Origin of the sequence: Butyrivibrio sp. X503 (assembly GCF_003625475.1) — a bacterium.
Lineage (GTDB): Bacteria > Bacillota > Clostridia > Lachnospirales > Lachnospiraceae > Butyrivibrio.
The window spans coordinates 173,015-229,208 of sequence record NZ_RAIQ01000005.1; the positions used below are offsets into that span (position 1 = coordinate 173,015).

At 43.3% G+C, this 56,194-nt stretch carries 60 protein-coding genes and 10 tRNA genes (2 of these 70 cut by a window edge); 57 read left to right on the top strand and 13 right to left on the bottom strand.

Annotation, left to right across the window (positions count from 1 at the left end; translation table 11 throughout):
* The 13 genes from D6853_RS10920 to eno all read left to right on the top strand — a co-directional run.
* On the top strand, window positions 1-73 hold the 3' portion of the coding sequence (locus D6853_RS10920) for a heavy metal translocating P-type ATPase (protein ID WP_120658043.1). Its footprint begins 2,486 nt before the window's first position; the window shows 73 of its 2,559 coding nt (coding positions 2,487-2,559); the start codon falls outside the window, past its left edge; its stop codon occupies window positions 71-73.
* 150 nt (window positions 74-223) lie between these two features.
* Complete coding sequence (locus D6853_RS10925) at window positions 224-1,522, top strand: ABC transporter substrate-binding protein (protein WP_120658044.1); 1,299 nt, start codon at window positions 224-226, stop codon at window positions 1,520-1,522.
* Window positions 1,523-1,530: 8 nt separating this feature from the next.
* A complete protein-coding gene (locus D6853_RS10930) occupies window positions 1,531-2,406 on the top strand; it encodes a carbohydrate ABC transporter permease (protein ID WP_120658045.1) in 876 nt (291 codons plus the stop codon).
* A gap of 2 nt (window positions 2,407-2,408) precedes the next feature.
* Window positions 2,409-3,236 (top strand): carbohydrate ABC transporter permease, encoded by an 828-nt coding sequence (locus D6853_RS10935; RefSeq protein WP_243108340.1) that lies wholly within the window; start codon window positions 2,409-2,411, stop codon window positions 3,234-3,236.
* Window positions 3,237-3,238: 2 nt separating this feature from the next.
* Entirely contained in the window at window positions 3,239-4,966 is a 1,728-nt protein-coding gene (locus D6853_RS10940) for a sensor histidine kinase (protein WP_120658047.1), read from the top strand.
* Window positions 4,967-4,983: 17 nt separating this feature from the next.
* Complete coding sequence (locus tag D6853_RS10945) at window positions 4,984-5,721, top strand: response regulator transcription factor (protein WP_243108341.1); 738 nt, start codon at window positions 4,984-4,986, stop codon at window positions 5,719-5,721.
* Window positions 5,722-5,819: 98 nt separating this feature from the next.
* Window positions 5,820-6,746: a DUF2156 domain-containing protein gene (locus D6853_RS10950; protein ID WP_120658048.1), complete on the top strand. Its 927-nt coding sequence runs from the start codon at window positions 5,820-5,822 to the stop codon at window positions 6,744-6,746.
* Window positions 6,743-7,405, top strand: a complete 663-nt coding sequence (locus D6853_RS10955) for a GNAT family N-acetyltransferase (RefSeq protein WP_120658049.1) — start codon at window positions 6,743-6,745, stop codon at window positions 7,403-7,405. The genes D6853_RS10950 and D6853_RS10955 overlap by 4 nt, the downstream gene beginning before the upstream one ends.
* A 6-nt stretch (window positions 7,406-7,411) precedes the next feature.
* Window positions 7,412-7,690 carry a hypothetical protein gene (locus D6853_RS10960; RefSeq protein WP_120658050.1) on the top strand — a complete coding sequence of 93 codons (279 nt, stop codon included), beginning with the start codon at window positions 7,412-7,414 and terminating at the stop codon, window positions 7,688-7,690.
* A gap of 439 nt (window positions 7,691-8,129) precedes the next feature.
* Entirely contained in the window at window positions 8,130-9,332 is a 1,203-nt protein-coding gene (locus D6853_RS10970) for an endo-1,4-beta-xylanase (RefSeq protein ID WP_120658052.1), read from the top strand.
* Window positions 9,329-10,723, top strand: a complete 1,395-nt coding sequence (locus D6853_RS10975; protein WP_120658053.1) for an MATE family efflux transporter — start codon at window positions 9,329-9,331, stop codon at window positions 10,721-10,723. The genes D6853_RS10970 and D6853_RS10975 overlap by 4 nt, the downstream gene beginning before the upstream one ends.
* Before the next feature lie 93 nt (window positions 10,724-10,816).
* On the top strand, window positions 10,817-11,764 hold the full coding sequence (locus D6853_RS10980) for an L-lactate dehydrogenase (RefSeq protein ID WP_120658054.1): 948 nt from the start codon (window positions 10,817-10,819) through the stop codon (window positions 11,762-11,764).
* Between the two features lie 135 nt (window positions 11,765-11,899).
* Window positions 11,900-13,201, top strand: a complete 1,302-nt coding sequence (gene eno / locus D6853_RS10985) for a phosphopyruvate hydratase (protein ID WP_120658055.1) — start codon at window positions 11,900-11,902, stop codon at window positions 13,199-13,201.
* Window positions 13,202-13,341: 140 nt separating this feature from the next.
* On the opposite strand, the gene D6853_RS10990 is transcribed toward eno, so the two are convergent.
* Complete coding sequence (locus D6853_RS10990; protein ID WP_092248084.1) at window positions 13,342-13,773, bottom strand: flavodoxin; 432 nt, start codon at window positions 13,771-13,773, stop codon at window positions 13,342-13,344.
* 220 nt (window positions 13,774-13,993) lie between these two features.
* On the opposite strand from D6853_RS10990, the gene D6853_RS10995 reads away from it, so the two are divergent.
* The 7 genes from D6853_RS10995 to D6853_RS11025 all read left to right on the top strand — a co-directional run bounded on the left by D6853_RS10995 (window position 13,994) and on the right by D6853_RS11025 (window position 19,087).
* Window positions 13,994-14,545, top strand: coding sequence for a DUF3793 family protein (locus D6853_RS10995; RefSeq protein WP_158588736.1), 552 nt, complete (start codon window positions 13,994-13,996; stop codon window positions 14,543-14,545).
* Between the two features lie 10 nt (window positions 14,546-14,555).
* Window positions 14,556-14,789, top strand: coding sequence for a Fur family transcriptional regulator (locus D6853_RS11000; protein WP_092248090.1), 234 nt, complete (start codon window positions 14,556-14,558; stop codon window positions 14,787-14,789).
* Window positions 14,790-14,827: 38 nt separating this feature from the next.
* Entirely contained in the window at window positions 14,828-15,505 is a 678-nt protein-coding gene (locus D6853_RS11005) for an energy-coupling factor transporter transmembrane component T (RefSeq protein ID WP_120658057.1), read from the top strand.
* On the top strand, window positions 15,490-16,923 hold the full coding sequence (locus D6853_RS11010; RefSeq protein WP_120658058.1) for an ABC transporter ATP-binding protein: 1,434 nt from the start codon (window positions 15,490-15,492) through the stop codon (window positions 16,921-16,923). Before D6853_RS11005 ends, D6853_RS11010 begins: the two co-directional genes overlap by 16 nt.
* Complete coding sequence (locus D6853_RS11015) at window positions 16,920-17,519, top strand: MptD family putative ECF transporter S component (protein WP_120658059.1); 600 nt, start codon at window positions 16,920-16,922, stop codon at window positions 17,517-17,519. The genes D6853_RS11010 and D6853_RS11015 overlap by 4 nt, the downstream gene beginning before the upstream one ends.
* Before the next feature lie 109 nt (window positions 17,520-17,628).
* A complete protein-coding gene (locus D6853_RS11020) occupies window positions 17,629-18,396 on the top strand; it encodes a ZIP family metal transporter (protein ID WP_120658060.1) in 768 nt (255 codons plus the stop codon).
* 10 nt (window positions 18,397-18,406) lie between these two features.
* Complete coding sequence (locus tag D6853_RS11025) at window positions 18,407-19,087, top strand: CatA-like O-acetyltransferase (RefSeq protein ID WP_158588737.1); 681 nt, start codon at window positions 18,407-18,409, stop codon at window positions 19,085-19,087.
* Here D6853_RS11025 and D6853_RS11030 read toward each other — a convergent pair.
* A complete protein-coding gene (locus D6853_RS11030; RefSeq protein ID WP_120658062.1) occupies window positions 19,077-21,122 on the bottom strand; it encodes a methyl-accepting chemotaxis protein in 2,046 nt (681 codons plus the stop codon). The genes D6853_RS11025 and D6853_RS11030 overlap by 11 nt on opposite strands.
* Before the next feature lie 398 nt (window positions 21,123-21,520).
* Here D6853_RS11030 and D6853_RS11035 point away from each other — a divergent pair, with 398 nt between their 5' ends.
* From D6853_RS11035 to D6853_RS11055, 5 genes are all read left to right on the top strand, one after another.
* On the top strand, window positions 21,521-21,862 hold the full coding sequence (locus D6853_RS11035) for an arsenate reductase family protein (RefSeq protein ID WP_120658063.1): 342 nt from the start codon (window positions 21,521-21,523) through the stop codon (window positions 21,860-21,862).
* Window positions 21,863-21,889: 27 nt separating this feature from the next.
* On the top strand, window positions 21,890-22,366 hold the full coding sequence (locus D6853_RS11040; protein WP_120658064.1) for a hypothetical protein: 477 nt from the start codon (window positions 21,890-21,892) through the stop codon (window positions 22,364-22,366).
* A complete protein-coding gene (locus D6853_RS11045; RefSeq protein ID WP_120658065.1) occupies window positions 22,356-23,123 on the top strand; it encodes a nucleoside phosphorylase in 768 nt (255 codons plus the stop codon). Before D6853_RS11040 ends, D6853_RS11045 begins: the two co-directional genes overlap by 11 nt.
* A gap of 99 nt (window positions 23,124-23,222) precedes the next feature.
* Complete coding sequence (locus D6853_RS11050; protein ID WP_120658066.1) at window positions 23,223-24,245, top strand: nucleotidyltransferase domain-containing protein; 1,023 nt, start codon at window positions 23,223-23,225, stop codon at window positions 24,243-24,245.
* Complete coding sequence (locus D6853_RS11055; RefSeq protein ID WP_120658067.1) at window positions 24,242-25,006, top strand: nucleotidyltransferase domain-containing protein; 765 nt, start codon at window positions 24,242-24,244, stop codon at window positions 25,004-25,006. The genes D6853_RS11050 and D6853_RS11055 overlap by 4 nt, the downstream gene beginning before the upstream one ends.
* Window positions 25,007-25,010: 4 nt before the next feature.
* Here D6853_RS11055 and D6853_RS11060 read toward each other — a convergent pair whose 3' ends face one another.
* The gene (locus D6853_RS11060) at window positions 25,011-25,997 is read right to left on the bottom strand and encodes a WYL domain-containing protein (RefSeq protein WP_120658068.1); all 987 of its coding nucleotides are present in this window, start codon (window positions 25,995-25,997) and stop codon (window positions 25,011-25,013) included.
* Window positions 25,998-26,166: 169 nt separating this feature from the next.
* Between D6853_RS11060 and D6853_RS15320 the strand changes: the two genes are divergently transcribed.
* The 18 genes from D6853_RS15320 (at window position 26,167) to D6853_RS11150 (ending at window position 34,174) form a co-directional block, all read left to right on the top strand.
* Window positions 26,167-26,232: transfer RNA gene (locus D6853_RS15320), tRNA-Met, on the top strand.
* A gap of 145 nt (window positions 26,233-26,377) precedes the next feature.
* Entirely contained in the window at window positions 26,378-27,853 is a 1,476-nt protein-coding gene (locus tag D6853_RS11065; RefSeq protein ID WP_120658069.1) for a DUF2828 family protein, read from the top strand.
* Between the two features lie 53 nt (window positions 27,854-27,906).
* On the top strand, window positions 27,907-29,124 hold the full coding sequence (locus D6853_RS11070) for an RtcB family protein (RefSeq protein WP_120658070.1): 1,218 nt from the start codon (window positions 27,907-27,909) through the stop codon (window positions 29,122-29,124).
* A gap of 410 nt (window positions 29,125-29,534) precedes the next feature.
* A complete protein-coding gene (locus tag D6853_RS11080) occupies window positions 29,535-29,789 on the top strand; it encodes a helix-turn-helix domain-containing protein (protein WP_120658072.1) in 255 nt (84 codons plus the stop codon).
* Window positions 29,790-29,835: 46 nt separating this feature from the next.
* Window positions 29,836-29,919, top strand: a tRNA-Tyr gene (locus D6853_RS11085).
* Window positions 29,920-29,928: 9 nt separating this feature from the next.
* Window positions 29,929-30,013 (top strand) — tRNA-Ser (locus tag D6853_RS11090).
* Window positions 30,014-30,371: 358 nt separating this feature from the next.
* Window positions 30,372-30,593 (top strand): helix-turn-helix domain-containing protein, encoded by a 222-nt coding sequence (locus D6853_RS11095; RefSeq protein WP_120658073.1) that lies wholly within the window; start codon window positions 30,372-30,374, stop codon window positions 30,591-30,593.
* Window positions 30,594-30,603: 10 nt separating this feature from the next.
* Window positions 30,604-30,674, top strand: a tRNA-Gln gene (locus D6853_RS11100).
* Between the two features lie 4 nt (window positions 30,675-30,678).
* A tRNA-Cys gene (locus D6853_RS11105) sits at window positions 30,679-30,750 on the top strand.
* A gap of 4 nt (window positions 30,751-30,754) precedes the next feature.
* A tRNA-Phe gene (locus D6853_RS11110) sits at window positions 30,755-30,827 on the top strand.
* Window positions 30,828-30,831: 4 nt separating this feature from the next.
* Window positions 30,832-30,903 (top strand) — tRNA-Lys (locus D6853_RS11115).
* Window positions 30,904-30,907: 4 nt separating this feature from the next.
* Window positions 30,908-30,980, top strand: a tRNA-Lys gene (locus tag D6853_RS11120).
* 4 nt (window positions 30,981-30,984) lie between these two features.
* Window positions 30,985-31,057: transfer RNA gene (locus D6853_RS11125), tRNA-Gln, on the top strand.
* Between the two features lie 4 nt (window positions 31,058-31,061).
* Window positions 31,062-31,133, top strand: a tRNA-Asn gene (locus D6853_RS11130).
* A 163-nt stretch (window positions 31,134-31,296) separates the two neighbouring features.
* Window positions 31,297-31,749 (top strand): PaaI family thioesterase, encoded by a 453-nt coding sequence (locus D6853_RS11135; RefSeq protein WP_120658074.1) that lies wholly within the window; start codon window positions 31,297-31,299, stop codon window positions 31,747-31,749.
* A 13-nt stretch (window positions 31,750-31,762) separates the two neighbouring features.
* Window positions 31,763-32,203, top strand: coding sequence for a GNAT family N-acetyltransferase (locus D6853_RS11140; protein WP_243108342.1), 441 nt, complete (start codon window positions 31,763-31,765; stop codon window positions 32,201-32,203).
* A 44-nt stretch (window positions 32,204-32,247) separates the two neighbouring features.
* Window positions 32,248-33,279 carry a Fic family protein gene (locus tag D6853_RS11145; RefSeq protein WP_243108345.1) on the top strand — a complete coding sequence of 344 codons (1,032 nt, stop codon included), beginning with the start codon at window positions 32,248-32,250 and terminating at the stop codon, window positions 33,277-33,279.
* Window positions 33,280-33,436: 157 nt separating this feature from the next.
* Entirely contained in the window at window positions 33,437-34,174 is a 738-nt protein-coding gene (locus D6853_RS11150) for a MerR family transcriptional regulator (RefSeq protein WP_120658077.1), read from the top strand.
* A 277-nt stretch (window positions 34,175-34,451) separates the two neighbouring features.
* Here the strand turns inward: D6853_RS11150 and D6853_RS15325 are convergent, their stop codons facing one another.
* The 3 genes from D6853_RS15325 to D6853_RS11165 form a co-directional block, all read right to left on the bottom strand.
* A complete protein-coding gene (locus tag D6853_RS15325) occupies window positions 34,452-35,228 on the bottom strand; it encodes a hypothetical protein (protein ID WP_158588738.1) in 777 nt (258 codons plus the stop codon).
* 90 nt (window positions 35,229-35,318) lie between these two features.
* Window positions 35,319-37,055 carry a hypothetical protein gene (locus tag D6853_RS11160; RefSeq protein ID WP_120658079.1) on the bottom strand — a complete coding sequence of 579 codons (1,737 nt, stop codon included), beginning with the start codon at window positions 37,053-37,055 and terminating at the stop codon, window positions 35,319-35,321.
* Window positions 37,056-37,110: 55 nt separating this feature from the next.
* A complete protein-coding gene (locus tag D6853_RS11165; RefSeq protein ID WP_120658080.1) occupies window positions 37,111-38,130 on the bottom strand; it encodes a hypothetical protein in 1,020 nt (339 codons plus the stop codon).
* 149 nt (window positions 38,131-38,279) lie between these two features.
* Between D6853_RS11165 and D6853_RS11170 the strand changes: the two genes are divergently transcribed.
* Genes D6853_RS11170 through D6853_RS11180 form a run of 3 tightly spaced genes read left to right on the top strand, consistent with a single transcriptional unit; the run spans window position 38,280 to window position 39,649 of the window.
* The gene (locus D6853_RS11170) at window positions 38,280-38,462 is read left to right on the top strand and encodes a hypothetical protein (RefSeq protein WP_120658081.1); all 183 of its coding nucleotides are present in this window, start codon (window positions 38,280-38,282) and stop codon (window positions 38,460-38,462) included.
* Window positions 38,463-38,493: 31 nt separating this feature from the next.
* On the top strand, window positions 38,494-39,114 hold the full coding sequence (locus D6853_RS11175) for a methylated-DNA--[protein]-cysteine S-methyltransferase (protein ID WP_120658082.1): 621 nt from the start codon (window positions 38,494-38,496) through the stop codon (window positions 39,112-39,114).
* Between the two features lie 43 nt (window positions 39,115-39,157).
* Window positions 39,158-39,649, top strand: a complete 492-nt coding sequence (locus D6853_RS11180) for a flavodoxin family protein (protein ID WP_120658083.1) — start codon at window positions 39,158-39,160, stop codon at window positions 39,647-39,649.
* A 79-nt stretch (window positions 39,650-39,728) separates the two neighbouring features.
* Here the strand turns inward: D6853_RS11180 and D6853_RS11185 are convergent, their stop codons facing one another.
* The gene (locus D6853_RS11185) at window positions 39,729-41,144 is read right to left on the bottom strand and encodes a sensor domain-containing diguanylate cyclase (protein ID WP_120658084.1); all 1,416 of its coding nucleotides are present in this window, start codon (window positions 41,142-41,144) and stop codon (window positions 39,729-39,731) included.
* A gap of 138 nt (window positions 41,145-41,282) precedes the next feature.
* Window positions 41,283-42,446 carry a hypothetical protein gene (locus tag D6853_RS11190; RefSeq protein WP_120658085.1) on the bottom strand — a complete coding sequence of 388 codons (1,164 nt, stop codon included), beginning with the start codon at window positions 42,444-42,446 and terminating at the stop codon, window positions 41,283-41,285.
* 78 nt (window positions 42,447-42,524) lie between these two features.
* Here D6853_RS11190 and D6853_RS11195 point away from each other — a divergent pair, with 78 nt between their 5' ends.
* Complete coding sequence (locus tag D6853_RS11195) at window positions 42,525-43,130, top strand: L-2-amino-thiazoline-4-carboxylic acid hydrolase (protein WP_120658086.1); 606 nt, start codon at window positions 42,525-42,527, stop codon at window positions 43,128-43,130.
* Between the two features lie 138 nt (window positions 43,131-43,268).
* Here the strand turns inward: D6853_RS11195 and D6853_RS11200 are convergent, their stop codons facing one another.
* Window positions 43,269-44,129 carry a hypothetical protein gene (locus tag D6853_RS11200; RefSeq protein ID WP_120658087.1) on the bottom strand — a complete coding sequence of 287 codons (861 nt, stop codon included), beginning with the start codon at window positions 44,127-44,129 and terminating at the stop codon, window positions 43,269-43,271.
* A 178-nt stretch (window positions 44,130-44,307) separates the two neighbouring features.
* On the opposite strand from D6853_RS11200, the gene D6853_RS11205 reads away from it, so the two are divergent.
* The 5 genes from D6853_RS11205 (at window position 44,308) to D6853_RS11225 (ending at window position 47,653) form a co-directional block, all read left to right on the top strand.
* Window positions 44,308-44,928, top strand: coding sequence for a hypothetical protein (locus D6853_RS11205; RefSeq protein ID WP_120658088.1), 621 nt, complete (start codon window positions 44,308-44,310; stop codon window positions 44,926-44,928).
* Between the two features lie 133 nt (window positions 44,929-45,061).
* Window positions 45,062-46,036, top strand: a complete 975-nt coding sequence (locus D6853_RS11210; RefSeq protein WP_120658089.1) for a hypothetical protein — start codon at window positions 45,062-45,064, stop codon at window positions 46,034-46,036.
* A 20-nt stretch (window positions 46,037-46,056) separates the two neighbouring features.
* Entirely contained in the window at window positions 46,057-46,623 is a 567-nt protein-coding gene (locus D6853_RS11215) for a hypothetical protein (RefSeq protein WP_120658090.1), read from the top strand.
* 2 nt (window positions 46,624-46,625) lie between these two features.
* Complete coding sequence (locus D6853_RS11220) at window positions 46,626-47,195, top strand: hypothetical protein (protein WP_120658091.1); 570 nt, start codon at window positions 46,626-46,628, stop codon at window positions 47,193-47,195.
* Window positions 47,192-47,653, top strand: coding sequence for a (deoxy)nucleoside triphosphate pyrophosphohydrolase (locus tag D6853_RS11225; RefSeq protein WP_120658092.1), 462 nt, complete (start codon window positions 47,192-47,194; stop codon window positions 47,651-47,653). The genes D6853_RS11220 and D6853_RS11225 overlap by 4 nt, the downstream gene beginning before the upstream one ends.
* 15 nt (window positions 47,654-47,668) lie before the next feature.
* On the opposite strand, the gene D6853_RS11230 is transcribed toward D6853_RS11225, so the two are convergent.
* Entirely contained in the window at window positions 47,669-48,814 is a 1,146-nt protein-coding gene (locus D6853_RS11230) for a PD-(D/E)XK nuclease family transposase (RefSeq protein ID WP_120658093.1), read from the bottom strand.
* 185 nt (window positions 48,815-48,999) lie between these two features.
* On the bottom strand, window positions 49,000-49,368 hold the full coding sequence (locus tag D6853_RS11235) for a YccF domain-containing protein (protein WP_120658094.1): 369 nt from the start codon (window positions 49,366-49,368) through the stop codon (window positions 49,000-49,002).
* A gap of 153 nt (window positions 49,369-49,521) precedes the next feature.
* Between D6853_RS11235 and D6853_RS15330 the strand changes: the two genes are divergently transcribed.
* Complete coding sequence (locus D6853_RS15330; protein ID WP_158588739.1) at window positions 49,522-51,351, top strand: hypothetical protein; 1,830 nt, start codon at window positions 49,522-49,524, stop codon at window positions 51,349-51,351.
* A gap of 48 nt (window positions 51,352-51,399) precedes the next feature.
* Here the strand turns inward: D6853_RS15330 and D6853_RS11250 are convergent, their stop codons facing one another.
* Both D6853_RS11250 and D6853_RS11255 read right to left on the bottom strand, forming a co-directional pair.
* On the bottom strand, window positions 51,400-52,197 hold the full coding sequence (locus tag D6853_RS11250; protein WP_120658096.1) for a hypothetical protein: 798 nt from the start codon (window positions 52,195-52,197) through the stop codon (window positions 51,400-51,402).
* On the bottom strand, window positions 52,191-52,889 hold the full coding sequence (locus D6853_RS11255; protein ID WP_120658097.1) for an ABC transporter ATP-binding protein: 699 nt from the start codon (window positions 52,887-52,889) through the stop codon (window positions 52,191-52,193). The genes D6853_RS11250 and D6853_RS11255 overlap by 7 nt, the downstream gene beginning before the upstream one ends.
* Before the next feature lie 243 nt (window positions 52,890-53,132).
* Here D6853_RS11255 and D6853_RS11260 point away from each other — a divergent pair, with 243 nt between their 5' ends.
* The 4 genes in view from D6853_RS11260 to D6853_RS11275 are tightly spaced (at most 30 nt apart) and all read left to right on the top strand, a layout consistent with a single transcriptional unit that may run on beyond the window.
* Window positions 53,133-54,494, top strand: a complete 1,362-nt coding sequence (locus D6853_RS11260) for an SPFH domain-containing protein (protein ID WP_158588740.1) — start codon at window positions 53,133-53,135, stop codon at window positions 54,492-54,494.
* 14 nt (window positions 54,495-54,508) lie between these two features.
* Window positions 54,509-55,198 carry a hypothetical protein gene (locus D6853_RS11265; protein WP_120658099.1) on the top strand — a complete coding sequence of 230 codons (690 nt, stop codon included), beginning with the start codon at window positions 54,509-54,511 and terminating at the stop codon, window positions 55,196-55,198.
* An 8-nt stretch (window positions 55,199-55,206) separates the two neighbouring features.
* The gene (locus tag D6853_RS11270; RefSeq protein ID WP_120658100.1) at window positions 55,207-56,007 is read left to right on the top strand and encodes a hypothetical protein; all 801 of its coding nucleotides are present in this window, start codon (window positions 55,207-55,209) and stop codon (window positions 56,005-56,007) included.
* Window positions 56,008-56,037: 30 nt separating this feature from the next.
* Window positions 56,038-56,194 carry the 5' end (the start) of a hypothetical protein gene (locus D6853_RS11275; protein WP_120658101.1) on the top strand. Its footprint extends 1,514 nt past the window's final position, so 157 of the gene's 1,671 nt are visible here — the first part of the coding sequence; it begins with the start codon at window positions 56,038-56,040; its stop codon lies beyond the right edge, outside the window.

Genomic DNA, 56,194 nt, shown 5'->3' on the forward strand with positions numbered 1-56,194 from the left:
CAAGGACATCGACGAAGCACTCATCAAAGCAGCTGTTGAAGAAGCAGGCTACGAGTACGGCGGAAAAGCCTGAGCCGGATGCACTTTGGGGAAGGGTTAATGGTCCATTTTAAAATCAGGTAAAAAAAGTTATATTTTAGGTAAAAAAAATACGTATTAAACGATCTGCTTTAGATGCAAAGTATAAGTGTATTGAATAACCTTATTTGTAAAGGAGGACGGTATGAAAAAAAGATTGGCGGCGATATTGATCGCTACATTTACACTGTGCAGCATCTTAAGCGGATGTGGAAAAACTACCGATTCATCAGCTCCTACAGGTGCCGATGATAGTGCGAAAGCCGGTGGTGCACAAACTTTAAAGATATGGTCTATTGCAACGGAGGGAGATTCGTCTCATCATGCTTATGAGGCAGCTATCGCTGATTATATGAGTGCACATCCCGATGTGACTGTTGAGATGGAAACCTTCGAAAACGAGTCTTATAAAACCAAGATCAAAACCGTTGCCGCTTCGGATGAATTACCCGATATTTACTTTACTTGGGGCGGCGGATTTTCACAGCCTTTTGTTGAGGCAGGCAAGGCTTTGAATCTGGATTCTTATTACACTGATTATCAGGATGAATTACCACAGGGAACTATGTCATATGCTACCTACGACGGATCTGTATATGGCGTTCCCTACGTGGTTTCTATTTCAGGAATTTTCTATAACAAAAAAATGTTTGAACAATATGGTCTTAGCGAGCCCAAAACCTGGGACGATCTGATGAACGTTACCAAAACTTTTTTGGATAACGGAATCACTCCTTTTGGTGTAAGCGTTAAGGAAGCATGGGTTATGGCAATGTTTAACGATGCACTCACTCTTAAGTGTGTAGGACCTGAGATGCTTGATAAGGCATTTACAGGAAGCGGAACAGGATACGAAGATGCAGGATTTACGGATGCAGCTGAGAAGCTCAGCGAGCTCTTTAAGATGGGAGCATTTGATAAAAATGCGGCTGCACTTTCAAATGACGAAGCAGTTTCGGAATTTTTGGCAGGAACAGTTCCTATGTATGTGACAGGAGCATGGCTTGATGGTTCGATCCAATCCGGAGCAGAGAATCCCGATGACTTCTCATTCATGCCTTTCCCCGCATGTAGCGATCAGGCTGTTCTTGAGGACTCAATGGGCGGAGCTCAGGATATGTTGATGGTAAATCCCAAAACAAAGGATGCCGATCTTGCTGCAAACGCTGCTTTTGAGATAGCTAAGAGCCTGTCCAAGTACGGATATCAGGATGGTGCCGGTCTGGCAGCTTGGAAAGTTGATTATGAAGTGGAAGGACAGAGCCCTATTTCCGAGCGCATGGCAGAGTGCGTAAACGAGGCAAACTCACTGACAGTTTGGTCCGGAACACTCATGAGCGCAGAGGATTATACAGATTATCAGTCTGCTCTTCAGGAGTTCTTTGTTGGCAACATAGATTCAAAGACATTTGTTGAAACAATGAATAAGATGTTGACAGAGTAGGTGTTAACATGGATAAAGTCAGACACAACAAGGGGGCAGCAATTATATTGCTGCTCCCTGCAATAATATTATTTGTATCCATTATCATCATACCTATTATATGTTCCGGGTATTACAGTCTTACGGAATGGGACGGAATAAGGGATAAAGTATTTATCGGTTTTTCCAACTACCGTGAATTGTTCGAGGGAGAAGTTTTACGCGGTTCTATTAAAAACATGCTTCTACTGGCTCTGTGCGCTGTAGGTATCCAGCTTCCTCTCGCTCTTGTTTTTGCGATCCTGATATCAGGAGGAATAAAGGGCGAAAAGATGTATATGACGGTATTCTTTATTCCTGTTATGCTTTCGACAGTTGTGATCGGTCAGCTTTGGCTCAAGATATATAACCCGTCTCACGGGTTGTTAAATGGGATCTTAAGCATGATAGGTCTTGAGAATTATGCGGATTCTTGGCTTGGCAATCAGGGAAAAGTACTGGCGGCAGTCTTTGTCCCGATGATATGGCAATATGTCGGATACCATATGCTGTTAATGTATGCAGGTATCAAATCCATCAACTCAGAGATAATAGAAGCTGCCAAAATAGATGGAGCGAACGGATTTCAGATTGCATGTCGCATAACAATACCAATGCTCATGCCGGTGCTTGAAGTATGTACTATCTTTGCGGTTACCGGTGCATTTAAGTCCTTCGATCTTATCTACATTCTTACGGGAGGCGGCCCTGCGCATGCTTCGGAAGTTCCGAGTACATTGATGTTTACTGAGATCTTTCAAAAGAACCATTATGGTGTCGGTAGCGCGATAGCTATTTTTATAATACTGATATGCTTCACTTCTGCCATCATTATCAAACGTATTTTTAAACGTTGGGAGGTGTGACAGTGAAGGAAAAGATAGCAAAAAAGATTAAGCACATTATCCTTATCATATGGTTGGTATTGTGTATATTTCCGCTATATTGGTTGTTGGCATTTTCGCTAAAAAACAACAATGAGATTTTTAACGGAAATCCTCTGGCACTTCCTAAGGTGTGGCAGTTTGAAAATTATAAGAGCGCTATGTCGGTAGGAAACGTGCTCGTATATTTTAGAAACAGCATTTTTGTAACGGCACTTACGATAGTGATCGTGATCATCACTTCGGTTATGGCTTCCTATGCGCTCAGCAGACTTATATTTGTCGGAAGAAAGATGTTAAATATACTGTTTGTACTGGGACTTACGATCCCGATACATGCTGCGCTGTTGCCTGTTTTTTTGATACTGCAGAAAATAGGATTTCTTAACTCATATGCATCGCTTATAATCCCTTATTCTGCCTTTGCATTATCTATGGCAATACTTATATGCAACAGTTTTATGGCGGGTATCCCTTACGAACTGGAGGACGCTGCCTGCATTGACGGATGCGGAACCTTGGGGATCTTCTTTAGGGTAATTGTTCCGCTGATGAGACCTGCACTTTCTACCATAGCTATTTTTACATTTCTTCAGGCGTGGAATGAATTGATGTTTGCAACTGTATTTATAAGCGATTCTCAGCATAGAACACTCACAGTTGGTATCCAAACACTTGCAGGCACTTATTCGACCAATTGGGGGCCCATAGGTGCAGCCCTTGCAATTGCAACATTCCCGACAATTGTAGTATATTTATTCATGAGTAACAAAGTTCAGCAAAGCCTCATTGCAGGAGCTGTGAAGGGGTGATTATGTTCAAAAATTTAAAGCATAGAATACTCTTTAAAGGTAATTTAAAAAAGCACATGCGTATAATGCTTGCGCTTATGCTTACGGGTTACCTCGGGGTATCTATGCTTTTCTTTTGCATTGTTCTTCAGCACAGGCTTATCCCGTATTACAGAAGCGTCAACGAGGATGCACTCGAGACTGCAAAGATAAGCTGTGAGAAGGTCTTTGAAAATCTAAGTTCCCTAAGTAAGATAATAATGTTTTCGGATGAGATAACGGCATACCTTACGGATAATAATTCATCGCATTACGCGCATACCAAGGAAGCCATAAGATATATGTATCTGTGCACCAATTACTATGACAAGATCGATTCGGTCTACGTGTTTAAAACAAACGGTGAATACGTAAATATCAATACATCATTCGGGCATGTGAGAGTTGACAGAGATAAGGTAAAAAACACTGATTGGATAAAAGATATTACGTCACTGGGCGGAGGATATCGCGTGCTTACAGACAAAAACGGATTATTTATCCGAAAAGACCGCGAATTCTTTACTTTTATCCGTGCCATCAATGATCTTGAAACATTGCGGCCGATAGGAGTGATAGCGATTAATTGTCCGCTCAGTCTTTTGGAAAGTGCTGTCGGAGACAGTGAGGATCTGGCACTGTTTGACAGTAACGGAAATGTTTTCTTCGGAGAAGAATTCAGTAAGCAGTTTATAGGTGAGCATCTGAGTGAGCTTGTTGAGGGGAATGATGACGGGAACGTTCATGCTCTTGATAAATATTCTACAGCTACGGCAAGCATTGCCAATTCCGATCTGTTTCTCATAAAGAAAATGGCAATATCCGTTGTGTCGCAGATGCAGAGGGAAATAATATGGCTACTTGTTATCCTGCTCATCCTGGCGGTGGTATTTATGTATGCTATGAATATGTATATGAGGATCATAGTGATAAGGCCGCTTGAGAAGCTTTCCGAGACAATGGATAAGGTAAAAGACGGATACATGCATCGGGCAGGACTTACAACTCAGGTCGATGAGATCAATATTTTAAAAGACAGCTATAACAACATGATCATAAAGATCAATGATCTTATCCTTGAACTGGTTGAGCAGGAGAAGGTTCTTGCACAGAGCAGATTGGATGTTCTGGTAGAGCAGATAAATCCGCATTTCCTTTATAACACACTGGAAACCTTGGGCTATATGTCATTGGAAAGTGACAGGAAAGAAGTATATGAAGCGATAGTTAGTCTCGGAGATTTTTACAGGATATTCTTAAACAGCGGCGAAGAAATGACTACGGTAGAGCTTGAACTGGAAATGATACAGAACTATTTGAAGCTTCAGAAACTGCGTTATGATGACTTGTTTGAAGACTACTATGATATAAATCCCAGAGTCCTGAATATTCATATACCTAAGCTGATACTGCAGCCGCTTGTCGAAAATTCTTTATATCATGGGCTTCGCAAAAAGGATGAAAAAGGAGTTATCAGGATAACTGCGGATTTTGAAGATAATAATCTTGCACTTACCATTTATGATTCCGGAATCGGAATGACGGAAGAAGAGATAGAAAAGGTGATACACACAGACACCGGTGGCTTTGGCTTGTATAAGACCCTTCAAAGATTGAGTTACCTGTACAAGAGCGAAAACCTTTACAGGATCGAGTCAGTTAAAGGAGAGTTCTTTAAGATAACCTTACTTCTTCCGTATGATAAATGTTGATACATGAGGGAATCGTCATGCATAGAATAATGATAGTCGATGATGAAAAGGCCATAAGAAATCTGATAAAAAAACTTATTAAGTGGGATGAGCTTGATGCAGAATTTGTAGGTGAAGCAAAGAGCGGTATAGAAGCAATACAATTGCTCGACGATCTGATGCCGGACATAATCCTTGTCGACATCAGAATGCCCTTTATGGATGGACTTACCTTCATCAAGTACCTTCGAGAGATCTATGAAAATATAAGCGTTATCGTTATTTCCGCGTATTCTGATTTTGAGTATGCGAGACAGTGTATTGAGCTTGGTGTTGAGCATTATCTTTTAAAACCGATATCAGAAAATAAGCTGAATGAGACGGTCGCAGATTCGATAAACAGAGGAAGAAAAAGAATCAATGAAAGTAAGGAGTCTTCGCCTTCCGAATACAACATCAACCGCTATGTGGCCTATATGAAAAAGAACTATGCCAATCCTGAGCTTAGCATGTCATATGCCGCAAAGCACTTTGGGTTCAGCAGTGGATATTTCAGTAGAAAGTTTAAAGAAGTCACAGGAGAGACCTTTGTCGATAGCCTGACCTCGTATCGAATGGAAAGAGCAATGGAGATGGCTCTTAAAGGAGAACTTATGTACATGGCTGCCGAGGCGGTTGGAATTCCCGATGTAAGTTATTTTGGGAAATGCTTCAAAAGGCACACCGGCATGTCATATACCGAATATGCCAAGGATGGTACCAAAGGACGGGTGTAATGGTTCATATTTTTTTAATTTGACAAAAGATGAAATGCGGACTAAATTGATTGTGTACAATCTAATATAATGTTCATTCGTTAGTTTGGAGTCTAATTATGGATAAAAAACTTACATTTCATAAACCGAATTTTGAAGAAGCTGCGGAGCTTTCCAAGATATATGCGTTAAGAAACAACAAGACCTGCGACAGCACGGTGCTTGATACGTATATCTGGAAAGGTCTGTATAATACGGAAGTTTATTATGAGGAGGGCGCTGCGCTCATTCTTATGAAGGATGAGAAGGGCTATTTTGCGGCGATGCCCTACTGCAGCGAAGAGGATCTTCCAAAGTATTTCGAGCTTTTAAGGCAATATTTCCACGAGGAATTAAAGAGTCCACTTAGGATCGACCTTGCGGATGAGGATGCGCTGAAAGCTTTGGGATTGTTTGAGAACTCCGAATATATCATTGAGGAAGAGACCGATCTAAAGGACTATCTCTACGATGCCGAGGAGCTAAGGACCCTTGCGGGAAAGAAGTTCCAGAAAAAGAGAAATCTCGTAAATAAATTCATGAAAGAATACGAGGGCAGATGGGAATACAAGACCATGTGCTGCGTCGATGAGTATTTCCTTGAAGAGTTCATGAAAAAATGGGTCGATAACAGAGTTGCAGAAGGTGCGGATAGCGAAGATATGCTTTTTGTGGAAAAAGACGGTATCATAGATATCCTTAGAAACTGCGATAAAGTTACGTTCAGAGTAGGCGGTATCTTCATTGATGAAACACTTGAAGCATTTTCCATCGGCTCATATAACAGCAGGGAAAAAATGGCGGTTATCAGCGTGGAGAAAGGCAATTCCGCCATTCCCGGAATTTACCAGGTCATCAATCAGCAATTTCTTATAAATTCCTTTGAAGAAGCAGAGCTTGTAAACAGAGAAGACGACATGGGACTTGAGGGTCTAAGGCAGGCCAAGGAGAGCTACAACCCGATCGGATACGCCAGAAAATACAGGGTTTGTGAGAAGAGCATATGATAAAAGAGTATTCGCAAAAGGATATTTTGGAAAAAGAGAATACGAGAGCGCTCTACGAAGAGTCTTTTGACGATCCGAAGGAATTTGTCGATTACTACTATGAAGACAAATGCAGTGACAACAGGATGATCGTGAGCGAGGAAAACGGTGAAGTTATTTCGATGCTTCACCTTAATCCGTATACGGTGAATCTATGCGGAGAGCTTGTTCCGTCTTACTACGTCGTTGCCGTTGCGACCAAAGAAAGCAGGCGCCGCGAGAGACAGATGACGCGGGTGTTTGAAAAGACTTTCGAGCTTCTAAAAAAAGAGCACATTCCATTCGTATTTCTTTTGCCTGTGGACGAGTCCATCTATTCCTGGATGGGCTTTGAAAAAGTGTGCGATTTTACCATGAATAGAATCGCCGACTACGAAGAGATCAAGAAAAACTACGATATCTACTGCGTCAGAGACGACGATTATATCCGCAGAATGAATAGGGAAGACGAGCTTCGCGCGCTCGACAAAGGCGAAGTCCTCCCCGACAATCCCGTGATCATGGCGAAGATCACCGACCTCGAGGCGTTTAATGCCGCAGTGGGAGCGGGCTTTACGACCGAGAAAGAAGCCCTGGCGTGGATGAGAGATAGAAGAATGTATATTTGCGAGGAAGTATAAAGGATTATGGAAAAGTATGATATAACCGATATGTATTCTTTTTTGCCTAAAAAAGATTTGGGATTAGATAATGTAAAAAAGATTTTTTTGAAGAGTGCTTCGAACGCATTGAATGAAATAGATGGCTATACAGTGATAGGATATGATGAAGGTTCAGATTATCCTGAAAATGTGATGCTTTTGTCGCAGGAACTAATATCTGAAAAGAAGAAGGTAGCAATTGTAAAAAAGGAAGATGTAGTGACAGCTATCGTTGGATATCGCGAAATAGGTAGAGATGGATAATTTGTAAAACAATTCTTTCTCTGGATTTTGCAACTTTGGGCATGCGAAATACGATTTTCTTCAAATTTGCATGCCTGATTTGGCGATTTTATCGGTATTACAATTGAAATTTGGGTATCAACAGAGGTGTGTAAGCATGCGCTTTGAGGTTTTTCATAAAAGCGCATGCTTTTTCTATGGTTTCGAGGCATGTATTTTTGCAAAAATAGCTGATTTGCGTGTCGATAAACGATATCACGCTCATTTTCGAGGCGCTGGGAGGAGCAAATCGACTTGCCGAGGATGCATGGCATTTTTTTGGAGGGGAATGATACAACGAGCGGTATGGATACAACAAAAAATGACAACTGAAAAATCGAAATATAAGAGGCTGGAGATACAAGGTGCGCTTATCATAATTCTTAAACGGGGCAAATTAATATAAGCAAGAGGTGGAATTATGAGTATAGCACACAGAAAAGTCAACAAGCGGATACGATTCGTGGATGCACAGGGCAATCCGCTTTCCAACAAGGATATAGGCATCAGGCAGACGAACCACAAGTTTTTGTTTGGTTGCGGAGCCTTCGATTTTATTCCATACGTACTTAAGGAAGAAGATGAATACAAGCAGATAACGGACAGCTGGCTGGAGATTTTTAACTACGGCACGCTGCCTTTTTACTGGGGACAATATGAGACTGAGGAAGGCAAGCCCAATAAGGACGCGCTTATGAAGGCGGCCAAGTATCTTCAGAGTAAGGGCGCCAAGGTCAAAGGGCATCCGCTTTGCTGGCATACAGCCTGCGCGGACTGGCTCATGAAGTACGATAATGCTACGATCATGCAAAAGCAGCTTGAGAGAATAGACAGAGAGGTTGTCGGCTTCAAGGGCGTTATCGATATGTGGGATGTTATCAACGAAGTCGTGATCATGCCTATTTTCGATAAATACGACAATGCGATCACAAGGATCTGCAAGGAAAAAGGCAGAGTCGGCCTGATAAAAGAGGTTTTTAAAAGAGCTCATGCCGACAATCCCGATGCAGTTCTTTTGCTCAATGATTTCAATACTTCAACAAGCTACGAGATACTTATCGACGGCTGTCTCAACGCCGGAGTTCCGATAAGCGCCATCGGAATCCAGTCCCATCAGCATCAGGGATACTGGGGAAAAGAGAAATTGGAGGAGGTCCTTGAGAGATACTCCCATTTCGGACTTCCGATTCATTTTACGGAGAACACTTTGATCTCGGGCGATATCATGCCGGCGCACATAGTCGATCTGAACGACTGGCAGGTTGACGAATGGCCTTCGACTCCCGAGGGAGAAGAAAGACAGGCAAAAGAAATAGAGGAGATGTATAGAATTCTCTTTTCACATCCTCTTGTTGAAGCCGTGACCACATGGGATTACAGAGACGGCGCATGGCTCAAGGCTCCGAGCGGATATATCAGACTAGATAATTCCAAGAAGCCTTCATTTGAGATGCTCAAAAAGCTTGTAAAAGAAGAATGGTGGACGGACGAGACAGTCACAACCGATGAAAACGGTTATGCTATCGTGAATGCATTTAAGGGTGACTACAATATCGGCTGCGACGGCGTCGAAGTTGAAAAACAGTTCGTTGACGACAATGAAGAGGTAGTAACTTTAAAATGAGTAATAAAACGCATAAATCCGCAGTGATCAACATGACCGAAGGAAATCCGGTCAAGCTGATAATACAGTTTTCCATTCCAATGCTCATCGGTAATTTATTCCAGCAGCTTTACAATCTGGTGGATGCGATCATCGTAGGCCAATTTGTCGGCGCGAAAGCGCTTGGTGCGGTTGGTGCGACAGGCTCCGTGACCTTTCTTTTCTTTGCGCTCTGCAACGGAATCGGAAACGGCGGAGGCATCATCACTTCGCAGTTTTTCGGAAAAGGCGATGACGATGAGGTAAAAAGCTGCATCTCGAATACCGGATACATAATGATGGTATTCCCGACGATCGTAGGCATTATCGCATTTCTTTTGTCCGGAAAAATACTAAGACTTCTTGAGACACCGGCGGATATCATGGCGGATTCCGCGGCGTACCTTAAGATCATGTGCGTCGGTCTTGTTTTTGTATCGCTTTATAACTACGCATCATCCATGCTGCGTGCGCTCGGAGACTCCAAGACTCCGCTTTATTTCCTTATCTTTTCCTGCATACTAAATGCATCAATGGACGTGCTGCTTGTGTGCGGCTTCCATATGGGCGTTGTCGGTGCAGGCGTAGCGACAGTGGTAGCGCAGTTTGCTTCCGGAATAGGCTGCCTTATATATGCAATAAAAAGGAATGAATATTTCCATCTTGAGGGAAAAGATCTTGTGTATAGATCTCACATTGTTATTAAAGTATTAAAACTCGGAATCCCGCTTTCACTGCAGTTCTCAATGATCGCGATCTCTTGCATGGCGCTTCAGAGAGTGGTTAATTCCTTCGGACCTGTTGCCGTAGCGGCATTTACAGCAACCAGCAGAATTGAGCAGATAATTCACCTTCCTTATCAGACACTCAGCGCGGCACTTGCTACTTTTACAGGCCAGAACTACGGCGCGCGTAAGTACGATCGAATCACGGTCGGATTTAAGAAGTGCGTAATGATGATGGCAATCTTTTCTGTTGCAATGCTGCCTGTAATGCAGCTGTTCGGAAAATATATAATAAGAATTTTTGTCGCAGATTCAGCCGTTATAAATATGGGCGCAAGAGCACTGCAGATAACCAGCATCTTCTATATCATGCTCGGAACGATCTACATTGTAAGAGGCGTGCTTAATGGCCTGGGAGATTCTGTATTTGCGCTGATAAACGGAATCGTCGAAGTCATCGGAAGATTCATAGTACCCATACCCCTTACGGGAATCGGCTCGATCGGACTTTGGGGCATCTGGTGGTCCGTCGGAATCGTGTGGGCCATGGCGGGGATCTCAGCCTGGATGAGGTACTTGCAGTACAAGAAAATGACTCTTGGAGACGGGATCGGTGATCCGCAAAATATACTCAACGGACAAACATAACTTCTTATTGAGAAAAATGCTCTGCATGCGCAGAGCTTTTTTATTGTTTAAATAAAGTGGGGTATAATTAATTAAAAAACAAGGAGGCACATCATGGCAGCTTTAAAAGAAAGAAAAGTAGCGGTAGTAGGTTGTGGATTTGTCGGATCGGCATCAGCATTTGCACTTATGGAAAGCGGCTTGTTTTCTGAAATGGTGCTGATTGATGTGAATAAAGAAAAAGCAGAAGGCGAGGCACTTGATATAAGTCACGGCCTTCCTTTTGCAAAGCCCATGCAAATATATGCTGGTGATTATAAAGATGTCGCCGATGCGGCAGTTATTGTCGTGACTGCGGGCGCAGGTCAGAAGCCGGGCGAGACAAGACTTGATCTTGTAAAAAAGAATATCGGGATCTTCAAGTCCATAATCCCTGAAATAGCAAGATATAACAGGGAAGGAATCCTTCTTATAGTTGCAAATCCGGTGGATATACTTACGTATGCGGCAGCGAAGCTGAGCGGATTCCCCGAAAACAGAGTATTCGGCTCGGGTACAGTTCTTGACACCGCGAGACTTAAATATCTTCTCGGACAGCACCTTAGCATCGACAGCAGATCCGTTCATGCCTGCATCATAGGCGAGCACGGAGACAGCGAGATCGCGGCGTGGAGCAGTGCCAACGTATCCGGAATCCCGCTCAATGATTTCTGCGAGATGAGAGGACATTTCGAGCATGAGAAATCGATGAAGGAGATCGCAGAAAACGTTAAGAACAGTGCGTACAAGATCATAGAGAAAAAGGGTGCGACATATTACGGAATAGCAATGAGTGTAAGGCGCATCTGCGAAGCTATCATCAGAGATGAGAAATCAATCCTTCCCGTATCAAGTATTCAGCACGGCGAGTTCGGAATAGAAGACATTGCACTTAGCATGCCCGCGATCGTAGGAAGAAGCGGCGTTGAGGGTGCGGTTCCAATCAGACTGAGCGACGAGGAAAATAAAGCGCTTAAGGCGTCAGCGGATACGCTTAAGGAAGTTCTGAAAGAAGCGTTTTAATCTTTTTGAGAATCTTTTTCATTAAGACACAAAGTGAAGCCTGATTCGTTGACATGAAAAAACGGCTATAATAGAATGATTTAGTTAGCGGAAGCTAACAATTGGCGTTTTTTAGATTGAAAGGAGTAAGCAAATATGGGAAAGCTTGCAATTGAAAAAGTAATAGGAAGAGAAATCCTTGATTCAAGAGGAAATCCTACCGTTGAGGCGGAAGTTATTCTTGCTGACGGAACAGTAGCAACAGGAACAGCTCCCAGCGGAGCATCAACAGGTGAGTTCGAGGCACTTGAGCTTAGAGACGGCGACAAGTCACGCTACCTTGGAAAGGGCGTTACAAAGGCCGTAGACAATATCAACAACGTAATAAACGATGTTATCAAAGGTATCGATGCATCTGATACATATGCAGTAGACGCAGCCATGATCAAAGCTGACGGAACAAAAGATAAGTCTAAGCTCGGCGCAAATGCAATCCTTGCGGTTTCAATTGCAACTGCAAGAGCAGCAGCTAAGTCACTTGGAATCCCGCTTTACAGATTCCTTGGCGGCGTATCCGGAAACAGACTTCCCGTTCCTATGATGAATATTCTCAACGGCGGAGCACACGCTGACAGCGCCGTTGATACACAGGAATTCATGATCATGCCCGTCGGAGCACCTTCATTCAAAGAGGCACTTCGTTGGTGCGCTGAGGTCTTCCACAACCTCAAGAAACTCATCAAAGACATGGGCGACGTAACAGCAGTTGGTGACGAGGGTGGTTTTGCTCCCAACCAGCTTAAGAGCGACGAGGATGCGATCGAGAAGATCCTTGAGGCTATCAAGGCAGCAGGCTTTGAGCCCGGAAAAGATTTCATGATCGCTATGGACGCTGCTTCATCAGAGTGGAAGAGCGAAAAAGGAAAAGGCTTCTACAAGCAGCCCAAGTCAGGAAAAGAGTTCACATCAGATGAGCTTATCGCTCACTGGGAGAGCCTCGTAGATAAGTATCCCATCATCTCTATCGAAGACGGACTTGATGAGGAAGACTGGGAAGGCTGGCAGAAGATGACAGCTAAGATCGGTCACAAGGTTCAGCTTGTAGGTGACGATCTTTTCGTTACAAATACAGAGCGTCTTAGCAAGGGTATTTCTCTCGGAGCAGGTAACTCAATCCTTATCAAGCTCAATCAGATCGGTTCCGTATCAGAGACTCTTGAGGCAATCAAGATGGCTCACAACGCAGGTTACACAGCAATTTCTTCACATCGTTCAGGTGAGACTGCAGATACAACAATCGCAGACCTTGCCGTAGCGCTTAACACATGTCAGATCAAGACAGGTGCACCCAGCCGTTCAGAGCGTGTTGCCAAGTACAACCAGCTCCTTAGAATCGAAGAGCAGCTCGGCGCAAGCGCTGTATATCCTCAGATGGATGCATTCCATGTGAAGAAATAATCATATCTACGCAAAAAGACGTGAGCTAAATTGTGCTCACGTCTTTTTTGTATTATTTCCGAATACGGAGGAAGTTGTAGTGTATGTCGTGTTAATATGTGGGCGTCATTAATAAATCCCGGCACCCGTGTTAAGTTACTTTATGCCTGTGCGAGCTGTCTTCCGAGATCTTCGCACTTGGAGATTCCGTCTTCGTCGGGAGCGCTGTTTACGATAAGGCCCTCACCGCCGATGATAGTAGCGCCTGCAGCTGTAAGTCTGTCCTGCCAATCGCGCATCCACTGACCGTCGCCCCAGCCGTATGAACCAAAGAGAGCGATCTTCTTGCCGCTTGCGAAACCTTCGTACTCAGCCATGAAAGGCTCAACTGTTCCTTCTTCAAGAACTTCAGCGCCCATAGCGGGGCATCCGAATGCGATAACTGACTCCTTTGCTGCGTCTGCTACGCTGATAGCGTCAAATGTAAGAACCTCAGCCTCACCGCCTGCAGCATTGATTCCGTTTGCTACAGCATCAGCCATTGCCTGAGTATTTCCGCTTCCTGTCCAAAAGATTACTTTTACTTTACTCATCTTATTATGTCCTTTCTTAGAAATTAAGTAAAAAATAGAGGTTATCCCCTTGAAAAATAAGTTAGCAAATGCTAACATAATAATCAATACAGATAGCTGATAATTATTATCATAAAAGGTTATCAGAGTGATCAAGGCCCGATGTAAAGCGGGTTATATTTTTGGATGTCGGTTAGCATATGCTAACGCTGCCGCATTCATTAAAACGGGAGGAATTGCAGTGGGAGACCAAGTGCTTATAAAGTTATGCTCTCCGACTTTGGCAGGAATCAAGACAGGCAATCTTTTTACTGTTGATTGTGACGACATAGAATTATTCAATCATGAAGTCAGAGGATTTAATATTAGGCTCGCAGACAAGGGCCTTCGCATGATCCCGATCAAGTACTGGAACGGACATGTACTTATATATCTTTACAGACCATCTTTTTTAAAAAGAGATTTTTCCGATAAAGAGGTCTGCAAAGTCCTGAAAGAAAAAGGATATTCATATAACAATTCGGATCTTTGCGTGGCGGAGCTTTCCAAGCATCTTAGGAAAGATTCGAAATTCCCTCATGAGATAGGTCTTTTCCTTGGATATCCCGTAAAAGACGTTGTGGGATTCATGAACGATTCCAGAAAAGGCGTGCAGTACACAGGCTTTTGGAAGGTCTACGCAGATAAGGATTCGGCGCTTGCAACGTTTGACAGGTACAAAAGGGTAACGGAGGTTTACAGCATGGCACACGAAAACGGCGCTTCATTAGAGCAACTTACTGTTGCGGGTTGAAAGGGGACATATGAGTAAAAAGCAGATAATCGGCGTTCTGAGAGAACGAGGATTCAGAGTTACCAAACAAAGAGAGATTATGGCAGATGTAATTGCGGAAAATGACGGAGCATCCTGCAAGGACATTTGCTGCATCGTAAAGTCCAAAGACAGATCGATCGGAACGGCTACGGTCTATCGAATGATCAAGACTTTGGAGGATCTTGGGATCATCGAAAGGATCGATATGATCAAGCTGCACTGAGCAGCGGTATTTATTTAGAGTGAGGAAGTTATGAAAAAATGAAAGCAATAAATATTAACCCCATTGTTCTTATATTAGTCAATATCATCGCACCGACCATGTATATGTTTATCAGCGGAAGATACCTTCAATTGTTTTTGCTGATATTTGCATCCGTACTTATGGTCATGATGGGAAGATATAAGAGATTATTGGGATTTTGGCTTGTATACGCCCTTATGATGGGATTCTATACACTGACTATGTATATGGGTGATTTACAATACATCGGATTATTTATCATAGTGGTCGTTCAGTGCGTTCCGTGTATCGCACTTGCATCAATTCTGGTAAGCAAATACAATTCCGCGCAGCTTCTTTCTGCGCTTGAGACCATGCATGTTCCAAGAGTTCTGGTGGTGGCGGTGACTATTACCATCAAGTATATTCCCACATTTAAAAGAGAATTCTCATACATCACGGAATCGATGAGACTTAGAGGAATCGGATTTACCTGGAAAAAACCTGTTAAAAGCTTCCAGTATTTTATCGTTCCGCAACTCTTTAGATGCGCAGCTTTGGCGGAAGAAGTAACGGCCGCGGGTCTTGTAAAAGGAATAGATGCGCCTTTGAGAAGATCGTCTTACTTTGAAGAAAAATTCACCTTTGCGGATGCGACGGTTCTTGTTGTATTTGTTGTGGGACTTGTCGGAGGCTTTGTATGGAAACAAATGTAAAAAAAGAAAATGTGATAAAAGCTGATAATTTATGCTTTAGCTACGAGGAATCAAGCGAAGGCATAAGCGATGTTAATTTTGAGATAGACGAAGGAGAGATAGTTCTTTTAACCGGAAACAGTGGAAGCGGAAAATCAACGCTTCTTAAGTGCCTAAACGGCCTTATTCCGGCGGTTACCGAAGGCGAGCTGAAAGGTCTTTTGTCAATTGAAGGAGAGAAGTATTCGGATCTTAAGATGTACCGCCTCAACCAGATGATAGGTTCGGTATTCCAGAATCCGCGCTCTCAGTTTTTTACCGATAACACGACGGCCGAGCTTGTTTTCCCGATGGAGAACTACGGCTTTACCAAAGAGGAAATGCAGGAGAGACTTGAGAGTCTGAAAAAGACATTCGGGCTCGATGAGTTAATGGACAGAAATATCTTTTCTCTTTCAAGCGGAGAGCGCCAGCTTATTGCGCTGGCATCCGCAGTTACGATGAAGCAGAAGGTTCTTTTGTTTGATGAACCGAGTGCGAACCTTGATTACGGCAACGCCATGAAGCTGGGGCGCATATTAAAAAGACTTCGCGACAAAGGCTATACGATAATTGTCGCCGATCACAGATTCTACTATCTGGGCGGAATGATCGACAAAGTTCTTTTCATGGACGAAGGAAAGCTACATCTTTGCAACAGCGAAGATGAATTCAAAAACGGCGATTACAACACTCGCAGCTTTGATCTTTTCTCTATTGATATTCCTTTTAGAGAAAAAGAAAATGCGGGGGAAGTGGTCGCAAGTCTCGAAAACGTGAAGTACAAAGATATTTTGAATGACGTCAATCTTAAGCTCAATAAGGGCGAGATAACCGTTATTGTCGGAGACAACGGCGCCGGAAAGACCACTATTGCAAAGGCGCTCTGCGGAAGCATCAAACCTGACAGCGGGAAAGTCGACACGAAAGGACTTCCTTTCTTTATCATGCAGGATCCCGATTATCAGCTGTTTGGAACGTCCGTAAAAAACGAGCTTGAGCTTGTTAAAAATGATTCCGCGGCGATAGATCATTGTCTTGAGTATCTGGGTTTATCCAAATATAAGTACAAGCATCCTTTTGACTTAAGCGGTGGACAGAAGCAGAGACTTCAGATTGGAATGGCGATGCTCTGCGACAGAGACCTGATCATCTTTGATGAGCCTACGAGCGGACTTGACGTGTACTCGATGCTAAGTGTCTCAAAGGAGATAAACAGGCTGCGTGACAAAGCGGGGGTTCTTGTGATATCGCACGACTACGAATTCATCAGGCATATAGCGAACAGGATTGTATATCTCAAGGACGGGGTGATTGAAAAAGATTTTATTTTGGATGAGCACGGCTTATCTGATTTAAATAACATTTTTAAAGAAATGCAGGAGGATAAAAACGTATGAAAATGTTGAAAATTAAGGATGTGGTAATGGTGGCGCTTTTGACGGCGATCTACTTTGTTGCCTACATGGTGGGAAGCAGCGTGAGCATGGTCTTCGGACCTTTCGGTCATGCTATCAGTCCCGGATTATGCGGGTTCTTTACGGGGGTTGTTTTTTATTTTATCAGTCGTAAGATCGGTAAATTTTTCCAGTATACTCTTATGCAGGCAATCATAATGATTCTCTTTAGCATTATGGGCGCAGGCTATATTCCTTGGATCATCACTTCAATGATCGGTGCGTTTATAGCTGACTGGATCGCTTCAAGAGAAAGCAAACCGGCCGTTTGGAAGGTTGCAATTGCATCCGGAATCTTCCATATCGGACAGGCTTTGGGAGCAATCATTCCTTCAATCTTCTTTATGGAGAGCTACAAGGCTGATTGGATCGCAAGAGGTCAGACACCCGAGCGTATGGACGAGATGATCGCTGCAACAACTGGAGTGATGGGAATCTTAGCAACAATTCTCGTATTTGCTCTTTCTTTTGCAGGAATCTATTTGGGACACCTTATTCTCAGAAAGCACTTTGATAAGAAGGAAGCTCAGGCAGCGTGATAGGCACGGAACGCTCCCACTTGATGGGAGTTAACGGCCCATTTTAGATATGATAAAATATGGTGGGAGGCGAAAGCTTTCCACCATTTTTTTGTGAGGTGAAAAATATATGTGGCAGATTATTTTGATTCCTTTTTTGGGAACTGCGCTCGGAGCGGCGACGGTATTTCTTTTTAAAAAAGCTATCGGGGAAAAGATGCAGCGAGCACTTACAGGATTTGCATCGGGGGTGATGGTTGCGGCTTCTTTTTTCAGCCTTATTCTTCCTGCGCTCGATCAGACTGCGGACATGGGAAGACTGGGATTCATACCGGTCTGCATAGGCTTTGGCGTGGGCATGCTGTTTCTTTTGGTGCTTGATATAGTTATTCCGCATATGCATCTGGATAAATTGGAGGAAGGCCCAAAGAGCGGACTTAAGAGAACGACCAAGCTCGTGCTTGCCGTTACACTTCATAATATTCCCGAAGGAATGGCGGTTGGTATTGTATGCGCCGGATGGATGAGCGGAAATAGCGCGATAACTTTTACAGGGGCGCTGGCGCTTGCACTCGGTATAGCCATCCAGAACTTTCCTGAGGGAGCGATTGTATCAATGCCGCTTTTAGGAGAGGGAGTTCCGAAGGGAAGAACCTTTTTGTACGGCGTACTTTCCGGAATTGTTGAACCGATCGGAGCGCTTCTTATCATCGCAGCTTCGTCATTACTTATCCCGACGATGCCGTATCTTTTGAGCTTTGCGGCAGGCGCGATGATCTATGTCGTAGTCGAGGAGCTTATTCCCGAGATGTCGGAAGGCGAACACTCCAACATCGGAACGGTGTGTTTTGCGATAGGATTTATAGTGATGATGGCGCTCGATGTTGGACTTGGATAAAGGAGATATTATGAATTACAAGACTATTGATATGACAAAATATGCAAGAAAAGAGCATTTTGACCACTTTAGGAGCATGGTCTATCCGTTCGTTACAATGACGGTGCAGGTAGATATATCCGATTGGATCGTCAGACTTAAAAAGGCGAAGTATCCTCTTTTTCTTTGCTTTCAATATGCGGTAAGCAGGGCTGCCAATGCAGTTCCCGAGTTTCGTCAGAGAATAAAGGGAGATGGCATAATCGAATATGATTATTGCAACCCGTCATATACGGTTGCGATTCCCGATGAAACCTACAGGTATTGTCTTGTTAATACGGATCAGCCGCTTGAGGATTATCTTGCGGAAGCCAAGGTTAAACAGGAAAAAGCACTTCACGACGAGCATCTTGAAGAAGAGGGCGAGTCTGAGAGTCATCTTTATACTTCCGTTGTTCCGTGGCAGGATTTCACAGGCGGAACCATGCCTTATCCAAGCTCTGATTTCTCTGTTCCCAATGTTGTTTGGGGCAAATATAAATCCGAGAAATATCTTGTTATGGAAGGCGGCAACATTGTAGAAAAAACAAAGACAACGATCCCTGTCGTTGTCTTTGTAAACCATGCCCTTATAGACGGGCTTCATATATCCAAGTTCTATTCCAATCTTGATGAGGAACTGGCTAAGATGCAGTTCCCTGTTATGATTTAAAGAATTTCATTTCTTCATTGAGCTGTATAGCGATATCTTTCAGGCCGTCGGCTGAGGTTGCAAGTGTTGTGACCGTAGCCGAGAGCTCCTGCATGGAAGCGCCGGTTTCTTCCGAAGAAGCGGCATTTTCTTCGGATATCGCCGAAAGAGCGCTCATTGTATCAACAACGGCATTCTTGGATGTGGCGCATGTGTCAGCGCCCTCTGATATAAGCTGAACACCGCCTACGGTGCTTCCTATATCATCAAGCATTCCGTTTACGGCTTCGAGAGTCTCGCCGATAGCTATCTGCTGCTCGTTATTGCCGTTCTTAACGTCTTCTGCTGCTGCAACAGCGGCTTTACTCTGTTCGAGGAGCGTACTCATCTCTTTCATGATATCATCAGCCATAGCCTTGGAATCGTCGGCAAGTTTACCGATCTCTTCAGCAACAACCGCAAATCCTTTTCCTGCTTCACCGGCTCTCGCAGCCTCGATGGAAGCGTTAAGAGAAAGGAGGTTGGTCTGAGTTGCAATGGAAGTGATTCCTTCAACTTTTTCACTGATATTGTCAACGGCTTCCTGAGTAGCCTGAATGGTATTGGCGATGTCGTCGATCTTGGCTGTCATCTCAACGGAAGAATCTTTGAGGAGTGTAAGCGATTTACTTGAAACTTCCGAAGCTTCTTTCATCTTGCCTGCAAGTCCCGACAGATCGTCCGTAGATGTCTGAACGTTTCCGACAGCGTCGCCGATTTTACTTACGTTTTCGGTAGCGCTCTGGATCTCGTCAGCCTGCTGTGTAGCACCGGATGCGATCTCCTGAACCGCGTTGGATACGTCTTCCGCGGTCTGTGCAATCTGGTTGGCCATATCTGAAAGCTCATCGGATGACTTACCTACGCCGACAGCTGATTCTTTTATATGACTTACAATATCACTCAGAGTTTCAATAACAGAATTGGTCGCCTTGGAAATGGCACCGAATTCGTCTTTTCTTTTATCAAATTTATCAACCTTAACAAATCTTCCGTCAGCAAGTGCGCCGAGGGAATTATTAACGGCTGCGATAGGCTCTGTGAAGCTCTTAGCTATGAGGAATGAGATTACTACTGCGATGGCTACTAGGATGATTCCGAGGATAACAACAGTGAGCGCGGAGCGGGTTGCAGAGGACATGATCTCGTAATTGGTTTCGGAAACAGCTACAACGAAGCCTGTAACGGGCTCTTTTACCCATGCCGTGTAGGTTAGCTTTCCGTCCTCCATGCTCTCGAATATTCCATTCATTTCGGAGGAACTCATGTATTCTTCTTCCGAGTGAACGATCGGCTCATCTTCGGGAGTGATCTCGAACTGGGAGTGAGCTGCTACTGTACCTGCTTTGTCGACGATGTATCCGTTTTTAACGTTATCTGCAAGGAAGCCATGAAGGACGCTGAGGTCGAAGCTTCGCTGCAAGGTTCCGATCATTTCGCCGTTTGAAGGGTCGAAGACGGGAACGATGATAATGGCGATTCTGTTTCCCGCAGCCTTACTTATAACGATCTCGGAAACCGCAACGCTCTTGGTTGCCCAGCATTCCTGGAAATAAGCTCTGTCCGAGATATTTGTCGAATCCTTGCGGTCGGTTCTTATAAGCTGATCGCCGCTGGGAATCGAAAGAATCGCATTCTTGTTTCCGTCATTGATGTTGGAATTGATCTCATCCATCTGACGAAGGATGATCTCCCTCTTTTCCTCGGCACCTTCCTGATCCCATGTCTTAACATAGTCGATCGTGCTCTGTGCCGATGCGCACGTCTGGAGCGCAACGAGGTTCTGATGTATGAGTGTTTCAAATTTACTTTCAACAAGTTTGGAATCTGAATTGAGAAGATCCAAAGCATCTGTCTTTGCTTTGCCTGTCGCGGTCTTATAGCTTACAAGCACCGCAAGTGCAAGAGGAACGATAACTACAATGAGCATTATCGCTATAAGTCTGGTCTTTATGCTGTCTTTAAAACTAATATCACTGCGCTTTTTTTGCTTACCAACATTAGATTTCGCCGCCATAAACACCTCCGTGAAGAACTGGATAGAAAAATGGACTGAATTGCTTTTATGAAATTGGAAGAACTGTTATCGTGTCTCTTTTTCTCGGGAAAAAGAGCTTGCCCCTGCGAGAGGGCTCATATTAAATTTTACATCGAAAGCAAACTAAATAGCGTGTGTTTATGAACTTTTAATCAATATTTTATAGGAAGTATATGAGCGGGGGAGGGGGCGTGCACGCGAAATGGGGCTGAGCGGTTAATCGCGTGCCTAGGAATCCGATGGGGTACACGCAAAATGGCCCAGAAGCCGCTTCCGCGTGTTCGACGCATCGGAAAACGGTGTAAATCAGCCACGTAGCCCTTTGCGCCTGCATGGGAAGAGGTTATAATAGAACAAACTATAAGTGAGGAAAGAGTATGAATATACAAATATTCGGAACAAAAAAGTGTAACGACACCAAGAAAGCAGAGCGATTCTTTAAGGAGCGCGGTATCAAATTTCAATTTATAGACATGAAAGAAAAAGGAATGAGCAAGGGTGAACTCACATCAGTTGCAAGTGCAAACGGTGGCATCATGAACATGATAAATACCGACGCAAAAGACAAAGACGCCGTTGCACTCATGCAGTATATTGCCGACGAAGACAAACTCGAGAAGCTCCTTGAAAATCAGCAGATAATCAAGACCCCTGTTGTCCGTAACGGCAAGCAGGCAACACTCGGCTACCAGCCCGATGTTTGGAAGAAGTGGGAGTAAAGTTGCGATGATGGTGGGAACAAGTTTATGAATCAAATTACATTTAAACAATTAAATATACGACTCTTGATAATGTATTGTGTATGTATTCCTCTTATTGTGATTCTGCTTTTTTTACATATATACAAAAGAGATGAATGGATAAAAGCAAATCAGGAAAATATTGTTGTATATGAAGCAACCATAGTGGATTGTTTTCCGGTAGGGGCAAAAGGCGCGTCATATAGTATAGTGATGGATTTGCCTGATGGTGATCGAATAATGATAAAGAATGAAACTTCTATTAGTGACGATGCTGTTACGGTTTATGGCATTACGGAGCGTGGTACAAATTATTATGCTTTTTCTGAGGGAGAGTTATATGTTGCCGCAAACACTGCTAGGGGCAGTATTGTAAAGTTCATATCATTTCTGCTATTGCTTGGTCCAATGATGTGGTACTTTGTTTCGCTATTTATTATAAATAAAAAATACTTTGTGAGTGAGGAGCAGCATGATCATTAAAAATGAGATACCGATACTTGAATATGACGACCACTCCAAGGAAGTGATCACACCAAATCACGGGAGCGAAGAACTGAAGCTGCCGGAGAAGTGTCTTTTTGCCTTCCTCGGAGAGGTGGTTGATAAATACGCCAAGGAGCATGGCGCGGAGATCGCTGAAGAATACATCACGGTTTCGCACAACGTGAATGTTTATATTTTGCATGAAAAAGATGAGGATATATGCCTGGTTCAGCCGACGATAGGCGCGCCGGCGGCGACTTCGCTGCTTGATTTTCTTGTGACCTGCGGATGCAAGAAAGTGATTGCGGTCGGTTCGTGCGGAGTGCTTGCGGACATTCCCGAGAACGCTTTTCTCGTGCCGACAAAAGCGCTAAGAGCAGAAGGTACGTCTTATCAGTACTTGCCGGCTTCAAGATATATCGAGCTCGATGAAGAACCGGTGGCCGTGATCGAGAACTGCTTCAAAGAGCACAAGCTTCCGTTCGTGACATGTACGACTTGGACCACTGATGGATTTTTCAGAGAGACAAAAGACATGGTGAAATACCGTTTGGAAGAAGGCTGCTCCGTAGTTGAGATGGAGTGCTCCGCCCTCGCTGCCTGCTGCAGGAAAAGAGGCGCCAAGTTCGGACAATTTCTTTTTACTGCGGATTCGCTTGCGAATGTACATGAGTACGACTCCAGAGATTTCGGATTTGATTCGCATGAGAAGGCTCTTTTGCTGGGACTGGATATACTAAGAAGTTACAAGTGACCGACGGATATTCTAAGAAGTTACAAGTAATCGGCGCGGCGGGGATATGAAGATACAAGTGTGACGCTGTCTGAATAAAAAAGAAGTGGGAGTAATAAGATGGATTTTAAAAAGATAATGGAATCGGATGAATATGATTTCATTAGGAAAAACGATAGATTGGGCAAGAGGATAATGCTTCTGGGTCTTGGCGGAAGTCATGCGTATGGAACAAGCAATAAAAACAGCGATATCGATTTTAGAGGTGTTACATTGCAGAAGCCGTCAGATCTTTTGGGTCTCACACAGTTTGAGCAATATGAAGATGATAAGACGGATACTGTAGTATACGGCTTTAATAAGATGGTAAAACTGCTGCTGGATTGCAACCCAAATACATGTGAGATCCTCGGGCTCGATGAAGATCAATACCTGATAAAGAGTGAACTTGGTCAAGAACTTATAGATAATACCGGGTTGTTTTTGTCCAAAAGAGCTATAAAATCATTTGGAGGATATGCGGATTCTCAGCTTCGAAGACTTCAAAATGCCATAGCCAGAGATACACTTCCTCAGAGCGAAAGAGAGAAACACATCTTAAAGTCTGTTATGCACGCGCTTGAAGATGTGAACAGAAGGTTTTACGGAAAAACCGACGGCGGTCTTAAGGTGTATATCGATAAAGCGGTGAATCCCGAGCTGGACACGGAAATATTCGTGGATGCGGATTATAAGCATTTTCCGCTGCGTGATTATGAAGATGTGTGGGGCGTTATGAGAAGCGTCGTGCGCGATTACGATAAGATCGGCAAGCGAAATAAGAAGAAGGACGACAACCATCTAAACAAGCATGCGATGCACCTAATCAGATTGTTCATGATGGCGATCGATATTCTTGAAAAGGGCGAGATCAGGACACACAGAGTTAATGATCTTGATCTGCTTCTTTCGATTCGAAGAGGTGATTTCATGGAACCGAGCGGATCGTTCTCGGCTGCATTTTTTGAGATGCTCGACGAATACGAGAGAAAGCTGGATGAAGCTGCGGCTAAAACAAAGCTTCCCGATAATCCTGACATGGAAAAGGTCGGAAAGTTTGTAGAGCGCATAAACAGATATGCTATAACAGAGGAAAAAGAATGAGAGATATTTTAAAAGAAATAAATGAGAAGTTGGATGAAATCGAGGCAAAAGAAAAGGTGAAGATATTACACGCTGTCGAATCCGGAAGCAGGGCATGGGGATTTGCTTCGCCTGACAGTGATTATGATGTAAGATTCGTTTATGTAAGAGAGCATGATGACTATCTGTGCCTGAATGAACCAAGAGATGTCATAGAGTGGCAGCTTGATGAGGTGCTTGATATTAACGGCTGGGATCTGAAAAAAGCGCTTAAGCAGTTTGCCAAAGGAAATGCAACGCTGTTTGAGTGGAGCGGATCACCCATTGTTTATCGGACAACACCCGAGTGGGGCATTATTACGGAAGTTTCCAAAAAGTATTTTTCTGAAAAATCAGCAGTGTATCATTATTACGGTACGGCGAACAGCACTTACCATGACTATCTTACCGGTGAAAAAGTTCGCTACAAAAAATATTTCTATGCACTAAGACCGCTCCTCGCCGCTATGTATATTGAAGAAAACCACGTAGCGCCGCCGGTTCTTTTCGACGATCTACTAAAGCTCGATATTCCCGAAAAGCTCAGGCTTGCGATAGACGAGCTGCTTGAGATTAAGAAAAGAACTACCGAAAAAGAGGAAAATCCTCAGCTTCCGGTTATACAGGAATTTATAGAAACTGAGGTCTCCAGACAAAAAGAGATAGCTAATAATCTTGCAGACGATCATAATAAGGATTGGTCTGCGCTTGATGAGCTATTTAGAAAGATCATAAATAAATAAGCTTTTACTTATTGTATTCCCTTAACGCATGGTAATAGTACTTGCGTATTTTTTCTTTGAGAGATGCGGGTTTTACAACTATGGCGTCTTTTCCGAATCGTCTGAAGTATTCTTCAAGCTGCAAAGCAGGCCAGTCGAAGTAGTAGAGATTACCTTCTGTCTTCGATACAAGGGGCCTGTTTTTTGTTATGACTTTAAACATTCTGATTCCGTTTTGGCTGAGGCGTACTACAGCTTTTACATTTGATGATACCGAATGAGGGCTTCGGATTGCTTTTTCCCGGAGTTCCTTTTGTAATTCTTCATCAATCTTAAATTCATCGGACGTTATGAACACGCTCCGAAGTCTGGATATTCTAAAGGTTCTGGGAGTGCGGGTTTTAACATCTCTGCAGATCAGGTAGTTGCACTGTTCCTCTTTTGAGGCAGCGATGATATAAGGTTCCACAACAAAAGTATGCTTGCGCTCTGAGTTGGTTGATAAGAAAGTGATTACTCTGCGAGCTTCAAGCGCCTTGGTGAGGTCTTCGTAGGTATCCTTGAAAATGATTGTTTCTCTTTCGTTTCGCGGTATCGAAAGATATGAATTGAACATATCCTTAAGGTATTGCGAAAGCGAAGTGTCTTTTAGCATGTTAAGCTCAATGATCTTAAGAATGTCATACGAAGCTCCGCTGACGGTCAGCGTAAGGGCGGAGTTCTTGCCGCTTTGCAGGCTGTCGGCCTTTATGTATGTGCTGATGATCTTGTCGGCAAGGGCGGATGCAGCCTTGTTTGATATCGAAGTTATATCGGTGAGATCCTTCAAGATGTTATCAAGAAGAGCCTCGCTGTCGTGGCGGTATCTGTCAAAGTAATTCACGATGAGAGTCTTGAGGAATGCGTTGAGATTAACAGACTCATCGCTCTTGGTGAATTCAAAGAGCTCGGCGTCGTTGATCAGTCTTGTTCTTGTCTCTTCCGAAAGATATATTTTATATTTCTCTGTCATAATAATCCTCTTATTTGGGGTTGTGATTTTAATTAAATACTACGTAAATAAGCTGATAATTATATTATATTGGGGTTGCGCTGAAGCGTCAATCTGCATCTTTTTATCTCCAAAAATATGAGCTATGATGTAATCACAACAAAGCCAAAGACACATACAGCAAACGCATGGTGACTTATGGGCAAGTACCGGATTCATAGTCCGGCTTTGTGGGTTCAAATCCCACACCTTCCCAATGGGAAGTGTGTCTTGATACGGCTTAATAAATAGGTGCATACAGCAATTAATACATTTTCACGTCGATCACACGTGACCTGCATGTGCAGGTTAGTGAGCCGGGCACTATCCCGGCTGCACCTAGTAAAAAAGGAGAGAAAGATATGTTAGAGTTTTTAAAAAGAGAAGCAAACAAAACACATACGGAAAACGGCGCGGCTACTTATGTTTCGACACAGTCTGATTGTCTTGATCTTTTTGCGACGATCGGCGCGCTCAGAAATGCATCCGATGATGAGATCATAAATAGATTCATGAAGGCATACGCAGAGAATGCAGAGCTTGCGATGAAGATGCTTTTCTTCGCAAGAGATATCAGAGGCGGTCTCGGTGAGCGAAGAGTGTTTAAGGTGATACTTAAATACCTTGCGGTATGTGAGCCCGAGTCGGTAAAAAAGAATATCGAAAATGTAGCCGAGTACGGCAGATTCGACGATCTTCTTGCACTTATGAATACATCTGTGGAGAAAGAAGTGACGGATTACCTCGAGAAAATTCTCAGAGCGGACATGCAGACCGTCTTGGTTGACGGCGAGAATGCCAACATTTCACTTCTTGCAAAATGGCTTCCTTCAATAAATGCAAGCAACAAAGAGACTGTACGTAATGCAAAAAAGATAGCGAAAGCCATGAACATGACGGAGAAAGAGTACCGTAAAGTTTTGGCGATGCTTAGAGCTCAGATCAAGATCATAGAGAATAAACTTCGCGAGAAAGATTACTCTTTTGACTATAAGAATCAGGCATCAAAAGCGCTTTACAAGTACAGACAGGCTTTCATCAGAAATGACGGTGAAAGATATCGCGCTTTTATTGAGGAAGTAAAAAATAAACCCGGCGTAATGAACACGGGCACGCTCACGCCATACGACGTGATATTGCCTGCGATAAAAAGAGCTGAGTTTTCCGAGGATGAGAGAAACGCCATGGATGCAACATGGAATGCGCTCGAGAACTTTGCGGGCTCAGAGGATTCGCTTGTAGTTGTCGACGGCTCGGGTTCGATGTACTGGGACTATAATATAACGACGCTTCCCGCGGCGGTTGCGCAGTCTCTGGGCATATACTTTGCGGAGAGAAATAAAGGTAAGTTCCACAACCATTTCATCACGTTTTCGACCAATCCCAGATTGGTTGAGATAAAAGGCGAAGATATCGTGGAGAAAGTGCGCTACTGCATGAGCTTTAACGAGTGCGGCAATACCAATATAGAAAAAACTTTTATGTTGATATTAAATACCGCGGTTCGCAACAGGCTTAAACAGAAGGATATGCCTAAGAAGCTGTTCATAATCTCCGACATGGAGTTCGATAGCTGTGCACGTGATTCAAGCATGACCAATTTTGAAAATGCCAAAGCGGCGTTTGCAAAACGCGGTTACAAGCTTCCCCAGATAGTTTTCTGGAACGTGAACAGCAGGAACAGACAGCAGCCCGTCAGGGTCAATGACCAAGGCGTGGCGCTTGTGTCCGGCTGCAATCCTCAGATCTTTTCAATGTTAAAAGACGGTAATTTTGAGCCTTATAAATTTATGATGAGCGTTCTTTCGACAAAGCGTTACGAGAGAATTGCCGCATAACTGTGAGAACCCGGCTTAGTATTTTATGAGCCGGGTTACGAAAGGAAAGAGAAATGAATACAATTGAGATTAAAGGAAAAGTAAATACTGCTCTTTGCTATGCCAAGGTAGTTGAGGACGAGGCAATCGAGCAGATCAGAAGAATGTGCGACTACCCCATGACGGAGGGCTCGAAGATAAGAATCATGCCCGACGTTCATGCGGGAAAAGGCTGCACTATCGGAACCACAATGACAATCACAGACAAGGCGGTTCCAAACGTTGTCGGAGTTGATATCGGATGCGGAATGTACACCGTTAACCTCGGAAAACAGGAGATCGACCTTGAGAAGTTCGATATGGCTGCTTTTACCATTCCTTCGGGAAGAGAGGTTTGGGAGGGAAGGCAGGAGAGATTTGACCTTACCGAGCTTCGCTGCTACAGACAGCTTAAGGAGGCAAAAAGACTCGAGAGATCGCTGGGAACGCTCGGCGGCGGCAATCATTTCATCGAGATTGATAAAGCCGCTGACGGCACACAGTACCTTGTGATCCATTCGGGTTCGAGAAATCTCGGAAAGCAGGTCGCGGAGCTGTATCAGGCACTTGCAGTCGACCTTGATAAAGGAATCGGCGAGTATCTGGAGTCGCGCGAGGAACTTATCAAGACCTACAAAGAGCAAGGAAGACGTGCCGAGATACAGTCTGCGTTAAAAGAGCTCTATAACAAAAAGTACAACGAGGGCCCGATGACCATGCCGGAGGACCTGTGCTACTTATCGGGCAAATATCTCGAGGACTATCTTCATGACGTGGAGATCTGTCAGAGATTTGCAAAAAGAAATCGTGAGAAGATGGCGGAGATTCTTTTGGAGAAAACTGGTCTCGCAGCCGGAGAGTCTTTTCACACGATCCACAACTACATTGACACTGATGAGATGATCCTAAGAAAGGGATCAATCGCCGCGCACAAGGGCGAGAAAGTTCTTATCCCGATAAATATGAGGGATGGATCAGTTCTTGCGGTCGGCAAGGGTAATCCCGAGTGGAATTACTCGGCTCCTCACGGCGCAGGCAGACTGATGTCGAGAAATGCAGCAAAGAGAAATCTTTCGATGGAGGAGTATAAAGAGGCGATGAAAGGCGTTTATACTTCGTCAGTCTGTGTGTCTACGCTCGACGAGGCGCCCATGGCGTACAAGTCGCTCGAGGACATCATTGATGTGATAAAAGAGTCTGTGGAGATCATCGATGTGATGAAACCGATCTACAACTTCAAGGCGGCTGACTGAAAGGTGAGTGTATGCCTGCGTGGGGCAGGCATACATTTATACCACAGGTTTAATGCAATATAAATTTTGCTGTGGTATCATACGATATATAAAGAGAGAAGCGGGGCAAAAAACATAGTGCTCCCGGAAAGGAAAAGACATGACAACATTTAATCGCAAATATTATTTCTATAGCGAAAGTTATAAATCATCACTTCAGTATTATGCTGAGTGCGGATTTGGTTTCATGCGCTCATTTAAGGATAGTCAAATGCGAAAGAATGTTGATCTTGCGAGGATCCCAAACAGTTGATCCAAGCTGATAAATAAACATGTTTTGCGAACCGCTTACCTTGAATGAGGCAAGCGGTTTTTCATTACCTAAAAAAGTAGTGCTCGGTAAAAAGAGCTTATGAAAGAAAGGAGCAAACATGGTTACATTACCTGCCATTGATATGGCGGCAACAGGTAGAAACATAATAAAGCTGCGTCAGGATGCAGGTCTGACAGTCAGAGATCTGCAGGAGATGTTCGGTTTTACAACACCACAGGCGATATACAAGTGGCAGCGCGGGACAGCGATGCCGACGATAGATAATCTGGTTGTGTTGGCGGCAGTTTTTGAAGTTTCGATTGACGACATAATAGTGGTTGATACATGCATTCATGCGCAGATAGGCGCTTGAAAGAAAAATAGAATAAAGGGGCTGTGAGTAAACGCAGCTCCGATATGGGTAGGTATGCCTAGTGGCGAAGGCAGGGGTCTGTAAAACCCTGACACCGGAAACACCGTGAGTTCGAGTCTCACCCTGCCCACTTAAATATGCCGTGGTGGCCGAGTGGTAAGGCACCTGATTGCTAATCAGCGGTTTCCTTCACGGGAAGATAGGTTCGATCCCTATTCACGGCGTTTTGGTATAGTGTCATCCGATGACACTGTACAACAAGATCATATGATACGATAATATGATTAGAACAATGATATGGAGCGGCGATAAGCCGCGGAAAGTTAAGGGGATTATTTTAGAATGTACTACGTAACTATCAACAAGCAATTTAATAACAAACAGTTTATGCAGTTCTGCAAAAATCAGAAGTGCTTTGTTAGTTATGCAAATTGCAAGTTGGTGGAAAGCGGTCCCGGATTCATAAAATGATGGATGATCCGGAGCATTAAAAATATGATCGAAGAGATCAGTAGCCACTTAGCTTGCAATAAGTTAGGTGGTTTTTTAATGCTTATTTTTTGAAAAGGAGATTAAGAAAAAATGGATTATCCGGTTATTGATATCGAAGGAACAGGAGCACATATAAGAGAGCTGATCAGAGAAAGTGGCCATACGGTCACAGAGGTTTCAGAATATCTCGGAGCAAGTACATCCTTGGTATACAGATACATAAGAGGAGAAGTACTTCCAAGCATTGATAGGATTGTAGCGCTCTCTGTATATCTTGAAGTTCCTATTGAAAGAATAATTGCAGTCGATTAAGACTGCACCATGCGGTATGGGGTAATGGTAGCCCACAGGATTTTGGTTCCGGTAATCTTGGTTCGATTCCAAGTGCCGTAGTTATGACGTAGTAGCCAAGCCAGAAAGGCAACGGACTGCAACTCCGTGAGCGTGAGTTCGAATCTCACCTACGTCTTTATGGGCTTGTAGCTCAAATGGTAGAGCGGGAGATTGAAGATCTCCGCGTAGAAGGTTCGATACCTTCCGAGCCCATCATGCTTCCTTGGCAGAGCGGATATGCACCGGCCTTTTAAGCCGAGAGATGCGGGTTCAACCCCCGTGGGGAGCACTTAGCTGTTGTAGCTCAGTTGGTAGAGCAACGGTCTCTTAAACCGAAGGTCGTGGGTTCAACCCCCACCGGCGGCACTAATGCGGTATAGCTCAATTGGAAGAGCACCTGACTCTGACTCAGGGTGTTGCTGGTTCGAGCCCAGCTACCGTAGTTCTGGACATGTAGCTCAATGGTAGAGCATCCGGCTGTTAACCGGAGGGTTGTGGGTTCGAATCCCATCATGTCCGCTTTTTATGATTTCTAAGTTTTTGGGCTTTTAAGAATTGAAAGAAACATCATAAGCTATTGAAGTACCCATATTAGTAAAAAGAATTTACTGATATGGGTATTTTTGTGATTGTAAGGGGTGTAAACTAGAGAGGAAAAGTGCAAAATTTAAGGAGAACCGCAATGCGACCGACACGAACGGAAAAAGAAAATGCGATGAGGGAGAAGATAATCCCTGAATTATACGCTAATGAATACAACAAATTTATAGGATTTGAGGTGCTGGAACTGAGCGCGACGTACAGCAAAGCGAGGATCAAGGCGGACACGAGGCTTCACAACACGTACGGAAGTATCCACGGAGGAGCGCTGCTGTCATTTGTTGATGCGATGGCGGGTGCGACGGGAAGTATGAGCGGATATTATGTGACGACGGTTTCCGCGAACCTGAATTTCCTACTCCCTGCGGTGAACACTGAATACATCTACTGCGAGTGCATGAAACTCAAGACAGGCAAGCACATATTGGTATTTGATATAAGAGTTACCGACGACAACGGCAATCTCTTGGACAGCGGAGAGTTCTCGTTCTTTGCGAGCAAAGTTCCGGTGCTGGGAGATAATCTGAAATTCTAATAGGTAAATGATAATGATCATAAAACACTTCAACGAGCTCACCACCAGCGAGCTCTATGAGATTTTAAAAACCAGATTCGAGATCTTCGTAACCGAGCAGGAGTGCCTGTATCAAGATCTTGACGATAAAGATCAAGACGCGATCCATGTTTTTTGCATGAATGAAAAAGGACGTGTGGCAGGGTGCCTCAGAGTCTTTTGGAATGACGAGGCAGCAGGCGTTGCGCAAATAGGAAGAGTGGCGACGCTTGAGCACGGCAAGGGAATCGGCGGAGAGATTCTGCATGCCGGTGTGGAAGTTGCCAGAGACAGGCTCGGCGCGAAAAAGATAACTCTGCATGCGCAGGAGTACGCCATCGGCTATTACGCAAAAGAGGGCTTCGAAGTCGTGTCCGACATCTTCATGGAAGACGGGATCCCACACGTGACGATGGAGCTGGCTGTTATGCTATAATGGAGTATATTGAAGGTGTGTATGAGGAGAATGAGGTGAAAGATATAAATAAAGATCCTTTTGAAGAGTATATAAAGAATTTAGCTCCAACACGCAAAGAATTAGGGCAGGCTTGGTCGGCGGCTATAGGGCTGCAGGATGTTGATGGACTAAAGCCTTCAGAGTATTTATATGAGACAGCAAAGAAGAATATTGACGGAGAGATAACGATAGATGAAGCTGATAGTTTGATTGAGGCGTATTATGAGAATAAAGCCGGACGAGTTGAACATGGTACTGAAGAGGCAGATAAAGTTTCAACTAGGATAGCAAGATTACTGTCAGAGAAAGCGTTTGTGTTTTCACCTACACAGTATATTGCAATTCATAGAGAATTGTTTAAGGGAATATATTCTCATGCAGGGATGATCAGAGATTACAATATAACAAAAAAAGAATGGGTTTTGGCCGGTGATACTGTATCATATGGAAGTGCGCATAATCTTAAGGAAACACTTGAATATGATTTTTCACAGGAGAAAATGTTTCGTTATAATGGACTGACTATGTCGGAGACAATCCATCATCTGGCAGTATTTGTATCAGACCTCTGGCAGATACATGTTTTCGGTGAGGGAAATACTCGAACTACCGCAGTGTTTTTTATAAAGTATTTAAGACAACTGGGGTTTGATGTAAATAATGATCTTTTTTCGGCTAATTCTTGGTATTTTAGAAATGCTTTGGTTCGAGCAAATTATAATAATATTAAAGATAACATTTTCGAAACTACAGAGTATCTTGAAAAATTCCTTCGAAATTTATTACAAGGAGAAAAAAACGAGCTTCACAATAGAGAGATGCATGTGAGTGGTAGATTCGTAAATGACCCGATAAATAATCAGGTTGATTTAAACGAACGAGAACAAAAAATACTTGATATTATTAAACATAATCCGACGGTCACGCGCTCTGAAATGGCAGAAAACATCGGGTGTTCAGAGACTACTATTAAGAGAACACTCCAAAACATGACGGAGAAAAAAATAGTGAAAAGAATAGGGTCAAACAAAAAAGGCGAGTGGATTATTATGTGAAAATCAGATGCTATAGATATTAAAATGACCCGATAAATGACCCGATAAACTTACCCATATCGGCAAAATAAAAAATTCCGATATGGGTATAATTTTTGCTTGACTACGACGTAACGTAATAGTTTACGCTTTAATTACACGTGGAGGAGGTACGGCGATGAAAACAGTAAATGAGGTGAGTAAGCTGGCGGGTGTGAGTATACGCACACTGCAGTATTACGACAAGATCGGGCTTCTTAGGCCAACAGAGTATACGGAAGCCGGCTACAGGCTGTATGACGATACGGCGCTGGAGAGATTGCACCAGATCTTGCTGTTTCGTGAGCTGGAATTTCCGCTAAAAGACATAAAGGAAATAGTAAGCAGATCTGATTTTGATAAGAAAAAGGCACTGGATCAGCAGATTAAGCTCCTGGAACTTAAAAAGGAGCATATTGAAGATCTGCTCACCATGTGCCGCGACCTAAAAAAGAGAGGAGTGAAGAAATTGAGTTTTACAGCATTTGATTCGAGTAAGATCGAAGAATATTCAAGAATGGCGAAAGAGCAGTGGGGCAAGACGCCCGCATATAAAGAGTTTGAGGAAAAGAGTAAGAATCGCACCAAGGAAGATGAGAAAAATCTCATGGGCGAGCTGATGAAGCTCTTCGAAGAGTTCGGTTCCATCAAGGAAAAAGAGCCTTCGTCAAAAGAAGCACAGGCGATGGTTAAGAAGCTACAGGACTTCATCACCGAGAACATGTATACTTGCACAAAAGAGATCCTGTCGGGCCTTGGCAAGTGGTATGTATCGGGCGGCGAAGTGACCGACAACATCGAGAACGCCGGTGGTGCCGGAACCGCAGAGTTTGCCTATCAAGCGATCATGGCATATTGCGGGGTTGCTTCAAAGTAACAGGAAAAGAGCTGCTATTCGGAGCCGCAGTTCATAAAAGTCAAAAAAGTTAACGTAATACCGAAAACAGGCATGTATAGCAGATTTTTCTGCAATTATACATGCCTGTTTTTATTCCAAAAGCATGCATATTAAAGAAAAATTCTTTTATACATGCCTGTCTATACCTTGTTCCCTTCGGGAAATGAATGAAATGCTGATAAATTGCTCAAAAAAGACATGTCAAAGTGGCGGAAACGCTGATATGCATGCTTTTTTGCTTGTTCAGGTATGCCCATCACTTCTTCTCAAAAGATTCCATTACAAGCTCGTCGCCCGATTTAGTGAATTTAACGGTCAGATCTGATATCTCTGTCGGAGCGGCTCCGATACACTTCATAGGATCTATCTGCATCGTGACGGTATATTTGTCGCCTGCTTTTTCACCTGAAATGCACTTATAGCCTACTACCTCGGCTTCGTAATATGAACCGTAATAGCAGTCGTTCTCTTCGTTATAATCCCAGCCGATCTCGGAAGCTTCGGGGACATAATCAAGTCCCGAATGAGCTTTAACAAAATCAGCAATATCAGCCTTTTTTATCACCATAACAGTCATAAATTTGGAAAACTCGCCGAGCTTCAAGGAATCCACATATTCTTTTTTCTCAGCATCACTTATATCCTGAGTCTTGATATCGGCGCCGAGTCTAAGAACGGACTTCCAGTCAATCTCCTCAGGGCTCTTGAATTCATTATCAAGGAAACCGTTGTATTTCTTAGAGTTAAAAAGATCCGCAATCTCCGTACATTCGCTGTCAGACAGCGCAACGGCCTTTTCCGAAGAAGCGTCACTCGAAACTTCCGACGCCGCCTCAGAAGAAGCCTCTGTCGAAGCCTCAGAAAAAGCCTCTGTCGAAGCCTCAGAAGAAGCCTCCGACGCAGCCTCGGCGGAACTCTCCGCCGTTGACGCAGCATCTCCCGAGTATGATTCATCGATCGAAGATATGGTAGAGCTACATCCTGACATGATCAGCGTTGCCGCTATAATTGGTAAAAGATATTTTGCTTTCATTGTTTTTTCCTCTTTATTTCTAAGCGTTAATTTATACATTTACTATTGATTTGCATTCCAAGCGCGTCGCCCGGTCCGGTGATCACCGGCTTACTTTCCCAGCTGAGCCATGATAGTATCGTAATCCATACTTCCGACTATTTCCTCAAACTTTAAGGAATCGTATTTGGCGATTACCTTTTTGATCTCAGTTTCGGACATGTTTGCGTCAATCTCACTGTGGTACTCGGTTTTGGTTTCATAATCGTCTGATGAAGCAAGCTCTTCTTCCGAAGGTACGCCGTTACCGTCGATATCATTGAAGTTAAGGTCCAGTGTCCAATAGTCTGTGGCAAGCTTGCCGTCATCGTGTATAGACATGTAGGTGTTGTAATAGAGTGAACCGGCGTAATCGGCGTTTCCGTTATAGATAACATTGCCCTTTTTGGCATAGAGGTAACCGGCATTGCCCATCGCACCGTATCCCCACTGGTTCATAAGACAACAGGTGTGACCGTCCTTAAAGCAATAAAGAGAAACCCAGTAACCGGTGTTGCCGACAACCAACTCGGGAATATCATCACCGTCAACATATATAAGGTCAAAAGATAAATCGTCGTAAGCATAGTTGTAGGTCTTTGCAATCTGGGCGTACGCTTCCTTGTAGCTTTCATATTTTCCGTCCTTGTTGTCACCAAGAAGCGCTTTCTTAACTCCGCTGATCGTAAGATCTCCGCCCATTTCTTTGACCTTTTTTTCTCCAAAATCGGCAAAATAAGAAAAGTCGTCCTCTTCGCCCGTTGTGGCGAGCTCAATGAAGAGATGTTTAACATCATTTGTGCTTCCGATAATTGCTATATCATCCATTCCGTCTGCGTCAACATCAAAGAAACCGACAGCGTCAATGGTTGTTACGTTTATATAACCCATGTCGTCAAGAAAGGATGGTCTAAAGCTGCTGATCAACTTTCCGTCTTTTTCCATGACCATTTCCGCCTGACCGCTGTCTTCGTAATAGGTTACAAAATGAACGGGAGAATCATATTGAGGAAGATCCACATCAAAGGTCTGCTCCGGAACACAGTAATCGTCCCACTGAATCTCGTTGGATTCAAAGGCAAGGTCATCACCCGACTTGGTGAATTTTACGATCCTGTCGGCGTCGCTTCCGTAATATGAAGTAGACTCTATATTCACACTTTTTTCGAGACTCACCTTAAGACGAAGAGTGTATTTATCACCCGTTTTTTCTCCTGATATGCACTCATATCCTTTATGGCGAGCATCGCTATCCCAAATTGTTTTGTAAAAAGAGTCGTTCTTTTCGACATAATCCCATTCGATATCATCATTATCCGGCATGAGGTCCTTGCCTGTATGTCTTTTGATAAAATCTGCAAGATCGGATTTTTTTATAACACTGAGCTTCTCGTATTCAGTGAGCGAACTGCGGTTTGCGGCCTTCAAATAGTCATTTATTTCTTCTTCGCTGCAATTCTCGGAACTTATTCCGGCACCGAGCTTCAGAACCTTCTCCCAATCTATCTCTTCGGGAGAATTAAAACCATCTTCCAAGAATCCGTTATATTCCATTGTGTTAAAAAGATCTGTGAATTCAGAAAGTTCATCGGCAGAAAGCTCTTCGCCGGGTTCGCTGCTTTCGGCATCTTTTTTGTCCGAGTCGTCATCGGAAGCTTCGCCCTGCGTACCGCCGCCTGTTTGCGATTCCTCGTTTTCAGCGACAGATCCGCTGTCTGTTGACTGACTGTCCGGTGAAGATACGGACGAACTACAGCCTGAAACAATCAGCGCTGCCGCCAGTATCGGTAAAAGACATTTTGTTTTCATGAAAAAACTCCTCCTATAAGCGCGTTGTCATTTTAGAACTTTATACCATAATATATCATTTCGTCAGTTGCGACATCAAATCATTGTACGTTATGGATCCCATAAGTTTCTTCCATTCGTACTTTTCGTAAGTCTCGATTGTTTTTTCAAGTTCTTTTTTATCCATGTTTGGGTCCGTAATGCATTTGAAATCTCTCGGGTCACCGAAAAACAAATTTCTAAGATCAGATATCAGGTTATCATTGTACCCTACCACGTCCTTGCTATAATAAGTGTACGCAAGCGGGCCGGCGTCGGGGATCAGAAAGAAGTGATTTAACATTGAATCCTCGCCATCCCACATGGGATAATGTATAACTCCCGATCTGTCAAAATAAAGGAAGTGATCATCGGCCCTCCAGCCTAATCCCTTTGAGTCCAACAGAAGACGGGCATGATCGTTTTCAAAAGTGTAAAGAGAACAATGTTGGTTTTGATCGATATCTACATAAAGTTCCGGGATATCGTCATCATCCACATATACGAGTTCAAAAGTGACATCATCACAAGTATCATTGTAGATCTTTGCAATCTGAGCATATGCATCCTTATAATCGGTATATACACCGTCTGCATTATCTCCCAACAGTTCTGTTCGGATGTCGTCCATCGTATAATCCATACCGTTATCCCAAGCTTCTTGCGCGGGATAATCACCAAGACAGAAAAACTCATCTTCTTCATTACCGTATGGATCTAACATGTACATTTTTCCCGTGTATATAAAGGGGAAAATGCGTTTACCATTATTCGTATCGGCTATGACAACCAAGTCATCCTGACGGTCGGCGTTAAAGTCAAAGAATTCTGTGGAGTCGATGGCTTTTAAGGTGTAACGGCTTGAAATCGGAGAGGAATAAAACGAATCGATGGATTGAATAAGCTTATCGTCTGTATTATAATCTCCGGCCTCGGAATCACTCGAAAACTCTGATGAGGAGATTTCCTCTGCGAGTGGATCCGGTTCCGGTTTTGCGCCGCAGCCTGATAAGATCAGCACAGCAGCAGTTATCGCAAAAAAAATTTTATTATTCATATCAAATCCTCTTAAATCCTTTTATAAATGTTAACAATATAATAACATATAAAAAGAAAAATGCAATAAAATGCCCAATCTGCATTGAATATCATAAAATACAATGGTAGAATATTACTAATTGTTACGCATTCAAAAGGGAGCAAAAAATGGTAGAAAAGATGCATGAACTGGCCGGATATTCTCTGGTAAGCTTCTTAATCATGTATACGGTCGTTTATTTTGTGATCAGGCACATGGAGAAAAACGGGAAACCCATCAAATACAAAATGCTGTGGAACATACTTATTCCGCTGGCATGGGTAATTGTCAGAGTGGTCACATATAAGTGATCCGGCGCATATACACAGTGGGGGGACAATAATGAAAACCAGGGCAGAAGCCTTAAAATACGGACTATCTTTTGACGGCGCATATCAGGATGCGCCCTTTCACGACGAAAACTGGCAGCTTGTGCGCTATAAAGGCAACAAGAAAGCATTCCTTTGGACCTATGAAAAAGACGGACTTATCAATCTGAACGTCAAAGTCGATCCCGAAAAAGCCTACTTCTGGCGCAAGATCTACAAAGCTGTTATACCCGGATACCATCAGAATAAAGAACACTGGAACACCATAATCCTCGACGGGAGTATTCCCGACAAGGACGTAAAGACCATGATCGCAGAGAGCTACGATCTTATTTCAGACAGCCCGAGCAAAAGAATCTACGAAGCCGTAAAGCGCATTCCAAAAGGGAAAGTCGCAACCTACGGGCAGGTCGCCGAGATGGCGGGCGATAAGAACATGGCAAGGGCCGTTGGAAACGCACTCCACAAAAATCCCGAGCCCGGCAAGATTCCGTGCCACCGCGTAGTAAACTCAAAAGGTGAGCTCGCCGGCGAATTCGCCTTCGGAGGCGCCTGGAAGCAAGGAGAAATCCTGCAGTCAGAGGGCGTAGAAGTTATAAACGGGAAAGTTGACTTGAAGAGATATAGGATGTAAAAATATGACTTAAAGATAAAACTTTTATGAGAGAGGGAGAAAAATGAAAACACTGATCGTTTACTACTCAATGGGAGGGAACACTGAGTACGTCGCAGAGAAGATCAAGGCAGGTATCGAAGATGCCGACACACTGCGCCTTGTTCCCAAGAAAGCTTACAAAGATAAAGGTTTTGCCAAGTTCGTCTGGGGAGGAAAGAGCGCGCTCATGGCGGAGAAGCCTGAGCTCGAAGACTATAGTGTCGACATTTCACAGTACGACCGCATCATCTACGGCTTTCCTGTGTGGGCGGGAACCATCACGCCGCCTATCCGCACATTTGTAGCGGACAACAAGGAAATCCTTAAGGGCAAAAGAAACTGCGCCTACGCCTGCATGGCAGGAAGCGGCGGAGTAAAAGCAATAGAGAAGCTTGCCAAGGCAATTGGGATCAAAGGCTTTGAAGCAACTTCGATATTCATAGATCCAAAAGACAGTCCCAGCGCGGAAAAAGACGCACAGATAAACGGACTTATCGTAGCACTTAACCAATAAAGACAGCCGGAAAAGACCGGCGCATAATAAAAAGGCATAAAACAGGGGCCTGCCGATGATATTCGGCAGCCCCCTTATCTTATCCTTTTCTTCTGTCTATTTCGGGATGTTCCGCATAGAACTTATCTTTATTTCTATACATCTCTTCATCCGAAAGCCTCAGACATTCCCGTATGGATAGGTCGGAATCGTTAAATACGCATCCGACCGACAGACATACTTTGTCCGGATCACTCGTTCTTTCTTTTAACTCATCGATCTTTTCAAAGAACTCTTCCTTGGTGCAGCCCTTTACTACGATCATGAACTCGTCACCGCCTGCGCGGTAGATGTCCTGGTCAAGGAATACTTCCTGAAGCAAAAGAGCTGCCTTTTTTATCAAAATATCACCTGCCTGATGACCGCTCTCATCGTTGACACGCTTAAGCCCGTTGATGTCCGCAAACACAACTCCGTACGGCTTTGGAATGACAGCCTTCTTGGAAACAACATCGAGGATCATGCTGTTCATCGCATTTGAATTAAATACACCCGTGAGCGTATCCGTGTAACTTATGTGCTCCAGCTTTTTTAACATGATATAGCCGGCAATTTCCGAAGAAATAAAGAACGTGGTAATCTCCAAAGTCTCTTTTATCTTGGAAGTATTGTCCGTGTCAAAATTGGTCGCCCATATAAAGCCCATAAGCTCCCAGTTGTGTCGAAGCGGGAAAATAATGATACTCTTTACCCCTGCTTCTTTGAGATTCTGATACCATGCGTAATTAACCTCTTTTACATACTCAAGGTCCTTGTCATTTTCGATGACTAAACTGTCTCTTTCTCCGATTATATCAAGCCATGACATGGTAAGATCATACTGATTGGGGTATTCGGTCAAGGGCTTGATTGTGCAGCTTTCCGACTTGCTCGTTGCGAGGATAGACAGCGTACCTGCGCTTTGGTTTACAAGCGAAATGGTACATATATCCGCATTGCACAGCTTGCGGATATCATGTATGACTTCATTCATCGTCGCGTTGAAATCACTCGATCCGCGCAGCTTGATACAAGTCTTCAAAACATCGTTGGAGATGCTCATGGAGCTTGACGAAGCCATATCAATATCATCGACATCGGTTTTCTCATTCAGGAAAACGCAGTAGCAGAGATTGTCTTCCTCGTAGTCCAAAGGCAAAAAGAACAGATTGAACCACAGATTGGCAACATCTATATTAAGATATGTGTGGATTGTTTTCTTTAAGATGGCGCTTTGATGGCACTTATGCTCGAAATCGGGAGACTTGGGAAGATACTTGTCGTAGATATTGTTCTTCCTAAACTTTCCGATGATCGTGCCCGGCGTCACGGCAAAAAGCGGGTGTTCCACGAACTCAACAAATACTTTGTTGCCCGCGACAATTCGTATCTCGCCGTATCCTCCGTCTTCCTTTTTTTCGACCGACAGAACGCACGCCATCGGCTTTAAATCATCAACAAAAGTCTGAAAATCCATCTCGCAACCTCATAAAGTATTCAATGAAAATATCTCCGGATAATAATTATTATATACTAATATGAACAATATTGCGTATGTATAAACTCGATTTTATGATTTTGGGCGAAAATTTAGATTATATTTATAGCAATGGGGTCACTCCCCAAATTTATAAACCTCATCGCTAAATCCGATTTTTTTTCGCGCCTTTGCAAGCAGATCGGCCTCTTCTTTCTCGGAAACGACTTTAAGCCCTTTTTCCTTCACAAGGATGTCCCTTGCGGCGTCATATGGGTTGTTTGGATTACTCGGATCGTCCTCGATATCATTGTAATCCGAATCCGTCAGATAAATCATGTAGAAAGCGCCCTTGTCATTTTGGCTCTCATCAAGATCATATCTCACAACATACATAAGATCAGCGCCGTCAATATTGTATTCGGGATCTTCTCCGTCTAAACGGAATGAAAGCTTGTTATCGTTATCGCGCTCTCCGTAAAGCTCCTCCCAACATCTATGCCAGAAGTGATACTCACCCGAAGCGTCCAAGTAGCCTTCATCGCCGCCGTGTGAAGTCGCTCCGCCCGAGCCTGTAGAAGATACACTGCCGTTAAATCCGATCATAGTAGTGCTTCTACTCCATGAATCAGCGACGAAACAGACCTTTAACGAGCTGCCGACATTTTTGACAACGATAGAAGGCTGGAATTCACCTTCAAATTCCGGAAGGATGAGCATTTCAATCTTTCCGTCCAAGCCAAGGTCCAGATATTTAGCCGAGATATTGTTGCAAGCAATCGGAGAGTCCAGTATTTCGCCGGCTGCGATGTTCGAGAGCATTTCTTTAAGCGTATAGTTTTTTCCGTCATCCAAAACGGAAGAAAAATTCAGGTATTCGCACTTGTCGCCTTTGCTACTGTAAGTTGCCTTGGCAGTTCCCTCCAAAAATGAATCATAAAGAGCTGCGGAATCGTCATCGATCTTTACTTCTTTTCGATCCTTGGGATTGTTTTGATAGCCGCTTCCGCTTGAGTATTCGCTGCTTACAGAAGCCGCGTCCGAAGATGTTTCCGCAGAGGTCGCTTCCGATGATGCTTCTGTAGAAGATACTTCACTTGAAGCCTCTGTGGCCGAATTCTCGCTTTCGGCAGCTTCTGAGGTACTCTCGGCAGCAGCTGTGCTACTCTCTGAAGTAGCCTGCGTGGAAGCTGCGACAGCCTCGGTAGAATCCACTGACGGCGCAATCGAAGAAACCTCCGAATCGCACCCTGAAAGAACCAGCATAAGAGCCGGTATGGTCAAAAGATATTTTGTTTTCATTTCTTTTCCTCCAATAAGCGTTTTATACATGATAACATATTATTGTGTTTAAAAAAGATTTCAAGGAGAGACCCACTTATGACAACAGTAGAAAAAGCATTACAGGGAAAAGCATTTATCAAAGAAGAGCTCTACAACGCATTCACGCAAGAGGATGCGGATGATATATGGAAAAGAGCCGGAGAAAAGCTGGGCATGATCTATGCGGAGCACCAAGGGCTTCCCAAGGGCGTTGCCGCTCACACCGACGGAAATATCTTCCCGTCAGCAGCCATCTACCTATCCATGAAGGAAAAAGACCCTGAGAAAGCATTTGAGGTAATGCGAGTATCCATGAAAGCAAACAGCGAAAAAGCAGGCGCCTCCCTTGCAAAGTCGGCAAGATTCCCCGGCTTCACAAGGTTCTTCCTCGCTATGTGGGGACCCGTCGCCAAGAAAAGCTTCGGAGAGACCGCCGGCTTCAAGAACGTCTTCTACCCCAAGAAAAAAGGCGAGTTCGCCATGGACATAACTCAGTGTCCCTACCACACCTACCTCACAGAGCTGGGCTGCCCCGAGATCAACAGGCTCTTCTGCGACAACGACATCTACTGCTACGGCAACATCCCCGGCCTTGAATTCACCCGCACCAAAACAATCGGAAACGGTGACGAACTCTGTGATTTCAGGCTGAGGTTGAAATAAGAACTTCTCAAGATTAAGAATGATTAGTATGCTAATGATGTTTCCGGAATTATATGCAAAATAATAAAAAGCACATTTAGGTGTTTGCCTTCATGTGCTTTTTATTGATTATTGTATGGAGAAAGATTTTTGATTATATTATGAGCATTTAATAATAATTGCGGTTCTATATGACACACTTGGATTAGCGATTGAGATTGTGGTTCTTAATTCGCTCGCTAAAACATCGCTCATGTTGGTCAGGTTTGTTATAGCGTCGAGAATGTCCGGATCGGCAAGCTCAATAATACCGGTTTGTAAAGGCAGTGGTGTGCCAATCTGCATACGTTCAAGACCGTTTCCAAACTCTAGTATGTTACCGGTATACCGCCATTCACTTACAGTTCCGGCTGGAGTGGGATAATATGCAAGCTGTGGAACAGCCGGGTTCATATGCACTTTGCAGGCTCTGCCTGTTGTGGTGGGGTTAACTTTGCTCAGTATTTCAGCGCTATGATAATTCATGTTGTAAGCGCCGCTATTGCTATAGAACACGCCATAAGATCCGACTGACGGACAGATGGCATCTTTCAAAAGGTTACTTGTGATGCCTTTTCGTTCGTACAAGGGACGAACGTTTAATAAATAGAACTGGCGCATGTCGGCTTTGAAGCTGTCTGTTATAGCCATGCCGGAAGTCTTTTTCTTTTCAAATTTATTTTGTAAGCAGCAGATTCGCATTTCTTTATCGTCTACTGTGATAAGCAGTAAGTCGGCGAGTTCACATTTGACTGCTTTTCCCCGATCTTTAGCATAATAGAATTGCTGTGAAGGAGATTTTTCGCTGAATTTCACGAGATTTCTTGCACCATGAATTACTTTACATTTTGTTGGACTTATTGCAGCTAAGTTCGAAAAAGATCTATCGAGTGCTTCAAAAAGTTTTTGTTCATTTACCGTTCCGGTTATGCTTGAAGTTTCAGCTGCGAATTGATTATCGAGGTCAGTTCCGAATGGCATGGTGCTGTATGTCTCCTTATCAATATAGTAAGTAAATTATAGCATTATTTCATGTGCAACATCCTTATAGTTATGCAATTATTTGGAGAAGTTTTATAAAGTGTTTATATCGAAATTACAGCTATATAATAACCAAATGTTATAGTTGAATGATCAAAGATATGAAAGGAGATGCTGTATGAATAATGTGATTAAAAGAGTAATATGCGTGCCTTTGATTGTAACAATGATATTTATTGTTTTTGGTGGTAGTGCTCATGCAACTGAAGCGAAAACGGTCGCAGAAGCAAGTGTATACGAAGGAAGCGGAGATTCTGTAATAGAACTTGAAGATAGAACAGATGCTTGGGTGCTTTATGTTAAGGGAAATAGTAGCGGAAGGCACTTTTCCGTGAAGGGATATAATGAGGATGGAAATGGAACAGAATTGTTTGTAAATACAACTGATAAATACGAGGGAATCACACTTGATCCTTCATTATCAACTACAATATTGGAGATATCTGCTACGGGTGATTGGCACATAGAACAGCGCTCTATATTTACTTTGGATATAGTTCAAGCGGGTGATATCTATACAGGTAGTGGAGATTCGGTTTTACTTGTGGCAAGCTATGGAAAGACGGCAAAGATAACCGGTAATAAATCAGAGCGACATTTTGCGGTTAAATCATATGGATCTTCTAGAAACAGTCTGCTGGTAAATACTACAGATAAGTATGAAGGAACAGTCATGATGAAGGGAGAACCAATGATGATAGAAATTAAAGCAGTTGGTGATTGGACAATCGAATTTTGATATTTACACATAAAACACCGATAGCGGGCGAGAAATCGTCCGCTTTTTTAGTTGCTTGTTTTGAAAAGAAGAGCGTGATAAAATAACGTTAAATGTTACATTAAAATTTACAATTAAGGAAAGAGGATTAGAAATGAGTGGATACGGGGATGTAACGGTTTATAGGATTCCTGATGATTATGAAGGAAAATATCAACCTGAGGGGAATTCGGTTGATCAGAATATCGCGGATAAAATGAACATACTGCTTCAGAAAGTAACGGAAAGATATTCGAGCCAAGAGTATCTAGATAAGCTTGAAAAGGAGCGGGAACACAGACAATATCTTGAGATGATGCAGGAAGTGTATGGATTCAGTGTATATGACGCTGAGCAGCTTGAGTATGCCTATAAGAAATTTGATGAGCATATGGGACATTTGTATGATAATTCTTACTTAGGGAACAGAAGAAAAATCAAGGATTTTTATTCAAAACTTGCATCACTGCATGATGGATATTCTTTTAATTCAAAGATGTTTTTTTTGATGGGAAATAACTTATCCAGACCAAAGGATGCTATTAATTTCTTTTACTCAATTGGCGTAGATGGTGCGAGGTTGAGTACGATTATCAATAGCCAGCATTCAAACTGCCAAGAAAACTGTAAGCGAGATTTTGCGCATGAATGTGCAACAATGTATGTTATGGGAAATTATAGCGTAGCTAAAACTACAGCAGAATCTTATGATGATGTAGATGCGCTTGTTGGGTATAAAGGAGATATATATTCCGGGAGCATGGGAATAGACGATATACGATCTGATATAGCAGCGTATAATATTTATAAGCGAATGATAGGAAGTGAAGATGGGAATATATGGAGCACATTGGTCGATTACAATGAAGAAGCTTGCTCTGGAACAATAAATGAATCAATAGAATTCTTGAATAATTTCTATATAGGTGATCCTGAAAAAGGGATGGAGATATTGAAAGAGGAGATAGATAAAACTTCCATTGGAACTAAGGTTATTGTAGCGAATGGAGGAAACGAAATGGATCGAGAACAGGCTAAAGAAAATTTCTTGACACATATATCTGATGAAAGTGGAATTGATTGGAAATAATAGATTGTAGAGGAATGAAAATGAAAAAGGAAAAACTGTCTCTCATTTTAGCGGTTGCTGTGATGAGTGTATGTATAGTGTTAGGTCTAACATCGTGTTCTTTTATTGATGAAGATAAAATTTCGAAAAATGCAGAGAATAATGGATATACTTTAAACAATCAGAATGAAAAGATATTATATATTGAAAAAGGGGGTGCTTTGTACTATTACGAGGTGGGGGTTTTTGACATTCATTTTGATAAATGTGTTATACCGGTTAAGGAAGAAGACGTAGAGGTAAAAAAAGGGAAAGCGGAAGTTATTATCAGCGAAGAAAACAAAAATAAGGTCCGTGTCACAGTTCATGATTCTCGAGTATTGATAAATGACGATGGCTCCGAGGAAGAGCAATATGCTGTGACATATTATATATGCGATAAGAAATTTGATTCTTCATCAATTGAATCAAAAACGATGATAGATAGTGATGTTAAAGCAAAAAAAGCATATAAACATGTTGAGAGATTTTTGACTACAGAAGAACTGAAAGATTATTACAACAAGGCGCTGACTATACGTGATCAGCTTAATGGAAAGAACGGATAAGAATGAATAAGAAAACTTTTTTTATAAAAAAATATTTGATTTTAATTAGCATGTTGACTATCTTTGGCCTTACAGCGTGTGCTTCGGGTAACATGACAAGCATAAAAGAAAATGCAAAAGAGAACGGATATGATTTAGAGTCTGTAGATGATAAGACAGTTTGCGTGGAGGACGGGGAAGCTAAGTATTACTATACTGTTGGTGCCTTTGGCGCGAGCTTTGACAGGTGTGAGATCACGGTTGAGGAAGAAGGCGTAGAAGTTAAAGAAGGCGAAATCGTTGTTGCTATAAGTGATGGCGGTAAAAATAAAAGAAGAGTTAATGTAGACGATTCAAGGATAGTGAAATCGGAAGACGGAAAAGAAATCAATCGGTGTGAAAAAAGATCTTTTGTCAGCGATGAAGAATTTGAGGAGTCGTCAGTGGAATCGGAAGAAGCTGATGATGGAGTAGATGATGGTAAAGGGAATGCGAGAAAGGCGTATGAATATGTTAAAAAGCTTTTGTCAGTCACGCAGCTTAAGGCATATTACGACAATGCGCTGATCATACGTGACCGGCTTAACGGATGAATTGTCGGGAGGAGAAGGTTCTTTTGCCTGATAACGAAAGTGAGACCAACTTGAATAAGAAGACGATACGTGTTGTTGCAGCTGTTATTTGGGACTGCAGCGGGGGAGAAAAAAGAATATTCGCAACGGCCAGAGGGTACGGAGATTACAAGGGTATGTGGGAGTTTCCGGGCGGAAAGATCGAGGCCGGTGAGACGCCGCAGGAAGCGCTTGTGCGTGAGATAAAAGAGGAGCTGACTGCGACGATAGCTGTGGGCGAGCTTATAAAGACGATTGAATATGATTATCCCGGGTTTCATCTTTCTATGGATTGTTTTTGGGCTGAGGTGGAATCGGGACAGTTGGTGCTGAAGGAAGCCGAGGCTGCGAGGTGGCTTACGAAGGATGAGCTTGATGAGGTCAACTGGCTGCCGGCGGATCGGGAGCTGATTGAGGAGATAAAAAACCGGATCGTGTGATCCGGTTTTGTTGTATTAGCCTTTTTGAGCATTTTCGAGCTCAGCTATTTTCCTTTTTAATTCACGAAGCTTTGAAAGGATGGCTTCTTTATCTACATTTGGATCATCGAGCTGGTTTATGAGTTGCATGAATGCCGTCTTTTCTGTGCTTAGTTCGGCGATGGTGGCATCCTTGTCTGAAAGCTGAGAGCTTGCATCAGAGAGCTGCTTTTGTGCAGCGGTAAGTTGTGTCTTCGCATCAGTAAGCTGTGTCTTGGTATCATCAAGTTCTTCCTGAAGCTCATCAATCATATATTTAACTGTGTTACGATCAAGTATCTTAAGCTCTTCAGAGAACATATCCATCATCCTTTCTGTGTTCAGACACATGTTATGTAAATCTTGATACATTGGTTTAAATAGAGGATACTGCTCGATCAGTTTGATAATAAACTCAGGTTCATCGCATCCAATAAATGTAAGCCATGCATCTAATTCGCTTTGTATACCACTATTATGGAGTTTTTCAAGGAAAATATCAACAGGGATGAATACATAGTTCTGAAGCATGTTTAGTTCAAGACCACTGTTAGATACCGCTGAGAATTTATGGATGAAGATATCCTTGTACTCCTTAAATGATCTTGGACTGCTTTCAAGGAAAACAATAGTATAGACCGGTGCTATGTTTTTGTATGAAAAATTGTTTTTAAGCGAATCTCGTACTCTTTTGTACTGACGCAGTAGTAAGTCTGCTGAATAGCAGGAAGCTCTTTCTCCTGTAAAAGCATAACCGAGTTTTTGGACTTCAATGTTGGCAAGAGTTCCGTCTTCAAGTTCGACTACAATGTCTGTTATGACGAGAGACAGTTCATCTCCGATACGCGTGTTGTCATTTGGTAGTTGGTATTTTACAGTGACTTTTTTGCCGATAATGATGCTTAATAAAGCTGACAAGCGCTCAGGTGTGTACTCCGGGTTGAGTATCTCTTTGAAATAGCAGTCATAGAGCATCTTTACGCCTTTGGCACCGGTGCATATTGATAGAAAGTTCTCTTTTTGATCTTCAGTCCAGGTTTCAAATTTTCCACGAAGATTATCTTTTGAATGAATCTCTTCCAGAACCTGTTCCCTTGTCTTGATCATTGGAAATAATTTAGAAAGATTGTTTTGGCTGTTCATACAGCACCTCCGAAAATATAAGATTATGGCGAATCCGCCATATGTCGACATGAGAATGGCCGTTGAAAGACCGTCGACTTTATCTATGATAACAGGTAAATCTTAAGAAATACCGTCGAAATTTCTTAAGATTTTATGTAGAGCAACAAAAAAGCCTCCGATACCGGAGGCCTTTTTAGCATCAATCATCTCATCTTCACAACTCTTGCTCCAAACGGAAACAACGCAAGTCTCGCGATCTTAAAGAACTGCTTTCCGAACGGAATTCCCACGATCGTAATGCACAAAATAATCCCGATCATAAGGTTCCCCAGCGCCAGCTCAAGTCCCGAAACAAAGAACCATATTACATTCAAAAAACACGACACCGCGCCGCCTTCATCCACAATTTCTTTTCCGAACGGATTCAGCGAAATCGACGACAGCTTAAAACACTGAAGCCCGACAGGAATTCCCACAACCGTGATGCACCACAAAACGCCTGCCAGCCACCAGCCGATCGCGCTCAAAAGTCCGCCGCATATTATCCATATCACATTCCCTAAAAATCTCATATATCCTCAATCCTTTCACAATGAACTCTTTGTTCTGTCTATTGTACCATTTTTTATAATTTTCACTTAGGAATTTTGGAAAAAGATGACACTTATATAATAGAGAGACTTATGTTATATGTTTCGCCATTAGGCGCCCGGAGGATCAGATTTATGAGGAAAAGATTTTCATGTGCACCGAAAAAATGTATGATAGCCATCACTGCCGCTTCAATAAGCATGTCAATAGCCTCAGGTCTGATAGCTGCGCCTATTGTTGCCTACGCGGAAAACTACGATCTTGTAAACGGATCGGTCAATGTTAATTCTGATGAAAACGGAGAAAGAACCGTAACCCAAGACACAAATACACATAACGAAACTACAGAAACCGTCATAACATGCAGTGACGCCGGCGGTACTTCAAATACTATAAGCATCGAATCCCACGGCGAAGGCGAAAATGCCGCAAAGGTCACGATTGAAAACGTGAATATAGATACCGGATCGAGTGGCGGAGCAGCAATCTCCACCTCAGGTAATGGTGATGTTGTGATTGAAATAAACGGAACCAATACAGTTCAATCAGGCGCTTATCACGCAGGAATAGAAAAAGGAAACGATGGAAACCTCACAATACAGAATGAAGAAATTACTACCGAGGATAAATTAACTGCCAACGGTGGAGCCTGTGGCGCAGGTATCGGTGGCGGAAGTCAAGGTAGTACAGATAACATTACTATAACCGGTGGCGATATTACTGCCAACGGTGGATACTCGGCAGCAGGTATTGGTGGTGGACAATACGGTGGCGCAAATAACATTACTATAATCGGTGGCGATATTTCTGCCAATGGTGGAAGAGACGCCGCAGGTATCGGTGGTGGCTTTTTCGCCGATGCTGAGAATATTAAAATTACAGGTGGTGAAATCACTGCAACCGGTGGAATAAACGCCGCAGGTATCGGCGGTGGCGAATCTGGTGATTCCAATCATATAATAATAACCGGTGGCGATATTACTGCTATAGGTGGATTAACCGGAGCAGGTATCGGTGGTGGTTACGAAGGAACTGCAAGTGAAATAATTATTAGCGGTTCTGCTACCGTTTCAGCCGCTGGAGGAAGCGAAAAAAATGATACTGCTATTTTAAGTATAGGAGAAGGTGGTGAACCAAATACTACTACTATTATCTATGGTGCAGGTGCCGCAATAGGAAACGGCTCAACTGATTTGCGCTATATAAATTCTGGAGAAACTCCAATTCCGGGAACCCCTGTAGAGCCCGATACATCAGGATTATATACTTCAGGAAAAATAAATATATACCCGGTCGGTACAACAGCCGATGATATAGAAAACAATATAGTCGCACCGATATCTACTACAGAAGGTACAATTACTCCTCCCTCAACAGGCACAGGTACCGAAGAAGGCACAGGTAGCGGAGAAGGCACAGGTAGCGGAGAAGGCACAGGTAGCGGAGAAGGCACAGGTAGCGGAGAAGGCACAGGTACACCCACCACTCCTCCACGCACTCCCACAAATACCGCTTCACCGGGTAGCACTACCATTCCGGAGCAGATAACCAAACCCGAATCACAAACCCACGTAAGCTCAGATCACAATAGCAATTCCGGCGCTCCGAACAATGTAACAGCGCCTCAAACCGGCGCGATGACCGCAACGATCATCACAGATATGGTAAATGCAGCCCTTAGAAAAAATCCCAATGCGGATTCCATCATCCTTGATTTTGGAAAAAACATTTGCTTCTCTCCTGCACTCATGCGCGCATTATATGAAAAGCCAAATGTAGCAAAGAACTGCAAATTCATCCATAACGGTGAAGTATATATACTGCATATCCCTAAAGCAGATACCGGCAGTAAAGAATTCGAGACCTGCCTGGATACTCTTTCCAAAGACCCCAAAGGCTTCGCAGGCTTCATGAGAATCAACCAAATATTCAGCGAAATGGGCACAACAATATCAAAAGAATAATACAACATCAAAACCGGATCATACGATCCGGTTTTCTTTATTATCTCCTCAATCAAGATTGAGCTGCTTATTTGATGTAAATATTGATCCTCCGTAGAAGATGGCGATCAGCGATAATGAGTAGATCAGGGTTTTGCCAAGCATATCCGTTAAGTAGCTAAAACCGTCGTATCCGGCAAGTGACTCCGGTGAGAAAAACAGGTTGCCGTAATTTATGCTAAAGGATACGATCATCAAGACAAAGCTTGTGGCGAAGTAGCAAAGTACCGCGCCGAGGATCTTGTGCTTGCTCCAGAGCTGGCCGATACTTATGCAGAAAAAGAAGGTCATAAGTGAGGCGAAGCTTCTGAGTATCCAGGTTAATCCGCATTGAATCGCAAGTGATGCGATATTATAATCTTCCGAAACGGACATGAGCTCATCTGCGAATTCTTTTACGTAGGGAAGGCCGCCCGGAATGGCGACAAGTGCGAAGATGCACAGCCCCATTGATAAAGAAACGAGTGCCGACCATGCGCATCCTACTATCATTCTTGAAGAAACAACCTCAGTGATGCTTGCGGGAAGTGTGAATGAAAGGTATCCCTGTGAGGTGTAAAGACTCTTGTAGTAATGCACCACGAGATAAATTACCGTAGCCATGTTTAAAGCCGAGAGCACCATGACTAATCCCAGTATTCCGAAAGCCAGAAGGAACTCGCCTATATCGGCGTCCAATGATTCCGAAGCTACCAGATATCTTAAAAACAGTCCGCCTACAAGACCGATGGCGATGGTAACTGAACATATAAGTGTCATTATCATCCATGTATTCTTAAATTCGTGTTTGATAAGTGTTCCTAGCATCTGTACACCTCCCTGAATAATTCATCAACCGATTTGCCGCTTTGCATTCTTAATGCTTCAACGGGCTGATATAGTCTGATGTTGCCGTATTGTAAAAAGATGGCTTCATCCAGCACCTGCTCTACGTCGGTTATGAGGTGCGTAGAGATGAGGATGGTTGCGGAAGGATCATAGTTGTTGATTATAGTATGCAAAATGTAATCTCTTGCGGCGGGATCAACACCTGCGATGGGCTCGTCAAGTACGTAGAGTTTGGCTCTGCGGCTCATTACGAGGATGAGCTGAACTTTCTCCTTGGTACCCTTCGAAAGAGTCTTCATCTTGAGCTTGGGATTGATGTTAAGATTCGAAAGCATCGCGTAAGCTCTGTTTGCATCGAAGTCTTTATAAAAATCCATAAACATCGAGATGGCGGCTTCAACAGTCATGCTGTTATCGAGGTAAGTCGTATCCGGAAGATAGGACACAACGGCCTTGCTCGCAGGGCTTACGGGATTGCCGTCTATAAGCACCGTGCCGGTAGTCGGCTTCAGAAGTCCGCAGATGATCTTTATGAGCGTTGTCTTTCCGCTTCCGTTTGGTCCGAGGAGTCCCGTTATATGTCCCGAGCCGATGGACAGATTGATGTTTGAAAGAGCCTGGACATTGCCATATCTCTTCGATAATCCTTGTATTTCAAGCAGATTATACATAACTCTTCTCCTTATTATTTCTAAACTCTGATGTCTTTTTATCCTAATAAAAATAACTATTATAAATACAATAATCGCGTCGAGGTGGTCGGTCAATATTTTATTGCGATTTTTTTACAAAAATTTGTAAAAAGTAATAAAAAGCGATAGAAATCATCACGCAAAGCTTGTATAATAATTAACATATGATTCAAAAGCAAGCATTCGATGCTTTAAAGTATTTGTATGGGAGGATTGGTTTTTATGGCTTTATTTCAAAGTGAAAACCCCAAGGAAAAACAGCATAAAGGCGTAACCGGAGCTTTTTCTGCGGACGTGATCAAGTGGGAGCCCGAATCCGATTCGGCGGCTTCGGTTATCGTTCACAAATTTCAGTATGAGGACTTTCCGAACGGTTCATATTTGATAGTGGGAACATCTCAGATGGCTATCTTCACGAACAATATGACTGCGGGTGATTCTCTTTCCGCAAACGGCGAAGGACAGGCGCAGGTATCGGTTTTTGTCGGACCCTGTAAGATTAAATTGGAGACGGGCAACAGCAGATTTGCTCCGTTTAGAAATGTTGCGAACTCACTGACGGGTGGAGAGTCTGCTTTCCACAGTACGGTTTATTTTGTTAACACAACATATATGAATGAACTCACATGGGGAACTCAGGCACCTGTAGTCCTGATGGATCCTGAGGAAGAGGTTAATATTCATGTAAGAGCGTTCGGTCTGTTCGGCGCTCACATTGAGCAGGTCGATACCGACAAAGCGGTAATCGACGCAAGGAAGTTCTTGCAGAAGGTTGTGGGAACAAGAGCAGATTTTACAAGAGATGAACTTGTTTCGTTTATGAGAGCCAAGATCTTGGAGTATGTGCCGGATCTTTTGGCCAAGACTATGATTGACAACAGAGTTGGAATTCTCAAGATAAGCACCAAGCTTTCGGAGTTTTCCAATCTTATTTGCGAGCAGCTTAAGGACCATTTCACGGAATTCGGTCTTACGCTCGACAATTTTTCTTTCCACAGTATCAATGCTCCGGATGAAGATCTCAATGCAATTAATGATATGAAGATCAAGCGCAAACAGTCTCAGATCGAAGCAGAGGGTAATGCCATGAAGATGGATATCGAATCTGCTGCGAGAGCGAGAATGCGTGAAAGAGAAGGCTACACATATCAGCAGGAACAGTCCTACGGTGTTATGCACGACGCAGCTTCCAATGAAGGAACCGCGGGCGGCTTTATGGGCGCCGGCATGGGCATGGGAATGGGCCTTGGAGTAGGCGGCGCGATCGGAAGCAATGTAAGCGCGCTTGCTCAGAATACTCTCGGTGCAAATCTCGGTGTGGCAAATACTCAGAGCCCTTCTGCCGACGAAGGCGCAATTTGTCCTTCTTGCGGAAAGAGCAATCCCAAGGACGCCAAGTTCTGTCTTAACTGCGGAGAGAAGCTTTCTATGGGAAAGACTTGTCCTGAGTGCGGAAAAGAGCTTTTGCCCGATGCTAAGTTCTGTCCTTACTGCGGCAAGAAGCTTGTCACTGTCTGCCCCAACTGCGGAAAAGAGGTTGTGGACGGAGCTAAATTCTGCCTTGAATGCGGAGAGAAACTTTAAAGGAGACGGAATAGATGAAAAAAATTGGTTCGGTTCTTTTTACTTGTATCCTTATTGCGCTGGCATGGATAATATGCGGACTTGTCTGCGCGGATTACAAAGTATTCAGTTTATATTATTGGCTCGCATTTGGTTTTGGACTGCTTATTTTGATCGTTGTCAGCATTGCGAATGCTCTTTTGAAATCGGGAAGCACAGCTACGTATGAAGTTAATTCGCTTCCGGCGGTTTATTCTTTTGCATATTTGCTGATAGGTCTTTTGTTCAACATCATATTTATGGTTCAGCCTTTTGTGGCTTATAAGAATGTTCTTATTATCGTAAACGTTATTCTTTTGCTGCTCTACGTGCTCGCTGTTTCTTTTTCCGCAAGATACGCGGACAGGGTTGCGGGCCAGCTCGATCTTACAGCTGCAAAGACAGCGAACATGGCTGAGATCGCATCTCTTTTGGCAAGACTTTTAAGTCAGGCTAAGGATGAAGAGGTCAGGAAAAAACTCTATTCATTTAAAGAGAAAGTTGATTACAGCACAAATATTTCCCAGGGATTTACGGCTGATCTTGAAGAAGAGCTTATTGAGAGTCTCAGAAATATAGGAAGAGGACTTGACGAGGGAATATCCAAGGAGCAGATCCTTTCTAAGATCGACAATGCGGAGCAGATCTTTGGCATGCGCAACGCCAAGATATCCACTGTCAGGTAGGTAGTCGTATGGATGGAGTAGGAATGCAGTGCCACGGATGTGGCAGTACGAATGTGGTATTTGACGCCAAGAGGCGAATACTTAAATGCAACCAGTGTGGGAAAGAAGAGTATTATTCGAGGGCAACTTTAAATGCCAACGGCAAGGTCGTTTTTGGCAAACAGAATGCGATAAGTTTTTTTACTGACGGAAAATATGATGAGTCGAGGCACTATGCGATGGAGGTTCTTGACATTTCCATGGATAACGCGCCTTCACTGTATATTCTTTCGTATGTCGACGAGTTCGTTTCGGGTAAAGCCGGAGCCATGCACGATTTCTTTAAACAGATAAAATCGGTTCCTCTTGAATATGATGAGGTAAAAGAACTGCGTGAGCTTATCTGGGCGTCGGCGTATCGTCTTATGGATTATGAAAAAGATATCATTGAGCTCATTACGCTTAACATGCAGGCGGCAGAGGACAGAAACGATCTGACGGATTTTATTGATAAGATATGTCCTTATTTTATTTCAAAAAGAGCATCGGCGGATTATCTTGATAAAGAGCTTTCCGAGATGTATGGGGAGCTTGCGCAGCACTGCGGGATTCCGAAGACGTGTTTTGCGCTTATCAAATCGATCGGAGAAAATCCGGATTCTCCCGTTGCCAACAACAGTTTTTTCCTAAAGGCGAAGGCACAGTATTTTTATGATAACTATGTTCTGGCGGTTGGGAAGATAATCGAATCGATGAAAGAAAACGAGTTCAAGCAGAAATTTATAGGTGCATATTCCCAGAAACAGAAGCAGTTTCTGGAACAATTATAAAAGAAAAGAATTAGGAGGTATTGTAGTTTAATGGCTGACGGATTAATTTCACAGGCAGAAATAAACGGGCTTAAAAAGAGAATCTCAAGTGTTGAGTCTCTTACCGTTCAGATGGGGAACATGGTTGAAGGTGTCAACCAATCCATTAATTCAATGAATGATTCGCTGGGAACCATTAAGTCAGATC

What these genes read in the sequence shown, in the direction of transcription:
- D6853_RS10925 (WP_120658044.1), top strand. Translation starts at nt 224, where the DNA reads ATGAAAAAAAGATTGGCGGCGATATTGATCGCTACATTTACACTGTGC.
- D6853_RS10930 (WP_120658045.1), top strand. Translation starts at nt 1,531, where the DNA reads ATGGATAAAGTCAGACACAACAAGGGGGCAGCAATTATATTGCTGCTC.
- D6853_RS10940 (WP_120658047.1), top strand. Translation starts at nt 3,239, where the DNA reads ATGTTCAAAAATTTAAAGCATAGAATACTCTTTAAAGGTAATTTAAAA.
- D6853_RS10945 (WP_243108341.1), top strand. Translation starts at nt 4,984, where the DNA reads ATGCATAGAATAATGATAGTCGATGATGAAAAGGCCATAAGAAATCTG.
- D6853_RS10950 (WP_120658048.1), top strand. Translation starts at nt 5,820, where the DNA reads ATGGATAAAAAACTTACATTTCATAAACCGAATTTTGAAGAAGCTGCG.
- D6853_RS10955 (WP_120658049.1), top strand. Translation starts at nt 6,743, where the DNA reads ATGATAAAAGAGTATTCGCAAAAGGATATTTTGGAAAAAGAGAATACG.
- D6853_RS10960 (WP_120658050.1), top strand. Translation starts at nt 7,412, where the DNA reads ATGGAAAAGTATGATATAACCGATATGTATTCTTTTTTGCCTAAAAAA.
- D6853_RS10970 (WP_120658052.1), top strand. Translation starts at nt 8,130, where the DNA reads ATGAGTATAGCACACAGAAAAGTCAACAAGCGGATACGATTCGTGGAT.
- D6853_RS10975 (WP_120658053.1), top strand. Translation starts at nt 9,329, where the DNA reads ATGAGTAATAAAACGCATAAATCCGCAGTGATCAACATGACCGAAGGA.
- D6853_RS10980 (WP_120658054.1), top strand. Translation starts at nt 10,817, where the DNA reads ATGGCAGCTTTAAAAGAAAGAAAAGTAGCGGTAGTAGGTTGTGGATTT.
- eno (WP_120658055.1), top strand. Translation starts at nt 11,900, where the DNA reads ATGGGAAAGCTTGCAATTGAAAAAGTAATAGGAAGAGAAATCCTTGAT.
- D6853_RS10990 (WP_092248084.1), bottom strand. Translation starts at nt 13,773, where the DNA reads ATGAGTAAAGTAAAAGTAATCTTTTGGACAGGAAGCGGAAATACTCAG.
- D6853_RS11000 (WP_092248090.1), top strand. Translation starts at nt 14,556, where the DNA reads ATGAGTAAAAAGCAGATAATCGGCGTTCTGAGAGAACGAGGATTCAGA.
- D6853_RS11005 (WP_120658057.1), top strand. Translation starts at nt 14,828, where the DNA reads ATGAAAGCAATAAATATTAACCCCATTGTTCTTATATTAGTCAATATC.
- D6853_RS11010 (WP_120658058.1), top strand. Translation starts at nt 15,490, where the DNA reads ATGGAAACAAATGTAAAAAAAGAAAATGTGATAAAAGCTGATAATTTA.
- D6853_RS11015 (WP_120658059.1), top strand. Translation starts at nt 16,920, where the DNA reads ATGAAAATGTTGAAAATTAAGGATGTGGTAATGGTGGCGCTTTTGACG.
- D6853_RS11020 (WP_120658060.1), top strand. Translation starts at nt 17,629, where the DNA reads ATGTGGCAGATTATTTTGATTCCTTTTTTGGGAACTGCGCTCGGAGCG.
- D6853_RS11025 (WP_158588737.1), top strand. Translation starts at nt 18,407, where the DNA reads ATGAATTACAAGACTATTGATATGACAAAATATGCAAGAAAAGAGCAT.
- D6853_RS11030 (WP_120658062.1), bottom strand. Translation starts at nt 21,122, where the DNA reads ATGGCGGCGAAATCTAATGTTGGTAAGCAAAAAAAGCGCAGTGATATT.
- D6853_RS11035 (WP_120658063.1), top strand. Translation starts at nt 21,521, where the DNA reads ATGAATATACAAATATTCGGAACAAAAAAGTGTAACGACACCAAGAAA.
- D6853_RS11040 (WP_120658064.1), top strand. Translation starts at nt 21,890, where the DNA reads ATGAATCAAATTACATTTAAACAATTAAATATACGACTCTTGATAATG.
- D6853_RS11045 (WP_120658065.1), top strand. Translation starts at nt 22,356, where the DNA reads ATGATCATTAAAAATGAGATACCGATACTTGAATATGACGACCACTCC.
- D6853_RS11050 (WP_120658066.1), top strand. Translation starts at nt 23,223, where the DNA reads ATGGATTTTAAAAAGATAATGGAATCGGATGAATATGATTTCATTAGG.
- D6853_RS11055 (WP_120658067.1), top strand. Translation starts at nt 24,242, where the DNA reads ATGAGAGATATTTTAAAAGAAATAAATGAGAAGTTGGATGAAATCGAG.
- D6853_RS11060 (WP_120658068.1), bottom strand. Translation starts at nt 25,997, where the DNA reads ATGACAGAGAAATATAAAATATATCTTTCGGAAGAGACAAGAACAAGA.
- D6853_RS11065 (WP_120658069.1), top strand. Translation starts at nt 26,378, where the DNA reads ATGTTAGAGTTTTTAAAAAGAGAAGCAAACAAAACACATACGGAAAAC.
- D6853_RS11070 (WP_120658070.1), top strand. Translation starts at nt 27,907, where the DNA reads ATGAATACAATTGAGATTAAAGGAAAAGTAAATACTGCTCTTTGCTAT.
- D6853_RS11080 (WP_120658072.1), top strand. Translation starts at nt 29,535, where the DNA reads ATGGTTACATTACCTGCCATTGATATGGCGGCAACAGGTAGAAACATA.
- D6853_RS11095 (WP_120658073.1), top strand. Translation starts at nt 30,372, where the DNA reads ATGGATTATCCGGTTATTGATATCGAAGGAACAGGAGCACATATAAGA.
- D6853_RS11135 (WP_120658074.1), top strand. Translation starts at nt 31,297, where the DNA reads ATGCGACCGACACGAACGGAAAAAGAAAATGCGATGAGGGAGAAGATA.
- D6853_RS11140 (WP_243108342.1), top strand. Translation starts at nt 31,763, where the DNA reads ATGATCATAAAACACTTCAACGAGCTCACCACCAGCGAGCTCTATGAG.
- D6853_RS11150 (WP_120658077.1), top strand. Translation starts at nt 33,437, where the DNA reads ATGAAAACAGTAAATGAGGTGAGTAAGCTGGCGGGTGTGAGTATACGC.
- D6853_RS15325 (WP_158588738.1), bottom strand. Translation starts at nt 35,228, where the DNA reads ATGAAAGCAAAATATCTTTTACCAATTATAGCGGCAACGCTGATCATG.
- D6853_RS11160 (WP_120658079.1), bottom strand. Translation starts at nt 37,055, where the DNA reads ATGAAAACAAAATGTCTTTTACCGATACTGGCGGCAGCGCTGATTGTT.
- D6853_RS11165 (WP_120658080.1), bottom strand. Translation starts at nt 38,130, where the DNA reads ATGAATAATAAAATTTTTTTTGCGATAACTGCTGCTGTGCTGATCTTA.
- D6853_RS11170 (WP_120658081.1), top strand. Translation starts at nt 38,280, where the DNA reads ATGGTAGAAAAGATGCATGAACTGGCCGGATATTCTCTGGTAAGCTTC.
- D6853_RS11175 (WP_120658082.1), top strand. Translation starts at nt 38,494, where the DNA reads ATGAAAACCAGGGCAGAAGCCTTAAAATACGGACTATCTTTTGACGGC.
- D6853_RS11180 (WP_120658083.1), top strand. Translation starts at nt 39,158, where the DNA reads ATGAAAACACTGATCGTTTACTACTCAATGGGAGGGAACACTGAGTAC.
- D6853_RS11185 (WP_120658084.1), bottom strand. Translation starts at nt 41,144, where the DNA reads ATGGATTTTCAGACTTTTGTTGATGATTTAAAGCCGATGGCGTGCGTT.
- D6853_RS11190 (WP_120658085.1), bottom strand. Translation starts at nt 42,446, where the DNA reads ATGAAAACAAAATATCTTTTGACCATACCGGCTCTTATGCTGGTTCTT.
- D6853_RS11195 (WP_120658086.1), top strand. Translation starts at nt 42,525, where the DNA reads ATGACAACAGTAGAAAAAGCATTACAGGGAAAAGCATTTATCAAAGAA.
- D6853_RS11200 (WP_120658087.1), bottom strand. Translation starts at nt 44,129, where the DNA reads ATGCCATTCGGAACTGACCTCGATAATCAATTCGCAGCTGAAACTTCA.
- D6853_RS11205 (WP_120658088.1), top strand. Translation starts at nt 44,308, where the DNA reads ATGAATAATGTGATTAAAAGAGTAATATGCGTGCCTTTGATTGTAACA.
- D6853_RS11210 (WP_120658089.1), top strand. Translation starts at nt 45,062, where the DNA reads ATGAGTGGATACGGGGATGTAACGGTTTATAGGATTCCTGATGATTAT.
- D6853_RS11215 (WP_120658090.1), top strand. Translation starts at nt 46,057, where the DNA reads ATGAAAAAGGAAAAACTGTCTCTCATTTTAGCGGTTGCTGTGATGAGT.
- D6853_RS11220 (WP_120658091.1), top strand. Translation starts at nt 46,626, where the DNA reads ATGAATAAGAAAACTTTTTTTATAAAAAAATATTTGATTTTAATTAGC.
- D6853_RS11225 (WP_120658092.1), top strand. Translation starts at nt 47,192, where the DNA reads ATGAATTGTCGGGAGGAGAAGGTTCTTTTGCCTGATAACGAAAGTGAG.
- D6853_RS11230 (WP_120658093.1), bottom strand. Translation starts at nt 48,814, where the DNA reads ATGAACAGCCAAAACAATCTTTCTAAATTATTTCCAATGATCAAGACA.
- D6853_RS11235 (WP_120658094.1), bottom strand. Translation starts at nt 49,368, where the DNA reads ATGAGATTTTTAGGGAATGTGATATGGATAATATGCGGCGGACTTTTG.
- D6853_RS15330 (WP_158588739.1), top strand. Translation starts at nt 49,522, where the DNA reads ATGAGGAAAAGATTTTCATGTGCACCGAAAAAATGTATGATAGCCATC.
- D6853_RS11250 (WP_120658096.1), bottom strand. Translation starts at nt 52,197, where the DNA reads ATGCTAGGAACACTTATCAAACACGAATTTAAGAATACATGGATGATA.
- D6853_RS11255 (WP_120658097.1), bottom strand. Translation starts at nt 52,889, where the DNA reads ATGTATAATCTGCTTGAAATACAAGGATTATCGAAGAGATATGGCAAT.
- D6853_RS11260 (WP_158588740.1), top strand. Translation starts at nt 53,133, where the DNA reads ATGGCTTTATTTCAAAGTGAAAACCCCAAGGAAAAACAGCATAAAGGC.
- D6853_RS11265 (WP_120658099.1), top strand. Translation starts at nt 54,509, where the DNA reads ATGAAAAAAATTGGTTCGGTTCTTTTTACTTGTATCCTTATTGCGCTG.
- D6853_RS11270 (WP_120658100.1), top strand. Translation starts at nt 55,207, where the DNA reads ATGGATGGAGTAGGAATGCAGTGCCACGGATGTGGCAGTACGAATGTG.